49 protein-coding genes (2 of these 49 cut by a window edge) are annotated in these 57,671 nt (G+C 61.9%); 20 read left to right on the top strand and 29 right to left on the bottom strand.

What is annotated here, in order from left to right; translation table 11 throughout:
* The 3 genes in view from ACQ4WZ_RS02800 to ACQ4WZ_RS02790 are tightly spaced (at most 28 nt apart) and all read left to right on the top strand, a layout consistent with a single transcriptional unit that may run on beyond the window.
* Window positions 1-4 carry the end of a hypothetical protein gene (locus ACQ4WZ_RS02800; RefSeq protein WP_133989989.1) on the top strand. It extends 419 nt beyond the left edge of the window, so 4 of the gene's 423 nt are visible here — the last part of the coding sequence; its start codon lies off the left edge, out of view; its stop codon occupies window positions 2-4.
* A gap of 28 nt (window positions 5-32) precedes the next feature.
* Complete coding sequence (locus ACQ4WZ_RS02795) at window positions 33-443, top strand: hypothetical protein (protein WP_436572523.1); 411 nt, start codon at window positions 33-35, stop codon at window positions 441-443.
* A 4-nt stretch (window positions 444-447) separates the two neighbouring features.
* The gene (locus ACQ4WZ_RS02790; protein WP_436572522.1) at window positions 448-1,233 is read left to right on the top strand and encodes a DUF2145 domain-containing protein; all 786 of its coding nucleotides are present in this window, start codon (window positions 448-450) and stop codon (window positions 1,231-1,233) included.
* Here the strand turns inward: ACQ4WZ_RS02790 and ACQ4WZ_RS02785 are convergent.
* The 6 genes from ACQ4WZ_RS02785 to ACQ4WZ_RS02760 form a co-directional block, all read right to left on the bottom strand.
* A complete protein-coding gene (locus ACQ4WZ_RS02785; protein ID WP_436572521.1) occupies window positions 1,230-2,276 on the bottom strand; it encodes an AbrB family transcriptional regulator in 1,047 nt (348 codons plus the stop codon). The two genes, ACQ4WZ_RS02790 and ACQ4WZ_RS02785, sit on opposite strands and share 4 nt — an antisense overlap.
* A gap of 2 nt (window positions 2,277-2,278) precedes the next feature.
* Entirely contained in the window at window positions 2,279-3,352 is a 1,074-nt protein-coding gene (locus ACQ4WZ_RS02780; protein WP_133989981.1) for an ABC transporter ATP-binding protein, read from the bottom strand.
* Window positions 3,353-3,374: 22 nt separating this feature from the next.
* On the bottom strand, window positions 3,375-5,165 hold the full coding sequence (locus tag ACQ4WZ_RS02775; RefSeq protein WP_101482233.1) for an ABC transporter permease: 1,791 nt from the start codon (window positions 5,163-5,165) through the stop codon (window positions 3,375-3,377).
* A gap of 81 nt (window positions 5,166-5,246) precedes the next feature.
* Window positions 5,247-6,344, bottom strand: a complete 1,098-nt coding sequence (locus ACQ4WZ_RS02770; RefSeq protein ID WP_101482234.1) for an ABC transporter substrate-binding protein — start codon at window positions 6,342-6,344, stop codon at window positions 5,247-5,249.
* Window positions 6,345-6,389: 45 nt separating this feature from the next.
* Complete coding sequence (locus tag ACQ4WZ_RS02765) at window positions 6,390-7,370, bottom strand: Bug family tripartite tricarboxylate transporter substrate binding protein (RefSeq protein ID WP_436572520.1); 981 nt, start codon at window positions 7,368-7,370, stop codon at window positions 6,390-6,392.
* Between the two features lie 3 nt (window positions 7,371-7,373).
* Window positions 7,374-8,438: a porin gene (locus ACQ4WZ_RS02760; RefSeq protein WP_436572519.1), complete on the bottom strand. Its 1,065-nt coding sequence runs from the start codon at window positions 8,436-8,438 to the stop codon at window positions 7,374-7,376.
* A 202-nt stretch (window positions 8,439-8,640) separates the two neighbouring features.
* Between ACQ4WZ_RS02760 and ACQ4WZ_RS02755 the strand changes: the two genes are divergently transcribed.
* The 3 genes from ACQ4WZ_RS02755 to ACQ4WZ_RS02745 are packed head-to-tail and all read left to right on the top strand — an operon-like array spanning window position 8,641 to window position 11,257.
* Window positions 8,641-9,363 (top strand): response regulator, encoded by a 723-nt coding sequence (locus ACQ4WZ_RS02755; protein ID WP_436572518.1) that lies wholly within the window; start codon window positions 8,641-8,643, stop codon window positions 9,361-9,363.
* Window positions 9,364-9,365: 2 nt separating this feature from the next.
* The gene (locus ACQ4WZ_RS02750) at window positions 9,366-10,880 is read left to right on the top strand and encodes a sensor histidine kinase (RefSeq protein ID WP_436572517.1); all 1,515 of its coding nucleotides are present in this window, start codon (window positions 9,366-9,368) and stop codon (window positions 10,878-10,880) included.
* Window positions 10,881-10,903: 23 nt separating this feature from the next.
* Window positions 10,904-11,257, top strand: a complete 354-nt coding sequence (locus tag ACQ4WZ_RS02745; RefSeq protein WP_436572516.1) for a ribonuclease E inhibitor RraB — start codon at window positions 10,904-10,906, stop codon at window positions 11,255-11,257.
* 110 nt (window positions 11,258-11,367) lie between these two features.
* On the opposite strand, the gene ACQ4WZ_RS02740 is transcribed toward ACQ4WZ_RS02745, so the two are convergent.
* Together ACQ4WZ_RS02740 and ACQ4WZ_RS02735 are read right to left on the bottom strand one after the other, a co-directional pair.
* Window positions 11,368-12,690 carry a homoserine dehydrogenase gene (locus tag ACQ4WZ_RS02740; RefSeq protein WP_101482237.1) on the bottom strand — a complete coding sequence of 441 codons (1,323 nt, stop codon included), beginning with the start codon at window positions 12,688-12,690 and terminating at the stop codon, window positions 11,368-11,370.
* An 87-nt stretch (window positions 12,691-12,777) separates the two neighbouring features.
* Window positions 12,778-14,007, bottom strand: a complete 1,230-nt coding sequence (locus tag ACQ4WZ_RS02735) for a pyridoxal phosphate-dependent aminotransferase (protein ID WP_071076139.1) — start codon at window positions 14,005-14,007, stop codon at window positions 12,778-12,780.
* A gap of 421 nt (window positions 14,008-14,428) precedes the next feature.
* Here ACQ4WZ_RS02735 and ACQ4WZ_RS02730 point away from each other — a divergent pair, with 421 nt between their 5' ends.
* The 10 genes from ACQ4WZ_RS02730 (at window position 14,429) to ACQ4WZ_RS02685 (ending at window position 25,261) form a co-directional block, all read left to right on the top strand.
* On the top strand, window positions 14,429-14,821 hold the full coding sequence (locus tag ACQ4WZ_RS02730; RefSeq protein ID WP_101482238.1) for an Mth938-like domain-containing protein: 393 nt from the start codon (window positions 14,429-14,431) through the stop codon (window positions 14,819-14,821).
* A complete protein-coding gene (locus ACQ4WZ_RS02725) occupies window positions 14,818-16,491 on the top strand; it encodes a glycosyltransferase family 39 protein (RefSeq protein ID WP_436572515.1) in 1,674 nt (557 codons plus the stop codon). Before ACQ4WZ_RS02730 ends, ACQ4WZ_RS02725 begins: the two co-directional genes overlap by 4 nt.
* A gap of 203 nt (window positions 16,492-16,694) precedes the next feature.
* Window positions 16,695-17,831, top strand: a complete 1,137-nt coding sequence (locus tag ACQ4WZ_RS02720) for a DegT/DnrJ/EryC1/StrS family aminotransferase (protein ID WP_101482240.1) — start codon at window positions 16,695-16,697, stop codon at window positions 17,829-17,831.
* An 11-nt stretch (window positions 17,832-17,842) separates the two neighbouring features.
* Window positions 17,843-18,838 (top strand): glycosyltransferase, encoded by a 996-nt coding sequence (locus ACQ4WZ_RS02715; RefSeq protein WP_101484665.1) that lies wholly within the window; start codon window positions 17,843-17,845, stop codon window positions 18,836-18,838.
* A complete protein-coding gene (locus ACQ4WZ_RS02710) occupies window positions 18,838-19,755 on the top strand; it encodes a formyltransferase (protein ID WP_436572514.1) in 918 nt (305 codons plus the stop codon). Before ACQ4WZ_RS02715 ends, ACQ4WZ_RS02710 begins: the two co-directional genes overlap by 1 nt.
* A 21-nt stretch (window positions 19,756-19,776) precedes the next feature.
* Complete coding sequence (locus ACQ4WZ_RS02705) at window positions 19,777-20,829, top strand: bifunctional UDP-4-keto-pentose/UDP-xylose synthase (RefSeq protein ID WP_101482242.1); 1,053 nt, start codon at window positions 19,777-19,779, stop codon at window positions 20,827-20,829.
* Complete coding sequence (locus tag ACQ4WZ_RS02700; RefSeq protein ID WP_436572513.1) at window positions 20,829-21,788, top strand: polysaccharide deacetylase family protein; 960 nt, start codon at window positions 20,829-20,831, stop codon at window positions 21,786-21,788. The genes ACQ4WZ_RS02705 and ACQ4WZ_RS02700 overlap by 1 nt, the downstream gene beginning before the upstream one ends.
* 75 nt (window positions 21,789-21,863) lie before the next feature.
* On the top strand, window positions 21,864-22,334 hold the full coding sequence (locus ACQ4WZ_RS02695) for a peroxiredoxin (RefSeq protein WP_101482244.1): 471 nt from the start codon (window positions 21,864-21,866) through the stop codon (window positions 22,332-22,334).
* Window positions 22,335-22,635: 301 nt separating this feature from the next.
* Entirely contained in the window at window positions 22,636-24,447 is a 1,812-nt protein-coding gene (locus ACQ4WZ_RS02690) for a PhoH family protein (protein WP_436572512.1), read from the top strand.
* 139 nt (window positions 24,448-24,586) lie between these two features.
* Entirely contained in the window at window positions 24,587-25,261 is a 675-nt protein-coding gene (locus ACQ4WZ_RS02685; RefSeq protein WP_436572511.1) for a site-2 protease family protein, read from the top strand.
* A 67-nt stretch (window positions 25,262-25,328) separates the two neighbouring features.
* On the opposite strand, the gene ACQ4WZ_RS02680 is transcribed toward ACQ4WZ_RS02685, so the two are convergent.
* Entirely contained in the window at window positions 25,329-27,011 is a 1,683-nt protein-coding gene (locus ACQ4WZ_RS02680; RefSeq protein ID WP_436572510.1) for a serine hydrolase, read from the bottom strand.
* A 758-nt stretch (window positions 27,012-27,769) separates the two neighbouring features.
* Between ACQ4WZ_RS02680 and ACQ4WZ_RS02675 the strand changes: the two genes are divergently transcribed.
* Both ACQ4WZ_RS02675 and ACQ4WZ_RS02670 read left to right on the top strand, forming a co-directional pair.
* On the top strand, window positions 27,770-28,711 hold the full coding sequence (locus ACQ4WZ_RS02675) for a bestrophin family protein (protein ID WP_436572509.1): 942 nt from the start codon (window positions 27,770-27,772) through the stop codon (window positions 28,709-28,711).
* An 83-nt stretch (window positions 28,712-28,794) separates the two neighbouring features.
* Window positions 28,795-28,995, top strand: coding sequence for a heavy-metal-associated domain-containing protein (locus ACQ4WZ_RS02670; RefSeq protein ID WP_101482250.1), 201 nt, complete (start codon window positions 28,795-28,797; stop codon window positions 28,993-28,995).
* Between the two features lie 48 nt (window positions 28,996-29,043).
* On the opposite strand, the gene ACQ4WZ_RS02665 is transcribed toward ACQ4WZ_RS02670, so the two are convergent.
* The 8 genes from ACQ4WZ_RS02665 to ACQ4WZ_RS02630 all read right to left on the bottom strand — a co-directional run bounded on the left by ACQ4WZ_RS02665 (window position 29,044) and on the right by ACQ4WZ_RS02630 (window position 45,353).
* Window positions 29,044-29,772, bottom strand: a complete 729-nt coding sequence (locus ACQ4WZ_RS02665) for a glutathione S-transferase family protein (RefSeq protein WP_436572508.1) — start codon at window positions 29,770-29,772, stop codon at window positions 29,044-29,046.
* Window positions 29,773-29,793: 21 nt separating this feature from the next.
* Window positions 29,794-30,213 (bottom strand): Cu(I)-responsive transcriptional regulator, encoded by a 420-nt coding sequence (gene cueR, locus ACQ4WZ_RS02660; protein WP_101482252.1) that lies wholly within the window; start codon window positions 30,211-30,213, stop codon window positions 29,794-29,796.
* Window positions 30,214-30,215: 2 nt separating this feature from the next.
* Window positions 30,216-32,660, bottom strand: a complete 2,445-nt coding sequence (locus ACQ4WZ_RS02655; RefSeq protein WP_436572507.1) for a heavy metal translocating P-type ATPase — start codon at window positions 32,658-32,660, stop codon at window positions 30,216-30,218.
* 91 nt (window positions 32,661-32,751) lie between these two features.
* Entirely contained in the window at window positions 32,752-33,507 is a 756-nt protein-coding gene (locus ACQ4WZ_RS02650; protein ID WP_257561081.1) for a FecR family protein, read from the bottom strand.
* Complete coding sequence (locus ACQ4WZ_RS02645; protein WP_436572506.1) at window positions 33,476-39,622, bottom strand: YDG domain-containing protein; 6,147 nt, start codon at window positions 39,620-39,622, stop codon at window positions 33,476-33,478. The genes ACQ4WZ_RS02650 and ACQ4WZ_RS02645 overlap by 32 nt, the downstream gene beginning before the upstream one ends.
* 16 nt (window positions 39,623-39,638) lie before the next feature.
* On the bottom strand, window positions 39,639-41,249 hold the full coding sequence (locus tag ACQ4WZ_RS02640) for a ShlB/FhaC/HecB family hemolysin secretion/activation protein (RefSeq protein WP_436572505.1): 1,611 nt from the start codon (window positions 41,247-41,249) through the stop codon (window positions 39,639-39,641).
* 211 nt (window positions 41,250-41,460) lie between these two features.
* Entirely contained in the window at window positions 41,461-43,734 is a 2,274-nt protein-coding gene (locus tag ACQ4WZ_RS02635; RefSeq protein WP_436572504.1) for a CHASE2 domain-containing protein, read from the bottom strand.
* Window positions 43,731-45,353, bottom strand: a complete 1,623-nt coding sequence (locus ACQ4WZ_RS02630) for a GAF and HD-GYP domain-containing protein (RefSeq protein WP_101484669.1) — start codon at window positions 45,351-45,353, stop codon at window positions 43,731-43,733. Before ACQ4WZ_RS02630 ends, ACQ4WZ_RS02635 begins: the two co-directional genes overlap by 4 nt.
* A 187-nt stretch (window positions 45,354-45,540) precedes the next feature.
* Here ACQ4WZ_RS02630 and ACQ4WZ_RS02625 point away from each other — a divergent pair, with 187 nt between their 5' ends.
* The gene (locus ACQ4WZ_RS02625) at window positions 45,541-46,437 is read left to right on the top strand and encodes an MBL fold metallo-hydrolase (RefSeq protein ID WP_101482255.1); all 897 of its coding nucleotides are present in this window, start codon (window positions 45,541-45,543) and stop codon (window positions 46,435-46,437) included.
* A gap of 46 nt (window positions 46,438-46,483) precedes the next feature.
* Here ACQ4WZ_RS02625 and ACQ4WZ_RS02620 read toward each other — a convergent pair whose 3' ends face one another.
* The 7 genes from ACQ4WZ_RS02620 to rpsF all read right to left on the bottom strand — a co-directional run bounded on the left by ACQ4WZ_RS02620 (window position 46,484) and on the right by rpsF (window position 51,286).
* Entirely contained in the window at window positions 46,484-47,494 is a 1,011-nt protein-coding gene (locus ACQ4WZ_RS02620; RefSeq protein ID WP_101482256.1) for an inorganic phosphate transporter, read from the bottom strand.
* 42 nt (window positions 47,495-47,536) lie between these two features.
* Complete coding sequence (locus ACQ4WZ_RS02615; protein WP_010400015.1) at window positions 47,537-48,163, bottom strand: DUF47 domain-containing protein; 627 nt, start codon at window positions 48,161-48,163, stop codon at window positions 47,537-47,539.
* 94 nt (window positions 48,164-48,257) lie between these two features.
* On the bottom strand, window positions 48,258-49,643 hold the full coding sequence (locus tag ACQ4WZ_RS02610; protein WP_034750488.1) for a replicative DNA helicase: 1,386 nt from the start codon (window positions 49,641-49,643) through the stop codon (window positions 48,258-48,260).
* Window positions 49,644-49,778: 135 nt separating this feature from the next.
* Window positions 49,779-50,234 (bottom strand): 50S ribosomal protein L9, encoded by a 456-nt coding sequence (gene rplI, locus ACQ4WZ_RS02605; protein ID WP_034783456.1) that lies wholly within the window; start codon window positions 50,232-50,234, stop codon window positions 49,779-49,781.
* 27 nt (window positions 50,235-50,261) lie between these two features.
* Entirely contained in the window at window positions 50,262-50,552 is a 291-nt protein-coding gene (gene rpsR / locus ACQ4WZ_RS02600) for a 30S ribosomal protein S18 (RefSeq protein ID WP_010400024.1), read from the bottom strand.
* Between the two features lie 15 nt (window positions 50,553-50,567).
* Window positions 50,568-50,876 carry a primosomal replication protein N gene (gene priB / locus ACQ4WZ_RS02595; RefSeq protein WP_071322552.1) on the bottom strand — a complete coding sequence of 103 codons (309 nt, stop codon included), beginning with the start codon at window positions 50,874-50,876 and terminating at the stop codon, window positions 50,568-50,570.
* A 20-nt stretch (window positions 50,877-50,896) separates the two neighbouring features.
* Window positions 50,897-51,286 (bottom strand): 30S ribosomal protein S6, encoded by a 390-nt coding sequence (gene rpsF, locus ACQ4WZ_RS02590; RefSeq protein WP_034750499.1) that lies wholly within the window; start codon window positions 51,284-51,286, stop codon window positions 50,897-50,899.
* 275 nt (window positions 51,287-51,561) lie between these two features.
* Here rpsF and lexA point away from each other — a divergent pair, with 275 nt between their 5' ends.
* Window positions 51,562-52,209 (top strand): transcriptional repressor LexA, encoded by a 648-nt coding sequence (gene lexA, locus ACQ4WZ_RS02585; RefSeq protein WP_101482257.1) that lies wholly within the window; start codon window positions 51,562-51,564, stop codon window positions 52,207-52,209.
* Window positions 52,210-52,298: 89 nt separating this feature from the next.
* Here lexA and ACQ4WZ_RS02580 read toward each other — a convergent pair whose 3' ends face one another.
* The 5 genes from ACQ4WZ_RS02580 to folC form a co-directional block, all read right to left on the bottom strand.
* Entirely contained in the window at window positions 52,299-53,540 is a 1,242-nt protein-coding gene (locus ACQ4WZ_RS02580; protein ID WP_101484670.1) for a cystathionine gamma-synthase family protein, read from the bottom strand.
* A 69-nt stretch (window positions 53,541-53,609) separates the two neighbouring features.
* Window positions 53,610-55,133 carry an amidophosphoribosyltransferase gene (gene purF, locus ACQ4WZ_RS02575; protein ID WP_436572503.1) on the bottom strand — a complete coding sequence of 508 codons (1,524 nt, stop codon included), beginning with the start codon at window positions 55,131-55,133 and terminating at the stop codon, window positions 53,610-53,612.
* Between the two features lie 39 nt (window positions 55,134-55,172).
* Entirely contained in the window at window positions 55,173-55,661 is a 489-nt protein-coding gene (locus ACQ4WZ_RS02570; RefSeq protein ID WP_101482258.1) for a CvpA family protein, read from the bottom strand.
* 20 nt (window positions 55,662-55,681) lie between these two features.
* On the bottom strand, window positions 55,682-56,686 hold the full coding sequence (locus ACQ4WZ_RS02565) for an SPOR domain-containing protein (RefSeq protein ID WP_436572502.1): 1,005 nt from the start codon (window positions 56,684-56,686) through the stop codon (window positions 55,682-55,684).
* 24 nt (window positions 56,687-56,710) lie between these two features.
* A protein-coding gene (folC, locus tag ACQ4WZ_RS02560; RefSeq protein WP_436572501.1) for a bifunctional tetrahydrofolate synthase/dihydrofolate synthase crosses the window boundary here: on the bottom strand, window positions 56,711-57,671 show its 3' portion. Its footprint extends 338 nt past the window's final position; only the last 961 of its 1,299 coding nucleotides appear in the window; its start codon lies off the right edge, out of view; it ends in the stop codon at window positions 56,711-56,713.

Genomic DNA, 57,671 nt, shown 5'->3' with positions numbered 1-57,671 from the left:
GTAATGCCCTCATCAAGAAGAACAGGATCTCCATGAAACACGTACTCGCCATTACCCTGCTGTGCGCCGCCAGCCTGACGGCCCAGGCTGCCAACTCCGACACCACCAACGCCTCCGACAACGCCAGCATGGCGTCGGCCATCGTGCTGGTCGGCTCCATGTCGGTGCTGGCCGTCGCCGGTGAAATCGTCATCGACAAGGTGGAAGACGTGGCTGACGGCAGCGTCCTCGTGCTCAAAAGCGCAGCCACGAGCGCGTCCGCCGCCGCCACGGCCTCCGTCAAGCTGAGCCAGAAGGCCATGCAAGGCCTGTCGCTGGCGGCCGGCACGGTCGTCAAAGTGGTGGCCGTCTCGACGGGCCACATGCTGGTCCTGTCGGGCAAGGCCATCGCCTATGTGCCGAACGCGGCCGGCAATGCCATCCTCCACCATTCGAAAGCGTGACCCCATGAAACGCCTGACCGCCATTATCATCAGCCTGGCCCTGACCGGCGCCGCCCATGCGGGGCGCTCGTGCGAGGAAAAGCAAACGGATGCCACCACGCTCGTCAAATCGATGGACCTGGCGCAAAAGACCCTGAAAGCGCTCGATGGCTCGGGCGCGCAAGTGGCACTGGTGGCGCGCGCCGGCCAGGACCTGTCGAAGTACAATTTGCGCTATTCGCACATGGCGCTGGCCTGGCGCGACCACCCCAAGGGCCGCTGGCTGGTGGTACATGAACTCAATGAGTGCGGCACGGCGCAATCGTCGCTGTACAACGAAGGCTTGGGCAATTTCTTCATGGATGATGTATTCATGTATGAAACCCTGATCCTGATTCCCGGCCAGGATACGCAGCAGCAACTGGTGCGCCTGCTGACATCGAACACCCCCAAGCGCCTGCATGAAGCGAACTACAATATGCTGGCCTACCCGTTTTCCACCAAGTACCAGAACTCGAACCAGTGGGTGCTGGAAACCCTGGCCGCTGCCAGCAACGAGCCTGGCAAAATCGAAACGCGCGCCGAAGCGCAAGGCTGGTTGCGCAGCGCCAGCTACGCGCCGCAAACGCTCAGCATACCGGCCGCCACGCGCCTGGGCGCGCGCATGTTCCGTGCCAATATCGCTTTTGACGATCACCCTTTCGAGCGCCGCATGACGCGCCAGATCGACGTCGTCACCGTCGACTCCATCGTGCGCTTCATGCGCCAGCGCGAGCCAAAGGTACAGGAAATCGTGGTGCGGGGAAATTAAGGACGTTGCAGCAGGCGAAATAGCGGACCGATCAGCAAGACCAGCACCACCATGCGCGCCACGTGAAAGGCCGTGACGATGGGCACGCCCAGATGCAAGGTCTTGGCCGTCAGCGACATCTCGGCGATACCGCCGGGCGAGGCGGCCAGGATGGCCGTGCCGGGGTGGATGCCCATCCAGTGCGACAAGCCCAGACCGAAGGCCGCCGCCAGCAACAGCATGAGCATGGTGCACACGGCCACGCCCGCCAGGTAGCGGGGCGCCGCATGCAGGAAGGCGGGGCTGAAGCGCGTGCCCAGGGCGATACCGATGAACAGCTGGCCCGCGCGTATTATCCATTCGGGCAGGCGCGACAGATGGATGCCGCACGCCGTCAGCTGCAGCGCGGCCAGCAGCGGGCCGATGACCCAGGCGTTGGGCAGCCTGCCCCGTTTGAATGCGAGGGCCGCCAGCACCGTGATGCCGACCAGCAGTGCCAACCCGCCATAGTCGACCAGCGCGGCGCCGGGCACGAAGCTTTCATGCCCCGCCTCCAGGCCATGGCTGCCCCAGTAGCGCACGCCGAACGGGATCGTCGCCACTACCAGCATCATGCGCAGGCTGTGCGCCGCGGCGACCTTGCCCACATCGGCGCCATGGCGCTCACTCTGTACCGCCATCTCGGACGCGCCGCCCACCGCCATGGCAAAGAAGGCGGTGGCATGGTCGACACCGGAGAGGCGCCGCAGCAGCATGGCGCCAGAAGCCCCCAGCGCCAGCGCGAACAACACGGTGCCGGCGATCCACGGCGTGTAGACAGTGAGCACGGCCAGCACGGGCGCCGTAAAATACAGGCCCAAGGCCGTGCCGATGGCCCACTGCCCCGCTTCGCGCACACGCACGGGGCAGGCCAGTTCGCGCCCCGCCAGGCGCAGCCCGGCCGTGGCGAACAGCGGGCCTATCATCCACGGCAGCGGCGTGTGCAGCCACAGGCAGATGGCGGCGCCCGCCAGCCCGGCGGCCAGGGCAGCACCGACGGCGCGCCAGCGTGGCCACCACGGCACCGTTAAAACACCCAGAGTTTATCGGCCGGCATATGCAGCCAGTACTTGCCCGCTTCAAGCTTGTGGCGCGAATAGGCGCGCAGGCTGATATTCTCGGCGCCACCGCGCTCGAACAGGCACTCCCAGCGATCCCCCAGGTACATGCAGGTCAGCAGTGGCAGCTCGATGGCGTTGTCCACCTGCGTGGCGCTGATCTTCACTTCCTCGACGCGGATCATGGTGGTAACTTCCGTGCCCACGTTGGCGCCGCGCGCCACGCCCTGCATGGAGGCGCCATCGACCAGCAGCCGGACGGCGCTGCCATCGCGCTGCACCACCTTGCCGGGCAGGCGGTTGTTACTGCCCATGAATTCGGCCGTAAACAGGGTGTCTGGCGTTTCATACATGCTTTGCGGTGTGCCCTGCTGCTCGATCTTGCCGTTATTGAGCAGCAAAATGCGGTCGGAAATGGCCATCGCCTCGCCCTGGTCATGCGTCACCATCAGTGCCGACAGGCCCAGGCGCACGATCAGTTCGCGCAGGAAGGCGCGCGCTTCCTCGCGCAGCTTGGCGTCCAGGTTCGACAGCGGTTCATCGAGCAGGATCACGGGCGGGTTGTACACCAGCGCCCTGGCGATCGCCACGCGCTGCTGCTGGCCGCCGGACAGCTGATGCGGATAACGTTCGCCCAGGTGCCCCAGACCCAGCTGCGTCAGCACTTCCTTGATGCGCGCGGCGATCTCCGTGCTGCCCATCTTGCGCAATTTGAGGCCGTAGGCGACGTTGTCGAACACGGTCTTGTGCGGCCACAGCGCGTACGACTGGAATACCAGGCCCAGGTTGCGATGCTCGGCCGGCATCTCGAAGTGCTTCGCGCCGTCGAAGACATTGCGCTCGCCGATCTCGATGGTGCCCGCCTTCGGGCTTTCCAGCCCGGCGACGGCGCGCAGCAAGGTGGTCTTGCCGCTGCCCGAAGGCCCCAGCAGGGCGACCACTTCGCCTTTTTTCAGGTGCATCGAGACACCCTTCAGGATCTGGTTGGCGGCAGCGCCGGTGCCGTAGTCCAGGTACAGCTCATTGACGGTCAATTCATTCATGATGTGGTCTCAGTCTTTGTATTTAGTTATGCAGCTTGACGCCGAAGCGCAGCGCGATGCCCAGGCCGATGGCCACCAGGGTGATGTTGATGAAGGACAGCGCCGCCACCAGGTCGGTCGAACCGCCCGCCCACAGCGATACCAGCATGGCGCCGATCACTTCCGTGCCCGGCGAGAGCAGGTACACGCCCGTCGAATATTCGCGCTCGAAGATCAGGAAGACCATCAGCCAAGCGCCCAGCAAGCCGTATTTGATCAGCGGCAGGGTCACGTCGCGCGTCACCTGGCCGCGGCTGGCGCCGACGGCACGCGCCGCCTCTTCCAGTTCCGGGCCCACCTGCAACAGCGCGGTGGAAATGAGGCGCATGCCGTAAGCCATCCACACCACCGAATACGCCAGCCACAGGGCGAAAATCGTCGAGCGCACTTCGCGCAGCACGGGAATGACATGACCGCTCAGCCACAGGGCCACGCCGTTGTCCATGCCCTTGAGCATGCCGTCAAGCCAGGCCGGCACGAACAGGAACACCCACAGGAACGACAGGCCGGCCAGCAGGCCCGGCACGGCGCGCGGCACCAGCACGCTGTAGTCGAGCAGGCGCGTGATGCCGTCCTGCTTGCGGTGCATGGCCAGCGCGATGAAGCTGTAGCAGCCCACGGCGAGGGCGCCGCCGACGACGCCGATCAGTATGGTGTTGACGATACCGCGCACGAGCGATGGCTGGTCGAAAATATCGCGGAAATGCTGCAGTGTCAGCACGTCGGCCAGATGCACGCCTTCGCCCCAGTACTGCACGAATGAGCGCAGCACGATGCCCGTCAATGGCAGGATGATGGTGAAGATCAGCCAGCCGGCCAGCAAGGCAAACGCCAGCCATTTCCAGCGGCCCAGCGGCATGGCCTTGCTGCGCGCGCCCTTGCCCTTGATCGACACATACTTGTTGGCGGACTTGAGCAGCCAGCGCTGTATCATCACCAGCGGCATGGTCACCATCACCAGGCAGACGGCGACGGCGGCCATCAAGTGGTAAGACGGCGTACCCAGTTTATTCGTCAGCTTGTACAGATAGGTTGGCAGCACCAAATGGCCTTCCGGATCACCGAGCACCAGCACCAGGCCGAACACTTCGAAGCCGAGGAAGAACACCAGCACGCCAGCATACGCCAGCGCAGGCATGATCATCGGCAGCGACACATTGAGCATCACCTGGATCGGCGAGGCGCCCGCCACGCGGGCCGCTTCCTCCACGTCCGAACCCAGGCTTTTCAGCGCCGAAGAGGCATACAGGTAGACGTGCGGCACGTGCGTCAGGCCGGCAATGATGACGATGCTGGTGAAGGAATAAATATTCCAGGGCACGAAGCCGAGCAGCTCCTTGGCCCAGATCGAGTAAAAGCCCACGGGCCCCATCGAGACGACGTAGCCAAAGCCCATCACCATCGGCGAGACAAAGATGGGCACCAGCAGCATGGGCGCCACCCAGCCGCGGCCGGGCAAGTCGGTGCGCACCATCAAGAAGGCCAGCATGCCGCCCAGCGGCACGGCGATGACGGTCAGGCCGAAGGCCAGCATCAGGCCATTCTTGAAGGCCATGGCGAAATCGGGATCATCGAAGATGAAACGGTAGGAGTCAAAGCCGAATTCGCGCACGGGCATGAAAAACGGCGCGTTCAAAAAGCTCTGATAAAAAATCAGGAACAGCGGCAAGAAGATGGCGATCAGCGTGATCGTCACGACCACGCCGCGCGACCAGTTCAGGCGCGACAAGGGAGAGCGCGACCGTGCAGGCAGCGGCAAGATGGCAGTTTGCATGATGAATCCAATGAATGAAGGGTGCGGCATCCGTCCGCAGGTATGCGCCTGCGGACGGCTAAGACGGCCTAGGAACGATTCCTACTTCTTGCCGGCTGTTTCTTTCCACTGTTTCAGGAAGGCCATGCGCTTGGCCGGTCCCAGAAATTGCAGGATGATCGGGTGCACGGGAATCGGCTTGACGTTGGCCGCACCGATTTGCTTGATCAGGTCAGCCGACGTGGTTTCGCCCGTGACGTCAGCGCGGATGGCGAACAGCTTGGCGCCGTTGGCGATGATGGTCTGGCCGCGATGCGACAAGATGTAATCGAGCCACAGTTTGCTGGCATTGACGTTCTTCGCGTTCTTGTTGATGAACTGCACGCGCGACAGGATCAGGGTGTAATCCTTGGGCAGCACCACGCCGATCGACGGATCGGTCTTGGCGCGCACCAGGGCATACGAGCCCAGCACGTTGTAGCCGATCAGGTTTTCACCCGACGAGATGCGCTCCATCATGGTGCCCGTCGACGACTGCACGCGCACCTTGGCCGTGCCAAAGGCGTTTTGCAGCGCCAGGAATTGCGGATATTCTTTCGCATCCTGCGCCATGAACATGAAGCCCACGCCCGATTTTTCGATGTCGTAGGTGGTGACCTTGTCCTTGAATTTCGGCGTGGCGATCAGCTTGACGAAGTCGTCGTGATTCTTCGGCACTTCCTTGGGATCGAGCAGGCGCTTGTTGTAGACAATGGCGGCTGGCTCGAACGTGGTGCCGTAAGCCTGATCATCCCACATGGCCCAGCCAGGGATCTTCGCCGCTTCGACCGATTTGTACTTGAGCGCATAGCCATCGGAGGCCAGGCGCATCTGCAAGTCCATCGCCGACGACCACATCACGTCGGCCGTGTTGCCGCCGGCGGCCACTTCGGAAATGAAGCGGTTATACACTTCGGTGGAATTCATGTCGTTGTATTCGACCGAAATGCCCGGATACAGGGCGCTGAAATCCTTGATCAGCGGAGCGGCAGCCTTGCTGTCGGTGGCGCTGTAAATCACCACCTTGCCTTCCTTCTTGGCCGCGTCGATGATCTTCTGGTAGTCAGCCGGATAGCCGGCCGGCACTTGCGCGAAAGCGGCGCCGGCCAGACTGGCAAACGCGGTGGCAAAGGCGGCTTGGAGCAGGGTCTTGGTTTGCATGGGTTGTCTCCGTCTATGAATAGGTTTTTTTTAATAGGATGTCGTTCAGCGCATCAGGCCAAGCTCATTCGCTTGCCTGGCATACGCATCGACCGCCTTCTTGACATATGCTGTCAGCTTCGGCCCCGTCAGGGCGAATGGGTACAAGCCGGCCTGCGCACGCCACTCGGCGAACTGCGGCGTGGCCATGACACGGTCAAACGTGGCCACCCAGCGCTGGTAGTCCGCCTCGGGCACTTGGGGGCCCATCCACACGCCACGGATGATGGGCCAGACCACGTCGAAGCCCTGCTCGCGCGCCGTCGGCACGCCGGCCAGCACGCCGGGCAGGCGTTTTTCCGACAGCACCGCCAGCACACGCGCATGGTTGGCGCTGGCGTTCAGTGTGGCCTCCGACGTGTCGCCCGAGACCACCTGCACATAATCGGCCTGCATCGCCGTAAATACTTCGCCGCCGCCTTCGAGCGCAACAAAACGCAGCACTTTCGGATCGATGCCGGCATGACGCGCCAGCAGTGCCATCTTCAGCCAGTCCTGGCTGCCGATGGTGCCGGAGACGCCGATCAGCACCTTGTCCGGATGCTGGCGCAGCGCGGCGATCAGGTCGGCCAGGCTCTTGTAGGGCGAATCGCTGCGCACGGCGATCATGCCGTAGTCGGCGCCCAGCGCCGCCACCCAGCGCACGTCGCCCGCCTTCGCATTGCCAAACTTGCCCTGCGCCAGGTTGAGCAGCGAACCGCCCGAAAACGCCACCAGCGTGTTCGCTTCCGCGCGGCGTCGTTGCGATGCCATCGAGTGCCAGGCCACGGCGCCAATGCCACCGGGCAGATAACTGATGCGCATTGGGCCCGCCACGCCTGCCGCGCCCTCCTGCGCCAGGCCTTTTTTCGCCAGCTTGCAGGTCAGGTCCATGGCGCCGCCCGGTTTGGACGGCACCACGCACTCGGCCGGTGCGGACGCTTGCGCGCCTGCCACGGCGGGCAGCAGACACAGTAAAGACAGCAACAGGGAGCGCAGCATCGTCATGGCTTAGAAGCGGTGCTGGATGCCGGCGATCACGCCGCGCTGCGTATTGTCGAAACCGGCATCGTCACGCGACAGGCTGACCAGCTGGTTGTGCTTGGCCTTGGCGTAGGCGCCGGCTACATACAGGTCGGTGCGTTTGGACAGGGCATAGCGCACGCGCGCCACGTACATGATGGGATCGGCATCCGTGTTGGCGGCCACGTTCTTGACGTCCTGGTAGTAGATGACCCCCGTCAGCGTGACTTGCGGCGTGGTCAGGTAACTGACGCCGCCCCAGTACAGGGTCCCGCGCACATCTGGCTTGCCGGCTGCGGCCGGATCGAGCTTGTAGTCGCGTGCAACGGCCTGCACCTTCCATGGGCCTTCGTTGTACATCGCACCCAGGTGATAGGAAGTGGTCTTGTCGCGCGCACCGCCAGCGATGCTGTCGCCATTGACGCGTTCATAGGTAGCCAACAGGCTGACAGGACCGGCCGTGTAGGTCACGCCAGAGGAAAACTTGGCGCTGTCCTGGGCGCCCGTGGATTTCTCGCCGAAGCCGTAAGAGGCGCCGAACTTGAAGTCGCCAGCCTTGCCGGAGTACTTGACCAGGTTGTCGAACGCGGTCGTCATGCCGTACTTGCTTGGGCCGCTGGCGTTGGCCGAGGTAGCCCACGAATAGTAAGGCGCATAGCCCATCGGATCGAAGGGCAGCACGAAGTCGTACACGGTGGTAAACGAACGGCCCAGCACCAGACGGCCATAGCTGCCCTCCAGGCCGACATATGCCTGGCGCTTGAACAACGCGCCATCCGCAGCGCCCGTATCCATCAGGATGCCGCCTTCGAGGTTGAAAACAGCTTTCAAGCCACCGCCCAGGTCTTCGCTGCCGCGGATGCCCCAGCGTGAGGTGTTCATGCCGCCGGAGCTGACGTGGCTGACCGAACCTTTCGATGGCGAGGCGTTGCTGGTGTTGTCGACGCCCACGTCGAGCAGGCCGTAGACCGTGACGTTCGACTGTGCGTGGACAGCGCCGGCTGCGGCGACAAGAACGGCCATGGCGGCCAGCGAGAATGCAGTTTTCTTCATGTAAAGTGTCTCCCTTAGATATAGTTATTGGTGATATGCCTGATCAATTTCATGAATCAGGATCACACTATATGAGCGCCATCCTTTCAATTGGCTTTCAGCATGACAGGTGTCGCCGGCCAGCCACAATGGACATCAACATATTCATCGCCTACCCTGCCGCCAGGCTTACACTGCATCATTTCAACGAATGGCGGAGACCATGCGCATATTATTAGTGGAAGACCATCTGGAGCTGTCGCACTGGCTGGCAAAGGCCCTGCGCGACGCGCACCTGACGGTGGAGACCGCCCACAACGGCGCAGATGCCGACGCCCTGCTGCATACGCAGGAATACTCGCTGGTGCTGCTCGACCTGACCCTGCCGAAGATGGATGGGCTGGACGTGCTGCGCCGCCTGCGCGCGCGCGGCGGCACGCGCGGAAAGACGCCCGTCATGATACTTACGGCGCGTGGCGGCCTGGATGAGAAAGTGCAGGGCCTGAACCTGGGCGCAGACGACTACATGGCCAAGCCGTTCGAGCTGGCCGAACTGGAAGCGCGCGTGAAAGCCCTGCTGCGCCGCAGCCAGGGCAACGAAGCGCTCGTGCACACCTGCGGCGCGCTCAGTTTCGACACCGTCACGCGCATGTTCAGCTATGCCGGCGCCGCCTTTCCCCTGACGCCGCGCGAACACGCGGTGCTCGAAGCGCTGATCACGCGCTCCGGGCGCGCCGTATCGAAGGAAAAGCTGTTCGATGAAGTGTTCGCGCTGGCCGACGACGTCAACCTGGACGCCATCGAACTGTATATCCACCGCGTGCGCAAGAAACTCGAAAGCGGCGTGGAAAGCGGCTCGCCCGACGGCGCCGTCATCACCACCCTGCGCGGCATCGGCTACCTGCTGCAACCGCGCAGCGCCATGGCGCCGGCCACGCCACGATGAGCGTGCGCGCCCCACACCTGCCCGTATTCGAGCGCCTGCGTCGGCGCTGGGGGCAGGGCCGCCCGCTGGGCAGCCTGCGCAGCCAGCTGCTGCGCTGGCTGCTCATCCCGCTGGTGATGCTGGTGCTGCTGGACGCCGTCTTTGTCTACCGCAACGCGCTCGACGCGGCCGACATGGCCTACGACCGCTCCCTGCTGGCATCGACGCGGGCGCTGGCCGAGCGCGTCTCCATCGTTGGCGGCAAGGTGGTGGCCGAAGTGCCTTACGTGGCGCTCGACAGCTTCGAGACCGATACCCTGGGCCGCATCTACTACAAGGTCACGGGCATCAACGGCGAACTGGTCTCGGGCTATGGCGACTTGCCGCCCGTGCCGAAAAACGTGCCTCGCTCGCAGAACTACCCCGCCCTGGTGCGCTTCTACCACGCCGATTACCACGGCAAGCCGATCCGCATCGCCGCCCTGCTGCAACCCGTGTATGACGACTCGATGCGCGGCATCGCCCTGATACAGGTGGCTGAAACGCTGGACGCGCGGCGCGGCCTGTCGAACCAGATCCTGTTCGATACCCTGAGCTGGCAGGCGGCGATGATACTGGTGATGGGCGCCCTCGTCTGGTTTGCCGTGCGCCTGGTGCTGCGGCCGCTGATGCGTTTGAAAACGGAAGTCGAGACACGCACCTTGTCTGACCTGTCCGACGTCGATCCCAAGCTGGTGCACAAGGAAATGCGCCCGCTGGTGAGCGCCATGAACGGTTCCATGTCGCGCCTGCAGCAGCTGATCGCCAGCCAGCGCCGCTTCATCGCCGACGCCTCGCACCAGCTGCGCACGCCGTTGACGGTGCTGAAGACCCAGGCCGAACTGGCCATGCGCGAATGTGACCGCCAGGCCGGCACGCCGCCGGACATGGCCGCCCTGCGCGACATTGTGCGCTCGATCGCCGCCACCACGGATTCGACCGTGCTGCTGGCCAACCGCCTGCTGACCCTGGCCCGCATCGAGCATGGCGGCGACAGCCTGGCCATGGATACCGTCTCGCTGCGCGACATGGCGCAGCAGGTGGGGCTGGAAATGGCCATGGCTGCCGTCGGCAAGAATATCGATTTATCGCTGGAAGCGCCCGACGACGCGCCCGTGCATGGCCAGGCCTTGCTGCTGCACGAACTGCTGGCCAACCTGGTCGACAATGCCCTGCGCTACACGCCGCAGGGCGGCAGCGTGATCCTGCGCGTGCGCGCGGCGCAGGCAAGGAACGGACACGGCGCCGTGCTGGAGGTGGAGGACAGCGGTGCCGGCATCCCGCCTGCGGAACGTGAACGGGTATTTACGCCGTTCTACCGGGTTGGCGCGGCACTCGAGAGCAACCCTGGCGGCGCCGGCCTGGGACTGGCCATCGTGCGCGACATCGCTGCCCTGCATGGCGCGCGCCTGGAACTGGCCACGGCGGCGAATGGACATGGACTGAAAGTCGGCGTGTATTTCGCCGCAACGCCAGTCGATGCTAAGATCGCGCCCTGAGATTTTAATGAAGGCCCACTGCCATGATGACCAAAGAAGACGTAACCGAACTGTTTGCCAATATCGCAGAAAACGCGCCGTGGGATTTGTCCCAGCCGCTGCTGTGGGGCTATTACTTCACCAACCCCACGTCCGAACCACTGGAACAGGCCGCCACCCTGCTGGCGCTGCAGGGCTACCGCCCCGTGGAACTGTACCAGCCCGAACTGGACGACGCGGCCGCCGCCCCAGTGTGGGTGCTGCACGTGGAAAAAGCCGAAGTGCATGGCGTCGATAGTCTGCACGCGCGCAATGGCGAACTGATGGCGTTTGCCCAGGAAAACCAGCTGGCCAGCTATGACGGCATGGATGTGGGTCCCGTCGGTACCGCAGCGTAGGTCGGATTAGGTCCGCAGGACCGTAATCCGACAGCACCATCGGCCACGCCAACATCACGCATAAAAAACGGCGCCCTCGGCGCCGTTTTTGCGTGGATCGCTGAAAACGCTCAGCTCAGGTTTTCCAGGCGGATCTTGGTCACCGTGCCCACCACGCTGTTCAATGCTTCCATCTTTTCGATGGCGGCCGTGACGTTCTTCTCCTGCGTCTGGTGCGTCAGCATGATGATGTCCGTATGCGTCTCGCCCTCGGCCGGCTCTTTTTGCAGCATGGCGTCGATCGAGATGCTGCGTTCGGCCAGGATGCGCGTCAGGTCGGCCAGCACGCCCGGCTGGTCGGCCACGTGCATGCGCAGGTAGTAGCTGGTGGTGATTTCCGACATCGGCAAAATCGCGATATCGGTCATCGCGTTCGGCTGGAAGGCCAGGTGCGGCACGCGGTGTTCCGGGTCGGCCGTGGCCAGGCGCGTGATGTCGACCAGGTCGGCGATCACCGACGAGGCAGTCGGCTCGGCGCCCGCGCCACGGCCCGAGTACAGGCTGGCGCCGACGGCGTCGCCATGCACCAGCACCGCGTTCATGGCGCCTTCCACGTTGGCGATCAGGCGCTTGGCCGGGATCAGGGTCGGATGCACGCGCAGCTCGATGCCTTCCACGCCGTTGACGGTGGCGCGCTTGGTAATGCCCAGCAGCTTGATGCGGTAGCCCAGCTGCTCGGCATAGCGGATGTCGACGGCATTGAGGTTGCTGATGCCTTCCACGTAGGCCTTGTCGAACTGCACCGGGATACCGAAGGCGATGGCCGACATGATGGTGGCCTTGTGCGCGGCATCGACGCCCTCGATGTCGAAGGTGGGGTCGGCTTCCGCGTAGCCGAGTTCCTGCGCCTGTTTCAGCACGGTGGCGAAATCGAGGCCCTTGTCGCGCATCTCGGACAAAATGAAATTGGTGGTGCCGTTGATGATGCCGGCGATCCATTCGATGCGGTTGGCCGTCAAGCCTTCGCGCAGCGCCTTGATGATGGGGATGCCGCCGGCGACCGCCGCTTCGAAGGCCACCATGACGCCCTTGTCCTGGGCGGCGGCGAAGATTTCGTTGCCGTGCACGGCCAGCAGGGCCTTGTTGGCCGTGACCACGTGCTTGCCGTTGGCAATCGCCTGCATCACCAGGGTTTTCGACAGGTCGTAGCCGCCGATCAGTTCGACGACGATATCGATCTCGGGATCGTTGACGATCAGGTAGGGGTCACTAACGACCTTGCAGCCGCCGGCGACCAGCGCTTCGGCGCGCGCCACGTCGCGCACGGCGACGGCGACGACTTCAATGCCGCGGCCCGCGCGGCGCTTGATTTCTTCCTGGTTGCGTTTCAGGACGCTGAACGTGCCGTAACCGACATTGCCCAGGCCCAGCAGGCCGATCTTGATGGATTTCATAGTTGTGCTTGACTGCTCATAAGTGGCGCCCCCCTTTGGCGGCGCCAGGTTGATCGGTATGGTTGATCGAGATTGCTGCTGGCCGGTTCAGCCCCGGCCGTGACGTTTGCGGTAACCTTCGAGGAAGCGCGCAATGCGCCCCATGGCCTCGGTCAGGTCATCGGAGTTGGGCAGGAAGACGACGCGGAAATGGTCGGGCGCGATCCAGTTGAAGCCCGTGCCCTGTACGATCAGGACCTTGGCTTCGGCCAGTAATTCATAGGCAAACTGCTGGTCGTCGGCGATCGGATAGATCTCCGGGTCCAGGCGCGGGAACATGTACAGCGCGGCCTTCGGCTTGACACAGGTAACGCCCGGGATATCGGTCAGCAGCTTGTGCGCCAGATCGCGCTGTTTCAACAGGCGCCCGCCGGGCCCCACCAGGTCTTGTATGCTCTGGTAACCGCCAAGCGCCGTCTGGATGGCAAACTGCCCCGGCGCGTTGGCGCATAGCCGCATCGAGGCCAGCATGTTGAGGCCTTCGATGTAATCTTTTGCGTGGCGCTTTTCGCCCGAGACCACCATCCAGCCGGAGCGGTAGCCGCAGGAGCGGTAATTCTTCGACAGGCCGTTCATGGTGATGAACAACACGTCGTCGGCCAGCGAGGCGATCGACACGTGCTCGGCTTCGTCGTACAGCACCTTGTCGTAGATCTCGTCGGCGAAAATGATCAATTGGTGCTGGCGCGCCAGGTCGACGATCTGCTGCAGCACGGAAACCGGGTACAAGGCGCCAGTGGGATTGTTCGGGTTGATGACGACGATGGCTTTGGTTTGCGGCGTGATCTTGCGGCGCATGTCCTCGATATCGGGATACCACTCGTTCTGCTCGTCGCACACATAATGCACGGGATTGCCGCCCGACAGGCTGACGGCGGCCGTCCACAGCGGATAGTCAGGCGCCGGCACCAGCACTTCGTCACCACTGTTGAGCAGGGCGTTCATCGACATGACGATCAGTTCCGAGGCGCCGTTGCCCAGGTAGATGTCATCGATGGTCACGCCGGCGATATTCTTGCCTTGCGTGTAATGCATGACGGCCTTGCGTGGCGCGAACATGCCTTTCGAATCCGTGTAGCCGGCCGCATTCTGCAGATTGAGCATCATGTCGCGCACGATTTCATCGGGCGGATCGAAGCCGAATACGGCCAGATTGCCGATATTGAGCTTGGTGATCTTGTGGCCTTCTTCTTCCATTTGCCTGGATTTTTCCAGGACCGGGCCGCGGATGTCATAGCAGACGTCCGCCAATTTATTCGATTTCTGAATCGGTCGCAAAATAAATCCCTGTCGTGATGCGGCGCGGCCGGCCTACGCTTGCAGCATGAAAGCCGCGCCAGAACTGTGAACTCGTGAGACTGCAATGCGAAAACAACCATTCTCGCCGAAAGCAGGCCATTTTATCAAATTAAACATGGCAAATTGCAGCATTTCGCGCCGTTTATGCCACGCCATCCGGCACGCGCGTGCTTTTTCCACCGGAAGCTCTTCATCTTCTCTTAATCTTTGCCTACTACTATGGCAAGCGCCGCCTGCCATAGTTACTCCAAAGAATTACCCATAGATTGCAAATTGGAAAGGATGTTGCTTTTCAGTCGCTCTTTTCTGTCACTTATGGCATGCTTGCGCCCTTGGCGCGCAGCGCGCATCCGCACCGCGCGCACACCGATCAACCGACACGAACAGCCCCGACATCGCCATGAAACTGCATGCCAGCAGCACCCAACAATACCAAACCGTCACAGGCTACGATGAAAATGGCGTGGAGATCAATGCCCAGCCATACAACTACAGCCTGATCGTCATGCCGGAAATGCCACCACGGGCGTGGGATGTCGGCAGTTTCGAGCAGCTGAGCGAGGCACATTTCGCGCAAATCCTGGCCGATGCGCCCGACGTGGTCATCCTCGGTACGGGCGAGCGCCAGCGTTTCGTGCATCCGAAGCTGACGGCCGCGCTGACCATGCGCCGCATCGGCGTCGAGTGCATGGATAGCCAGGCAGCCTGCCGCACCTACAATATCCTGATGGGCGAAGGCCGCAAAGTCACCCTGGCCCTGATTCTGGCTCCCGGCGCAGGCAGCGCTGCATGAAAATCAATGTCAACGAACTGCACAGCTCGAGGCTGCTGATGTGGTCCCTGCTGGGCATCTTCATCGTCGTCACCCTGTATGCGTTGGGCGTGCGTACCCTGGTGCCGCCCGACGAGGGCCGCTATGCCGAGATGGCGCGCGAAATGTTCGTCACGGGCGACTGGATTACCACGCGCCTGAACGGCATCAAATACTTTGAAAAGCCGCCACTGCAAACGTGGATGAATGCGCTGACCTTCGCCGCCTTCGGCCTGGGCGAATGGCAGGCACGCCTGTGGACTGGCCTGTGCGGCATCATCGGCGTGTGCATGACAGCATTTGCGGGCAAGAAAGTGTTCGGTCCGCGCGTGGGCCTGTATGCTGGTCTGGTACTGGCGTCGAGCCTGTTCTGGCTGGCTTCCGGCCAGATCAATTCGCTCGACATGGGCCTGTCCGGCATGATGACCCTGACCCTGGCCAGCCTGCTGGTGGCCCAGCGCGACGACGCCACCGCGGGTGAGCGCCGCAACTGGATGCTGGTATGCTGGGCTGGCATGGCGCTGGCCGTGCTGGCCAAGGGCTTGATCGGCATCGTCTTGCCGGGCGCCGTGCTGGTGCTGTATTCGCTGTGCGCGCGCGACTGGCGCATCTGGACGCGTCTGCATCTGGTCAAGGGCTTGCTGGTGTTCTTTGCCATCGCCACACCGTGGTTCGTGCTGGTCGCCCTGCGCAATCCGGAGCAGCCGCATTTCTTCTTCATCCACGAGCATTTCCAGCGCTTCCTGATGAAGGGGCACAAGCGCGAAGGCGCCTGGTACTACTTCCTGGTGCTGCTCATTCCCGGCATCCTGCCATGGATAGGCGTGCTGCCGCAAAGCCTGGCCGCCGCCTTCAAGCGCCAGGAGGGTGCCTTCCAGCCCCGCTTGATGCTGCTGGTCTGGGCCGTTTTCATTTTCTTCTTCTTCAGCTATTCGACCTCGAAGCTGCCTGGCTACATCGTGCCCATCTTCCCGGCGCTGGCCCTGCTGGTGGCGCTGTACCTGGAATCGGCGTCGCGCCGCCAGCGCCTGTTCGCCGCAGGCCTGCTGTGCGTGCTGGGCGCGGCCATCCTTGTCGGCGGACCGATCGCCTTCGGCAAGGCCAGCGCGCGCGACGCGGAAGCCTTGATCGCGCTCAAGGGCTACCAGCCATGGCTGATGGCGGCCGGCTTCTTCGCCCTGGCCGGCGGCGCCCTGGCCTTGCTGCATGCGCGCCAGTTGCGCCGCGACATGACCGTGCTGACGATCGCCGGCGCCGGCTTCCTGGCCACGCACTGCATCCTGGCCGGTTCCGAACTGTATGGCCAGAACCGCGCAGGCACCGACATGCTGCCGCAGATCCAGGCCGAACTGACGGCCGATACCAAGCTCTATTCTGTCGGCATTTATGAACAGTCGCTCACGTATTACCTGCAGCGGCCCGTGATCCTCGTCGATTACTGGGATGAATTCACGTTTGGCCTGAAACAGCAGCCCGAACTGTCCATCCCGACCATCGAACCGTTCATCACGCAGTGGACGAACGATGCCAACGCCGGCGTGCACGACATGGCCATTATCAGCCTGGACCGTTACAAGAGCTTGCAACAACGTGGCGTGCCCATGCGTGTTATTGCCGAGGACGCGCGCCGCATGGTGATTGCCAACAAATAAATGTTTAAAGGAGTGCGAGCCAGTGCGGCTCGCACTCCCGGCCAGCTTGCCGCACCCCATACCAGCATGATTTTTCACCGCTGAACCGACTGCGCCGCCATACTGACGATATAAAATAGCTATGCCTGCCGGCGGACGTTGACCGCATTGGCAGCCTCGGCGACGACGCCCCTGACAAAATACAGAACCAAGAACCGCACCCCATGACCTCTACCCTGCCCTTTTTGCCTTTTTCCAAACCCACCATCGATGAAGCAACCATCGCCGCCGTCGGCGAGGTGCTGCGCTCGGGCTGGATTACCAGCGGCCCGAAAGTGCAAGCCTTCGAAGCCCAGCTGTCCGAGTATTTCGGCGGGCGCCCCGTGCGCACCTTCAATTCGGGTACCTGTACCATGGAAATCGCGCTGCGCATCGCCGGTGTCAAGCCTGGCGACGAAGTCATCACGACGCCCGTGTCGTGGGTAGCGACGGCCAACGTCATCATCGAAGTGGGCGCCACGCCCGTGTTTGCCGATATCGACCCCGTCACCCGGAATATCGACCTCGACAAGCTGGAAGCGGCCATCACCCCGCGTACGAAAGCCATCATCCCCGTCTACCTTTCGGGCCTGCCTGTCGACATGGACCGCCTGTACGCGATTGCTGAAAAGTACAATTTAAGGGTCGTGGAAGATGCGGCGCAAGCGTTCGGTTCCACCTGGAAGGGCAAGCGCATCGGCGCGTTTGGCGACTTCGTCTCGTTCAGCTTCCAGGCGAACAAGAACATCACCACGGGCGAAGGCGGCTGCCTCGTCCTCAACAACCTGGAAGAAGCCAGGCTGGCCGAGAAATACCGGCTGCAAGGCGTCACGCGCAGCGGCGTCGACGGCATCGATGTCGATGTTCTGGGCGGCAAATACAATATGAGCGACATCATGGCTGCCATCGGGCTGGGCCAGTTTGCCAACATCGAGGCCATCACGGCCCACCGCCGCGCACTGGCACGCCACTACTTCGCGCAATTCGGCAGCGACTTCGAAGCGGCGAGCGGCGCCCAGCTGCCCGTGCAGGATTTCGACAACAGCAACTGGCATTTGTTCCAGATCATCCTGCCCGACAACGGCCCCGGTACGCGCGCCGCGTTCATGCAGCAAATGGCGCAGCAAAACGTGGGAACGGGCTATCATTACGCACCGATCCACTTGTTTACCATGTATCGCGAACGCGGCTTTACCGAGGGCATGTTCCCCGTCTCGGAAAAGATCGGCCGCCTGACCGTGACCTTGCCAATGTTCTACGCCATGACGACACAGGACGTGGAGCGGGCCGTCGCCACCGTCAAATCCATCCTCATCAAGTGAGCAGCGCGCCGATGAAACCTGAACTGTCCATTATCATTCCAATCTACAACGAGCAGGATGGCCTGGCCAGCCTGTTCGCCCGCCTGTATCCGGCCCTTGATGCCTTGCAGACGAGCTACGAAATCATTTTCGTCAACGATGGCAGCCGCGACAATTCGGTGGCCATCCTGGCGGAACAGTTCCGCCAGCGCCCCGACGTTACGCGCGTGATCTTGTTCAATGGCAATTATGGCCAGCACATGGCCATCCTGGCCGGTTTTGAAGCGTCGCGCGGGCAGATCATGATCACGCTCGACGCCGACCTGCAGAACCCGCCTGAAGAAATCGGCAACCTGGTGGCCAAGATGCGAGAAGGCTACGATTACGTGGGCTCGATCCGGCGCAAGCGGCAAGATTCCGCCTGGCGCACACTGGCGTCGAAAATGATGAACCGCCTGCGTGAAAAGATCACGAATATCAAAATTACCGATCAGGGCAACATGCTGCGCGCGTATGGCCGCAATGTGATCGACCTGGTCAACCAATGTGCCGAAGTCAACACCTTCGTGCCCGCCCTGGCCTACACGTTTGCCCGCAAGCCTACGGAAATTACCGTCGAGCATGAAGAACGTGCTGCCGGCGAATCGAAATACTCGCTGTACAGCCTGATCCGCCTCAATTTCGACCTGGTCACGGGCTTTTCGCTGATACCCCTGCAAATCTTTTCCATGCTGGGCATGGCGATGTCGCTGGGCTCGGCATTGCTGGTGATCTTCCTGCTGGTCCGCCGCTTCCTGCTGGGCGCAGAGGCCGAAGGCGTGTTTACCCTGTTCGCCATCGCCTTCTTCTTCATGGGCGTGATCCTGTTCGGCATCGGCCTGGTGGGCGAATACGTGGGGCGCATCTTCCAGCAAGTGCGTGCCCGTCCCCGCTATGTGGTGCAAACCATCTTGCAGGACGGCATGACCCAGGCGGAAGCCGAGGCGCCATCGTATGTGCGCCTGGAAAAGCGCCAGGTGGGCCGCTGATGGGCGCCCCACGCGCCGTCGTCTTCGGCTACCACAATGTGGGCGTGCGCTGCATCAAGGTGCTGCTGGCCGGTGGCGTCGATATCGCCCTGGTCGTCACACATGAAGACAGCCCCACGGAAAACCTGTGGTTCGAATCGGTCGCCAGCCTGTGCCAAGCCGAAGGCATCCCCTGCATCACACCAGGCGATGCATGCGCGCCGGAACTGCTGGCGCAGGTGCAGGCCGCAAAACCGGACATGCTGTTCAGCTTTTACTACCGTCATATGTTGCCCGCCAGCATCTTGGAAGTCGCTCCCGCCTACAATATGCACGGCTCGCTGCTGCCGCAGTTCCGCGGCCGCGCCCCCGTCAACTGGGCCGTGCTGCATGGCGCCACGGAAACGGGCGCCACCCTGCATGAAATGACGGTCAAGCCGGACGCCGGCGCCATCGTGGCGCAAACGGCCGTGCCCATCCTGCCCGACGATACGGCGTTTGAAGTGTTTGGCAAGGTCACCGTGGCGGCGGAACAAACCCTATGGGGCGTGCTGCCGGCCTTGCTGGACGGCACGGCGCCACGCCAGCTCAACGATTTGCGCCAGGGCGCTTATTTTGGCGGGCGCAAGCCGGAAGACGGCCGCATCGACTGGAACTTACCCGCGCAACAGGTATACAACCTGCACCGGGCCGTCGCGCCGCCCTATCCCGGTGCATTTACCGAAGTCAACAATATCATTTACACCATTGAACAAGCCCGTTTGAGCAAGCAATCGGCAGGAAGTTTGCCACCGGGCTTGGCGGTAGTGGATAATTGCATCTTTGGCGTCTGCGGAGACGGTCGCATGCTGGCCATTTCCGCGCTGAGGGCTGCCGGGGAGCCAATTTCGGCTCAGCAATTGCAAGCAAGTCTGACCGCCCGCGTCAGCACACACTGATATCACTCAAGAGAATCTCACATGAAAAAAGTCCTCATCTTAGGCGTCAACGGCTTCATCGGCCACCATCTGTCCAAGCGCATCCTCGAAACCACCGACTGGCATGTCTACGGCATGGACATGAACACGGACCGCATCACGGACTTGCTGGAAGATGACAACTACAAGTCGCGCATGCACTTCTTTGAAGGTGATATCACGATCAACAAGGAATGGGTCGAGTACCACGTCAAGAAATGCGATGTGATTCTGCCGCTGGTGGCCATCGCCACGCCGTCGACCTATGTCAAGCAGCCGCTGCGCGTCTTCGAACTGGACTTCGAAGCCAACCTGCCTATCGTGCGCTCGGCCGCCAAGTACGGCAAGCACCTGGTGTTCCCGTCGACCTCGGAAGTGTATGGCATGTGCCACGACGAGGAATTCGACCCTGAAAACTCGGAACTGATCTGCGGCCCGATCAACAAGCCGCGCTGGATCTACTCGAATGCCAAGCAGCTGATGGATCGCGTGATCTGGGGCTACGGCATGGAAGGCTTGAACTTCACCCTGTTCCGTCCATTCAACTGGATCGGCGCCGGCCTCGATTCGATCCACACGCCAAAAGAAGGTTCCTCGCGCGTGGTGACGCAATTCTTCGGCCACATCGTGCGCGGCGAGAACATCTCGCTGGTCGACGGCGGCGCGCAAAAACGCGCGTTCACCTACATCGACGACGGCATCGATGCACTGATCCGTATCATTGCCAACAAGAATGGCATCGCCAGCGGCAAGATTTACAACATTGGCAATCCGACCAATAACTATTCGATCCGCGACCTGGCCGGCATGATGCTGACCCTGGCCGCCGAGTACCCGGAATACGCCGAAGGCGCGAAACACGTGAAAATCGTGGAAACGACCTCGGGCGCCTACTACGGTGCCGGTTACCAGGACGTGCAAAACCGCGTGCCGAAAATCACGAACACCTGCGAAGAGCTGGGCTGGGCGCCGACCACCACCATGGCCGATTCCCTGCGCAATATTTTCGACGCCTACCGCAGCCAGGTAGCCCAAGCCAAAGCCTTGATGGATTAATGTTGAGCAAGCCGTTCCTGACCCTGAAAATCGACGTCGATACCTATCGCGGCACCCGTGAAGGCATGGGCAATCTGGTGCGCATGCTGGCCGCGCACCAGGCCAAGGCCACCTTTCTGTTTTCGCTGGGCCCTGACCATACGGGCTGGGCCCTGCGGCGCGCCTTGCGGCCTGGCTTTTTCAGCAAGGTGTCGCGCACTTCGGTGGTCGAGCACTACGGCTTGAAAACATTGATGTACGGCACCTTGCTGCCGGGACCCGATATCGGCAAGCTATGCGCGGCGCAATTGCGCGCCGTGCGCGATGCCGGCTTCGAGTGCGGCATTCACACCTGGGATCACACCCTGTGGCAAGACAACGTGGCCAAGCGCAATGCCGCCTGGACCATCAACATGATGCGCAAGGCCGCCAACCGCTACGAACAGGTATTTGGCGTGGCGCCGCACACACACGGCGCGGCCGGCTGGCAAATGAATGTCAGCGCCTTTGTCGAGCACGACACGGCCGGCTACCGCTTTGCCTCCGATGGCCGCGCCATGCTCGACGCGCGCGGCGCCATGGTGCATCCGACGAACGGCCCGCATCGCGTGCGCAATGGCAACACCATCCTGCAATGCGTGCAATTGCCCACCACCCTGCCCACCCTGGACGAGTTGCTGGGCTGCGAAATCGACGGCAAGCTGATCACGACCGGCAATGTTGCCGCGCATATATTGTCGCTGACGCAGGACAATCCCCGCGACCACGTGTATACCTTGCATGCGGAACTTGAAGGACAGAAACTCGCCCCCATTTTCGAACAACTGCTGACGGGCTGGAAAGCCCAGGGCTACCAGTTTGCAGCGATGGGCGATTATTATGAAAAGATACAAGATAGCGACTTGCCCGTTTGCCCCATCACCTGGGATGAGTTGCCCGGGCGTTCGGGACGCCTGATTGTGCAGGGCAAAGCGGCCTGAATGCTGTATTGTTGCACCTGGATGCGTTGCCAGATTAAAAAACAGCGCTGATGATCACCGTTCAGGAGAGAACCTGTGGCTGATAGCCAATCCCTCGTTAGCATACCCGACTTTAGCGCCGCCATGACCAGCGGCAAGACCTTTCAGTTGCTGGGCCGTCCAGCCAAGGCCACGGTGCTGTTTTTCTATCCGAAGGACAATACCCCCGGCTGCACCACTGAAAACATCGCCTTCCGTGACGCCTACCCGCAATTTGTCGCCGCCGGCGTGGAAATCTACGGCATCAGCCGCGATTCGCTGCGCTCGCACGAAAGCTTCAAAGCCAAGCTGGAACTGCCATTCGAGCTCATTTCCGACCCGGACGAAGCCGTTTGCCTGCTGTTTAACGTCATGAAGATGAAACAGATGTATGGCAAGACGGTCCGTGGCGTCGAACGCAGCACGTTTGTGATTGACGCTGAGGGCCGATTGGTGAAAGAATGGAGAGGCGTGAAGGTCGCAACTCACGTGGAAGAAGTGCTGGAATTCGTGGCGCGTCTGAAGTGATCATCTGTTCTGATCGAATGCGCGTTGTCGGCTTCCAGCCAGCTTAGTTCGAAATTAGCTCAACCGCAGTTCAGTTCACGGTACCTATCGCCATTTTGAGTCAACGAAGCGCCTCCACCCACTCCGCCAGGCGGGCCTGTAGCCCGCCGATGGCGTCCATGACCGGCCATGTTGCCGGCCTTCCAGCAGTCTCTCGTCCTGTAGTATTGTTGTCCTCCCCGCATCCACCCCATGAGAAGTGCCGCCAGAAGCTGGCTGCCCATGGGCGATTCATTCCAGAAATTTTTTGATTGAGATCCTGATGCCACTGCCAAAATTACCGAGCAAGCCAGCCACCATCCTGGCCACACAAGATTACCCAACCGCAGGCGCAGCGCGCCCGGCCACCAAAACCCCGGCAGCCAAGAAAGTGGCTGCACCTGTTATTGAAGCGGCGATCGCCGAAGTTGCCAAGCCGGTCCGCAATGCGGCCACGAAGATCAAGCAAGTGGCGGCCCTGATGGTCGCCAAGCCGGCGCCAGCACCTGCGCCGGTTGCGGCCGCACCTGCAATCGTTGCCGCGCCTGCGGCAAAAGCCGCGCCGGCGGCGAAAGGCAAGGTCATGCCGATCAAGTCCGTCAAGCAGGCCGAGCAGCCGCATCCGGCCAAGCACAAGCCTGTCGAAGTACAGCTCAAGTCGTCCGCCAGCCGCGCCGCCGACCAGCGCGGCATCAGCAAGCTGTTCGTGCTCGATACCAACGTGCTGATGCACGACCCATCGTCGCTGTTCCGCTTCGAAGAACACGATGTGTACCTGCCGATGATGACCCTGGAAGAGCTGGACAACCACAAAAAGGGCATGACGGAAGTGGCGCGCAATGCCCGCCAGGTCTCGCGTACCCTCGATGCCCTGATCAGCAACACGGATGACGACGCCATCGAACACGGTATCCTGCTGTCCAAGCTGGGCAACAAGGATGCCAAGGGCCGCTTGTTCTTCCAGACGCGTTTGCAAAGCGCGGACTTGCCAGCTGGCTTGCCAGTGGGCAAGGCCGACAACCAGATCCTCGCCGTCGTGCGTTCGCTGGAATCGGAACAGGAAGGCCGCCCCGTGGTACTGGTGTCGAAAGACATTAACATGCGCATCAAGGCGCGCGCCCTGGGCTTGCCAGCCGAAGATTACTTCAACGACCATGTGCTGGAAGACACGGACTTGCTGTACTCGGGCATCGTACAGCTGCCGGATGACTTCTGGAACAAGCATGGCAAGGACATGGAATCGTGGCAGGAAAGCAAGAACGGCTACAGCTCGACGTTCTACCGCGTGACGGGTCCGTTCATTCCATCGCTGCTGGTCAACCAGTTCATCTACCTGGAACCGAAAAACGGCGAAACGCCGTTCTACGGCCAGGTGAAACAGATCAACGGCAAGACGGCCGTGCTGCAAACCCTGCGCGACTTCAGCCACACGAAGAACAATGTGTGGGGCGTGACGGCACGCAACCGCGAGCAGAACTTTGCCCTGAACTTGCTGATGAATCCGGAATGCGACTTCGTCACCCTGCTGGGCCAGGCCGGTACCGGCAAGACCCTGCTGGCCCTGGCCGCCGGCCTGGCGCAAGTACTGGAAACCAAACTCTACAACGAAATCATCGTCACCCGCGTGACGGTGCCCGTCGGCGAAGACATCGGTTTCCTGCCAGGCACGGAAGAAGAAAAGATGTCGCCATGGATGGGCGCCTTCGACGACAACCTGGAAGTGCTGAACAAGTCCGACTCGGATGGCGGCGAATGGGGCCGTGCGGCAACGCAAGACCTGATCCGCTCGCGCATCAAGATCAAGTCGCTCAACTTCATGCGCGGCCGCACTTTCGTCAACAAATTCCTGATCATCGATGAAGCACAGAACTTGACGCCGAAACAGGTCAAGACCCTGGTCACGCGCGCCGGTCCCGGCACGAAGATCCTGTGCCTGGGCAACATCGCCCAGATCGACACGCCGTACCTGACGGAAGGCTCCAGCGGCCTGACCTACGTGGTCGACCGCTTCAAGGGCTGGACCCACAGCGGCCACGTCACCCTGGCCCGCGGCGAGCGTTCGCGCCTGGCGGACCACGCCAGCGAAGTGCTGTAAGTTATAGCGGGCGGCGCAAGCTGCCCCAGTCATTCAAAGCCCCGGCTGCAGCGATGCAGGCGGGGCTTTTTTCATGTGCGCGACTTTTCCCTGCGACATGTTCTAATACCGCTCTCTTTCTTCCTGGACACCCAACCCGATGCATCCCGCCTTCCAACTGCTGCTTTGCCTTATCCTTTTCATGCTCATCCACATTTCCGTCATGGCCGTGTGCGCTCGCGCATGTGGCATCACCGTGCGCAGCATCAGCTACGGCGTGGGGCCCACCTTGCTGAGCTGGCGGAAAGTCCACATCAAGCTGCTGCCGCTGGCCGGCAATGTGGCCTTGAAGGATACGCGCGAGGAAACCTTGTATGACGACGACCCTTGTCTCGACGCCTACAACTTCCAGCCGCTGTGGAAGCAGGTGGTGCTGCCATTGAGCGGCGTGGGTGTGCTGCTGGCCGTGGCGTTCGGGATACTGGGCGCACCGGGCTGGGAGCATTTTGTCGCGGCCTTCGGGCAAATCTTCCACGGTGCGCTGGCGCCGTTGTCGACGGCGCAGGAATTGCTGGGTGAAGGGGAAACGTTTGCCCGTACGCACAGCTTTGCGCTGGTATTCGCTCTGTTCTCATTGAAACTGTGCGCCTTCAACCTGCTGCCGTTCGCCGGCTTGAACGGGGGACAGGCGCTGCTGGCCATCGCACGCGGCGGACGACCTTTTGTCGCATGGGAAGAAGCGCTGACAAAGTGGATGCTGTTGCCGGGGCTGGCGATCTTGCTGGCGTGGGTAGTGGCGTTCGGCTGGTATGGCTGGAAAGCAATGGGGGCATAACTGCCGCCGCTAAACCCATGCCTGCCGTCAGCATACGCTGGCCGGCAGGCTGGACAGAAAAATACGCTTAGTTCACCCGCTTGGCCGGCATGTCCTGCCCTTCCTGGCGCAGCACCAGTTGCTCGGTCTTGCCATTGGTATCCTTGCTGAAACGCACTTCCGCATCGACTTCATTCGAAAAGAAAGCCGTCTCGCTCATGGGCAGCATGGCCAGCTTGCGGAAACCTGTCACCTGGGCAAAGAACTTGTCGCCTTCACGCGTCACTTCCAGATACACCTCGGGCGCCAGCGCGTAACGGCCAACGTAGCCATCGAATTGCGCGTGCGACATGGCGACCACGGCGCGGGCCGGCTTGACGGCGCTAGCCCGTTCATGCACGGACTTCGACTCGCCGCCATCGTTGAGGATCAGCTGTGCTTCTCCTTTCGGACCCCGCTCGAACTCGGCAGTGGTGAGGGTGTTCTCAATCAAAAAACCATTGGGCGAATAGGCCAGCAGGCGCTGCGCCGGGCGTCCAGTACGCTGCAGCAGAAGATTGCCCTCGAAGTTGCGGATCGTGTAGCCAGCCTTGTCATTAATGGCATACACGCCCGCATACGCATCGAGGATGGCGGGCTTGAGCGTGATGACCTTGATCTCCGGATACGGCCGGCCCACGGCGATGGCGGCCGCCTTGCGCGCTACCACATCGGGATCGACCAGGCCCGTGTCCGAGTTTTCCAGCACGGCAACATACACTTTTTCCTGCGGCAAGCGCATCGCATACGTGGAAAAACCATTGATGCCGCCGCTATGGTGGATGACGGCGGTATTTTGCCATGTGCCCACCTTCCATCCCAGGCCGGAGCGGGTCGCCTTGCCGTCGTTCAGCTTGGCCGGCGTGAATGCCTGCTGCCAGGTGGCAGCCTTGAGCAGCTTGCCGTCCGAAATGGCCGCATCCCAGCGGGCCAGGTCGTCCACGGTGGAGACGAGCGCGCCGGCCGAATACGGCTGCGTCATGCTCAGCGGCAAGTTCGGCACAAACGTCTCGCCCGAACGGATATGCCCGGCTGCGCGCTTGACGGGCTGGCGCTCGTGGCCTTCATAAGCCGTGTCCTTCATGCCCAGCGGCACGAAGATCTGCTGTTCCACAAACGTGGCATAGGGCTGGCCCGATGCCTTTTCGATGATGGCGCCCAGCAGGAAATAGCCGGAGCTGCTGTAACTCCACCGCGTGCCCGGTTCAAAGTCGAGTGGATCGTTCTTGAAAAAATCGATCATCTGCGCCACGCTCAAGTCTTTCGTGCTGTTGGGCACAAATTCTGGCTTCCTCGTGTAGTCATGGATGCCGGACGTGTGCGCGAGCAGCTGCTCGATCGTGATTTTCTTGCCATGCGTCGGGTAATCGGGGAGGAATTTCGTGATGTCATCGGTGATAGCCAGCTTGCCCTGGTCGGCCAGCAGCAGAATGGCGACGGCCGTAAACTGCTTGGAAATGGAACCCAGGCGCAGCGACATGTCGGGCGTCAGCGGCTGGCCATCCTGCACGCTGGCCAGGCCATACGCCTTGCGCAGCAAGGGTTGGCCATCCTTGACGACGATGACGACGGCGCCCGGTTCGCCGGACTTGTAATACGGTGCGATGCTGGCATCGATATGCGCGGCCAATGCTTGCTGCCGCTGGCTCAGTGGAGCAGGCTGGTCGGCCCAGGTGTTCGGTGCTTGCAACAGGATCAGGGTGGCGAGGCAGATGCTGGAAACTTTAAACATGGAGACCGCTTTCAAAAGAAGGAGGAACAAGCATGGCCAGGCCCCTGGCGGCGGCTATCGGGCGGACGCGTTTGCCTTAGAAAATATTTCCAATTAGCTCACTTAGCCTAGCAGACACGTCAGGAGAGAATCTCTCCTTTTGTCACAATGGGAATTTCATGGCTGCTAGACACCATGACTTTCTGCACACCTGTCGTAAGCTCGAAGCAATGCAGAAAGGCAAGCGGCCAAGGAGCTTGCATTTTTTCATTCGACACCCGCGGCAAGCACCTGGCCCTGTGGGCGATCCGTCGCTGCCAGCGTCACGCATAGCCCAGAAATGTGTTCGCCGTGCCTGCCACGTGCGCCCGGGACTGCTGCCACTGCGGCGGCGCCGAAGTGGACACTGTGCCGAACTGCAGTTGGCCGGGCCACAAGCAGCATACGCGCTGGTTGCGTAACAGCGATATAAACAGCGCGACATTGAAACAGCAGCAGGCAATGACATAAGCCGATGCGCTGAAATTCACACATATACTTACAGATGAAATATTCATTCATGAAATGAATAATGGCCATTATCATTATGAATTGGCCGGGAGCGCAACAGCGGCCTATACTCAAGCCGTCTCCCCTACATTGTTTCCCATGCTCACCCTGCTCAGCCCGCATACATCGCGGGCTTTTTGTTCCCGGCATTTGCCACGCTGTCTTTCCTCCCTTACCGATCACCGGGCGCGCCTTTCCACGCCGGCCCAGCCACGGACAGGGAGCACGGCATGATCGTGCGCGAGCGTCCATCGGCGCTGCGCTTGTTTCTGGTGGTGCGCGGCTCTGTCCTGCCCCGCATCCGCACTACCCTCATCGTCAACACCCTGATTGCCACCATTGTCACCTGGTGCCACGGTACCCTGTTCGATCACAAGGTCATCCTCACCACCATCCCGTTTACCCTGATCGGCTTGCCGCTGGCCATCTTCCTTGGCTTTCGCAATACGGCCGCCTACGACCGTTACTGGGAAGCGCGCAAGCTATGGGGCGAACTGGTATTGCGCAGCCGTAATTTCTCGCGCCAGTGCCAGACCATGATACGCAGCGATACGCCAGCCCACGCCAGGCTGGGTCTCCAAGATGTGCGCGTGCGCATGATTTACCGCACCATCGCCTTTTGCCACGCCCTGCGCCACCAGCTGCGCGACACGCGTGGACCGGCCGACTTGCAGCCGCTGCTGCGTCCAGCAGAATGGGAGGCGGCCTGCAAGGCGGCGAACCCGTCCGACTACCTGATGTTGCAGATGGGCCACGACCTTGCCGACTGCATCCGGCAGGGGCGTATCGACACCATCCTCGCCACGCAGATCGATAACACGGTCTCGGCCATGGTAGCGGCGGGCGCCTCGTGCGAACGCATCCGCAGCACGCCGATTCCCTTCTCGTATTCGCTGCTGCTGCACCGCACGGCTTATCTGTACTGTTTCCTGCTGCCGTTCGGCCTGGTCGACTCGCTGGGCTTCATGACGCCCTTCGTCGTCGCCATCGTCGCCTATACCTTCTTTGGCCTCGATGCCCTGGGCGACGAGATCGAGGAACCATTCGGCGAAGATGCCAACGACCTCCCCCTGTCGGCCATGTGCCGCGCCATCGAAATCAGCTTGCGCGAATCCGTGCAGGATGAGAATGTGCCGCCGCCCATGCAAGCTGTCGACTTCATGCTGAATTGATCCACACGCCAGCTTTCCCCTTGACCTTACCATCGGGGGAAGGCTTACAGTGGGTGCACTTAATCATTCAAGGAGTGCTTGCCATGTATCAGTTACAAGTTGAAAACATGAGCTGCGGCCATTGCGTCGGCTCGGTCACGAAAGCGGTGCAAGGCATCGATCCCGCCGCACAGGTGCAGATCGACCTGGCCAGCAAGCGCGTGACAGTGGAATCGCCTGCCGAACTGGGCGCCATCAGCGCCGCCATCGTGGAGGCGGGCTACCCCGTCACCAGCGCGCAGTAACAGCAGTGTCAGCAACAAGACAGCCGGCCTTCGCGCCGGCTGTCTTGTTTACCCGTCCAGTTCCGGGTAGTGACGGAAGATGCCTTCCTCATTGAATGCAATTCTGCGCTTCGACTTCAGGTAGCGGGCAATGTTCGGCCGCGCCGCCACGGCGTCGTGCAGCGCGAAGAGTGCGGCGTACCGGGGTGCCAGGCGCTCCATGGCTTGCGGAAACGCATAGCGCAGGCCAGCCAGCATCTGGAACAGCGACAGGTCGCCATAGCTGAGCCTTGCGCCCACCAGATAATGGCCACGGCTGCGATTGTTCAGCAAGACCTGTGTGAAATAATCGAGGAATTTGGGCAAACGCGTGGCGCGGAAATCGGTACTGCGCTGCAGGGCAGCCTGTTTCTGCTCGTCATAATACTGATTCATCGATAGCGGATGGTGCGTGTCGTGCACTTCTGTCAGCCAGTCGGCCATTGTCAGTTGCAGCTGGTTCAGCCACAGGCGACCACTTTCCGCGCGCGGCGCCAGGCCCAGGCGCCGGCCCAAGTACAGCAGAATATTCGTGGTCTGGCCGATCAGCAAGTCGCCATCGCGCAGCACGGGCGGCGCGTAGGCGGCATGTGGCGTACTGTCGCCATCGAGGCAGGCCAGCATGGCCGGCATGCCCTGCCCCTTGCGCTCGGGCAAGCGGGCGATGTCGCGGTAGTCGGCACCCGCCTCTTCCAGGGCCAATCGGATAAATTCGCCGCGCCCCTGGATCGTCGGCCAGTAACACAGTTCATACGCCATACGCACCTCCGTTGACTTGCATCAATGGCAACATGCTTTTGCTTCCGTTTCACCGACCAGCCCCAGGCTTTGCAGGATGGGGCAATCGGGCTTGTCATCGCCGTGGCACGATTGCGCCAGGTGGGCCAGGGTATCGCGCATTTCCGTCAGTTCGGCGATGCGCTTATTGAGCTCGGCGACATGGGCCAGGGCGATGCCTTTCACATCCGCGCTGGCACGCTGGTCGTTTTGCCACAGCGACAGCAGTTCGCGGATCTGTTCCAGCGAAAAACCCAAGCCCCGCCCGCGTTTAATAAACCGCAGGGCGTGCAAGTCATTCGGCGTGTAGATACGGTAGCCAGCGTCGCTGCGCGCACTGGGTTTCAATAAAGCAATGCTTTCGTAGTAGCGTATCATTTTTGCCGATACACCCGTTTCGCTTGCCGCCTGGCCGATATTCATCCTTATTGCTCCTTGGTATGCGCGCTAGCTGAATGACTGCGGGCTTTCCAGCGGCGCAGCAACAGGGCATTGCTGATCACGCTGACCGAACTGAAGGCCATCGCCGCGCCCGCCACCATGGGGTTGAGCAAGCCAAAGGCGGCCAGCGGAATGCCGATCAGGTTATAAATGAATGCCCAGAACAGATTCTGCCGTATCTTGCTGTAAGTGCGGCGCGAGATATCGATGGCGTCCGCCACCAGGGCCGGATCGCCGCGCATCAGGGTAATGCCGGCCGCATGCATGGCCACATCCGTGCCCGTCGACATGGCGATGCCCACGTCGGCGGCCGCCAGCGCGGGCGCATCATTGATGCCGTCGCCTACCATGGCCACCTTGGCACCCTCGCCTTTCAGTGCCATGATTTTAGCGGTTTTATCGGCCGGCAGCATTTTCGCCGCCACCGTGTCGATGCCCAGCAGCTTGCCGACGGCGTCCGCGCTGCCCTGGTTGTCCCCGGTCAACATCACCGTGCGGATACCCAGGCTGTGCAGATGGGCAATGGCCGACTGCGCATTCGGCTTGACCTGGTCGCTGAAGGCGAACAGGCCCAGCAATTGTGTGCCCGAGGCCAGCCAGGAAATCGTGTTGCCCGTATTTTCCAAAGACACGGCCTGTGCCGCCAAAGGCGCCATGTCCACGTGCAATTCCTGCATCAGCCGGGTGCTGCCCAATTTCAGTTCCAAGCCATCGACATGGGCCGCCAGGCCGCGGCCCGGCAAGGCCGACAGGGCCGTGGCAGTCAAGGGATCGATGTGGCGGGCGGCCGCGGCATCGAGCACGGCCGCAGCCAGGCTGTGTTCACTGCCGCGCTGGATGCTGGCCGCCAGTTGCAGCAGCCGTGCGTCCTCGATGCCATGCGCATGCAGGGCCGCCAGGGCTGGTTTGCCGATGGTCAAGGTGCCCGTCTTGTCGAACACGACGGTATTGACGGCGTGCGCCACTTCCAGCGCTTCCGCATCCTTGATGAGGATGCCGTAACGGGCAGCCACGCCCGTGCCGGCCATGATGGCCGTCGGCGTGGCCAGGCCCAGCGCGCATGGGCAGGCGATGACCAGCACGGCGACGGCATTGATGATGGCATTTTCCAGCTCGCCGGTCGCAAACCACCAGCCCAGCATGGTCAGCAGCGCCAGCAGCAGCACCACGGGCACAAAAATCGCGCTGACCTTGTCGACCAGATGCTGGATGGGCGCCTTGGCCGCCTGCGCGTCCTCCACCAGGCGGATGATGCGCGACAAGGTCGTCTCGCCACCCACGGCTTGTGTGCGTACCAGCAACAAACCATCGGCATTGATGGCGCCGCCCGTGACCTTGTCGCCCACGTGCTTGTCGACCGGCAAGCTTTCTCCCGTGATCAGCGACTCGTTGATCTGGCTGGCGCCTTCCACCACCACGCCATCGACGGCCACCCGTTCCCCAGGGCGGATGACGACCAGGTCGCCCACTTTCACCTGCTCCACGGGCAAGTCGATTTCGACACCGTCGCGACGCACGCGGGCCGATTCCGGACGCAAGACTTGCAAGGCGCGGATGGCCGAGGCCGTCTGGCGCTTGGCGCGGCTTTCCAGCCATTTGCCCAGCAACACCAGGGTGATGACGACGGCAGATGCTTCAAAGTACAGGTGCGGCATGATCTCGCCCGCCGTCAGCCACTGGTAGACGGACAAGCCATACGCGGCGCTCGTGCCCAGCGCCACCAGCAAATCCATATTGCCGCTGCCGGCGCGGGCCGCCTTCCAGCCCGCCTGGTAGAAGCGGGCACCGAAATAGAATTGTACGGGCGTGGCCAGGGCGAATTGCAGCCAGCCTGGCAGCATCAGATGGATGCCGGCCCATTCCAGCAGCATGGGCAGCATCAGGGGGAAAGCCAGCACGGCCGCAAACGCGACTTTCATGCCATCGCGCTTGGGCACGGCGGCAGGCGCGCTGGCCTGGTTGGCGGCGGGAACCGTGGCGGCATAGCCGGCCTTGTCGATGGCGGCGATCAGGATGCCTGCCTCCAAGCCGCCCGTCACCTTGATGCGCGCGCTTTCCGTAGCCAGGTTGACACTGGCGGCCAGCACGCCCGGCACTTTCAGCAAAGCTTTTTCCACCCTGCCCACGCATGAGGCGCAGGTCATGCCGGCGATGCCCAGGTCGATCTCGCGCTGCGCTACCGTATAGCCCGCTTTTTCCACGGCCGCTTGCAAGGTCGCCAGGGGAATCGGCGTGCTGGACGTGACCCTTGCCACTTCGGTGGCCAGATTGACGCTGGCTTCGGTCACGCCGGGCACGGCGACCAGGGCCTTTTCCACGCGGCCCACGCACGAGGCGCAACTCATGCCTTCGATGGCCAGCGCCTGTGCATGCGCGGCGGCGGGAGGGGAAGGACTGGAACTGGCGGGAGCGAGTGCGGTCTGATTCATGGCAGATCCTGTACGAAAAATTAACGAATAAGGACAGGATCTGCTATCCCATGATGGGAAGGTCAAGCTCTATTTTTGCCTGAAGAAAACCTTAGCGTACTACGCAGTCGATGGTGGCAGGTGTGCCGGGGCCAGCGGCAGCACTTGCGCCGGACGATGTCGCCACGAACGCCGGTGGCAGCGTGAACGGCATGCCGGGATTGACGGGCAGCAACACGGGCGGCTGCCTGAAGTTGGGCGTAAAGCCAAACTGGCCGGGGGCAAAGCTTTGCGCGCCAGCAGGATTGCTCACCTGAATCAGGCCATCGATCACGTGCACATACAGGCCGGGAGCCAACCCTTGCCCTGCCGATGGCGGCGCCGATGTCAGCGGCGGTACCGAGGGAGCAACATAGTTGGCAACAAACGTCGTGCCGCGGATGCCGATGGTAGCGGCCGGCGTCTTCATCTCGAAGCGCTCTTTGTTGCGCTTGCCAAGCAGCCCCGTGACGGAACGCAAACCGCCCTTGAGCAAACTGAAGATGGCGTGGTCGTCATCAGGCTGCTCGGCTGCGTAGCTGAATTGCTCGATCACGAAACTGGTATTCGGCTTCAAGGTGATTTCGCTATTGTCGATCAACTTGATCAATGCATAGGTCTCTTTTTCCGTCAGCAAGGTGTCGCCCTGCTCGACCTCGGACTTGACGGCCAGGATTTTTACCTTGCCATCCGCCTTCTTGGCCATCAACGGACCACTCAACTGCATCACCGTGCCCGCCACCTGTCCGGCCCAGGCGTGCGCGCCCAGGCACATCAGCGCCAGCCACAACAGGGCCTTAGTTGCAATAGGTTTTTTTAATAGAGTCATTGTCTTTGTATCCTGTTGATTTGCCTGTGCCGCCGGCAACACTCTTGTCGTCCGGCACCTTGTCATCAGGCTTGGCTGACTGCCTGGCGGGGAGCGGGTCGTTGCTACGGTCGGTCTGATTGATGATGCGCAAGGCGTCGCTGATGGCAGCGCTGATGACAGCGCTGATGACGGGGGGGGCGACGGGAGGGGTGACGGGCGGGGTAACGGGCGGGTCGATGGTCGTGCCGGGCAGGAAGATGACGTCCGGCATGGCCACCGCGCCCTTCGGCGCCTGCAAGCTGACGTTGGCGCGCTGGCGATTGATGCGCACGCCCTGCGTACCCGTGATGCTGCCCGTTTTCGCCAGCACGCTCATGCTGGCCGCTGCCGGCAAGGTGAAGGTGGCCGCGTCCGCAAAGCGCACAGAGCCTTCCGCGCTGGCGCTGAAATTGCCGCCGCCGAGAACACTGGCCTTGCCGCCAACACTGATGTCGCGGCCCGCCACCAGGCTGATGTCGCGCAGCGCTGCCAGTTGCGCGCCATCGCCCAGCACCACGTCCGTGCTGGCGTTGAGCGCAATGTCATTGCCCTGGATCTTGCCGTTGACGGTGACGGGGCTGTGCGCCGTCAAGGTGACGTTGCCGCCATTCGCATTGATATCGCCGGCCGCGATGCCGCCCGTGTTGTCGATGGCGATATTGCCGGCGCCCGTGGCAAGTTTGCCCAGCGCCAGGCTACCGGGCGCCGAAGTATTGTTCAGCATGATCCCGCCAACGGCACTATTATTTGCCGTAAAGCTGCCCACCCGGTTGCCCGCATTGCCCAGCACGATGCCATTCTGCGCCTGCGCTGTCACGCTGCTGGCGAGCAGCGCACCATCCTGGCCGATAGCGCCGTTCAAGGCGTTCAGACGCACATCGCTGGCCGCCAGGCTGGCGAAGCGCAAGTCGCCAGCCGCTTGCGTGATCGCCAGCTGGCCCGCCAGTGCGATAGCGCCGGCCGCCTGGCTGAAGCTGTTGGCGACAAGCAAGTTGCCATTACCGCTCAGCACGCCGCCGCCTTGCGCATAACGCTCCGCCGACAGGCTGCCGTTCAGCAGCAAGCTACCACCGTTGATTTCCAGGCCGGCCAGACCGCTCAGCACGGAGCGATCGAGCGCGCTTTCACCGAGGGTCAGCTTACCGCCCGTCAGCAGCAAGCCCGTCGCGGAAGTCAGGTTTTTCAGGGTGGTGCTGCCGGCCGCCGCGCTATAGGTGACGATGCCCTTGCTGTTGGTAAAGTCGACAGCCAGCACGTTCGCGCCTTCCGGCACCACGCCGCCGTCCCAGTTGGCCGCATCGCTCCACAAGCCGTTGCCACTGCCGACCCAGGTGGACAATTGTTTTTGCGCAATTGTTGCCTGCGTCGTGGCACCCGTCGTCTCCAAGGTGTAGTTGCCCGCATCAGCGCCTGCCAGACGGAAACCGCTGGCCGTCACCAGTTTGCCGGTGCCCGCATTCTTGTCGGCAAAGCTGCCGCTGCCGCCCACCAGGCTGACCTCATCCCGGCCCAGCACGCCGTTCACCGAAGCGCTGACCGTCGTGGAAGTCGTACCGTCATACACCTTGTTGGCAGCGTTCAGGCTTGCCAGGCTCAGGGTGGCGGGCGTAATGCTGGCCAGCAAGCCTGTCGGCAAGACGATGAAGTAATTACCCGCATCGGCGCCTGACAGTATCGCGCCGCTCAGCTGCACGGCCTTGGCCGCGCCCACGTTCTTGTCCGCAAAGCTGCCCACGGCCGAGACTGTCAAGCTATCGCCAGCGAGACGGTCATCGCCCAGGCTCAGCTGCGCAAGCGACGTGCCATCGTAGACCTTGTTGCCCCCAACGCCGGACAGGTTCAGCGCGCGCGCGCCGATATCGGCCGTAGTACTGCCCGCAGTATTGCCCAGCACATAGTTGCCCGCATCACCACCGCTCACAGCCACGTTCGTCACCGTGATGGTTTTTCCAGACCCCGCGTTCTTGTTGCCGAACGCGGCATTGCCCGCCACCGTCAAGACGTCGCCATGAATGCGGTCGTCGCCAAAGCCGACTTGCGCATCTGTCGTACCGTCATACGTCTTGTTGATGCCATTGAAACGCACGTTCAGGGTGCGCGCCGTGATATCGGCCGTGGTACTGCCCACCGTTCCATCAAGCACATAGTTGCCCGCATCGGCGCCCGTCAGGAGACCCGTCGTCAGCTGGTAGTCGACGCTCTTGCCGCTGCCCACGTTCTTGTCACGGAAGCGGCCCTGCAAACCGGCCATGCTGACCCGGTCGCCCGTCACCATGCCTTCAAAATACCCAGTCAGGGCAGCCTGCAAGCTGCCATCGTAGACGCGGCTTTGCGCTCCCGTGACGCTATAGTGCAGCTGGCGCGCCCTGATGTCCGCTATGCCGTCGACCGTGCTCGAGGCCAGCTTGTAGTTACCCAGGTCATTGCCGTCCAGGACCAGGCCGCTGGCATGCACGGCCTTGCCGCTGCCCGCGTTCTTGTCGAGGAAGGCGGCGCTGCCGCTGACGCTGAGGTTATCGCCCGCCACAACGTTACCCAGTACAAAACTGGCGCCGTCGTAAGCCAGCGTGCCGTCATACACCTTGCCATTGCCGCCCAAGCTTACCGTCAGCGCGCGCGGCGTGATGGCCAAGGTGGTCATGCCGCCCATCGTGATGTCATACTTGGTCGACCACAGTCCCGTCGCTGCATAGTTGCCCACATTGCGCGCGTCGCTGCCGTAGCCGAGGCTGCCATTGACACCCGTATCACCGTCGAGCAGTCCCACATAGCTGATCGAACCGAGGAAGGCGGCCAGCTGCCCATCGTAGACCTTGCCAGCGGCGTTGCCCGAGATATTCACCTGCAGCTGCTTGAGTAAAGCCTTCAGCATCGGCGTCGTATAGCCTTCGTAGATGCGCCACACGCTGCTGAAATTGTAGTCGTTGAAACTGCCTTGCTGCTTCATCTGCGCCGTGCTGCGGCCGCTGGAACCACCGCCATCGATTTGCACCAATGAGGTGTCGGCATTGAAAAAACCATAGCCGAACGGGGAACCGGTAGCCACGCGGCCGGCTACAGCACCGACTGCCGCGTAACCGCCGCCATTCACGGCGCCACTGCTGAAGACATGGCTGACGCTGCCCGTACTTTCACCGACCAGCCCGCCCATGTTTTCCCAGGCCAGGATGGAATCGGCAGTGCCGGCCCGGCCCACGGCGCCGCTGGCATAAGCATCATTGATACTGCCGCCGTTCAGGCCCACCAGGCCACCGATGCTGCGCGCGCCACTGACATTGCCGGTGGCATACGATTGGCTCAGCGCGCCCTGGTTGTTGCCCACCAGACCGCCGATCATTTCACGCGCGCCCGTCACCACACCGGTGGCGTACGAGGTCGCAATGCTGGCGCCGGACGCATTCCCCCCCACCAGGCCGCCGATGGCGCCGCCGCCATCGGCATTCACGCCGGTGACCATGCCGCTGCTGGCGGACAGTGTGATGGTGCCGCCGTTGCTGCCCACCAGGCCGCCGACATTGCGCTGGCCGCTGACGGCCATGCTGCTGTTGACGCTATCGATAGTACCGCTCACAACATTGCCCGCCAGCGCGCCCACGTTCGCCGTGCCGGCGACGCTGCCGCCGCTCAGGGTCAGATTGCGCAAGGCAGCGCCCTGCACGGTGCCAAACAGGCCTGCCGCAGAACCGGGCGCCAGGTTGCGGTCTATTTTCAAATTGCGCAGCGTAAATCCGGCACCATCGAATATGCCGGAAAAGCCGCTGCCGCTGCTGCCAATCGGCACAAAACCCAGGCCATTGTTCCAGTTTGCGGTGCCGCTGGCATCGATATTGCCGGCCATACGATAGCTGTTGCCAAGGGCAAGGCTGGCGACACCTTGCAAACCATAGATATCGGCAAGCAGATACGGCGAAGAAACGCCGTCGCCGCCTGCCACGCGCAGGAAACTGGCGCCGCTGCCGATGGAAAAATTTCTGGCGCTAAATCCTGGCAGGGCCGCCGCGTTTTGCACCCAGCTGCCGCCGTCCAGCACAAAGCTGCCACCCACCGTCACGGCGCCCGTGGCCATGATGGTGGAACCGGAGTTGATGTGCAGGTCGCCTGCGGTGCTGAGCGCACCCGAGATGCGGATGCCGTCCGTATTGCTGCCATCGCCGATGGTCAGCGACGATGCCGAAATGCCGGCCACCTCAAGCGCGTTCAAACTCAGGGCCGTATCCGATTTGGTGCCCAGGTCGATGATGCGCGAACTGCTCAGGGGCTGGATGATCACCTTCGCGCCGCCGCCCGCGCCACCGAAATTGATGCCGCCTGCGAGACTCATATTGTCCGCCTGCAGGACCAGGCTTTGACCAGCGGCGCCGCTGCCGATCAACTGATTGCCACTGCCCGACAGCGTGATGCCGCCCGACGCGGCATTCGCGAGCAGGCTCAAATTGCCACTGCCTACATTGACTATGCCGCTGCCGGCCACGCTGGCGCCCGACAGCGACACGTTGCCGCCGTTACTGTTGATGGTGGCGGCCAGATTGACATTCGATCCCGGGCCGTAGGCGCCGCCGCTGCTGACAGCGTTGGCCGACAAGGTCACATCGCCGCCTTGGGTCGTGATGGGGGCATACACGTTGATCGACTCGCCCGCCGTTGCAGTTAGTCCGACACCAGAATTGACCATGCTCACAATGCCGCTGAAGTTGATGCGGTGCTTGGCCTGCAACGTCACATTGCTGGTCGACCCGGCAATGACGCTGGCTCCGATGACCGTACTACCCGTTGAGGCGCCTTGGTTAAAATCGTCAACATCACTCAGGCTGCCCCCTGTTCCCTGTACGACTTCGATGTCGTAGGGATCGAGCATCCATACGCCCGTCTTGCCGCTACCCGCGCGCGCGCGCGTATCGACGCGGATGCCATCCACCGCCAAGTGATAGCCCGAGGTTTCCACGAAGCCGCCGTCGCCGCCCAGCGCGCCGCCGCGCGCGGAAAGGCTGCCGTGCACCTGCGCCGATGCATTGCCCCAGGCGATGACCTTGCCGCCGTTGCCGCTGTCGATGGCATCGGCATGCACGCTGGCGTCCTTGCCAACGAGCACCTGCCGCGCATTCTGCACGGCCGCGTTCTTGCCCTGATAATCGCCGCCCAGCAAGACCGTACCGCCGCCCGTGGCGCCGCTGGCATCGATTGTCGCATTGCCCAGCAAGCCCACCTGCTCGCCCAGCACCTCGATGTCGCCGCCCTTGCCGGCAGCGCCCGTGGCGCTGGTGATGCTGCCCGCTTCGAGCAGCGTCTTGCCGCTGGCCTTGAGCACGATCTTGCCATGCTCACCGACGACGGCGCTGTTCGCATTGAGCACGCCGCGCTGGCTGACCAGCGCACCGGCCATGCCTATGCTGCCGCCCTGGGCAATGATCTGCCCCAGGTTCAGGGCCTGGTCGTTTGGCGCCGAGAACAGCACGCGCAACTGCGGATTGCCGGGGTCGGCCAGCTGCACGCTGCGCCCGGCCGCCAGGATCACTTCGCCATTCGGCGCCGTGATGATGCCCGTGTTTTCCACGTTCGGCGCGATCAGCAGCACTTGCCCGCCCTTGCCAGCTTGGATGGTGCCCGCATTGCTGACGCCGCCGGCCACGCCGCCCGCCGTAAACTGGCGCCTGCCGGCCAGGAAATCCTCGTTCGACATGCCCAGGCTGGACGCTACCAGCCCGCTCACGTCCACTTTTGCTCCCTGGCCGAAGACGATGCCGTTCGGGTTGATCAGGAAGACCTTGCCGTTCGATTCGAGCGCGCCCAGGATCTTGCTGGGGTCTTGTCCCGTGATGCGGTTGAGCACGGCGCTATTGCCATTTTGCTGGATGAAGCGCGTGATTTCGCCCGCATGGATGGAAAAGCTCTGCCAGTTGATGATGGTGTTGGGCGTGTTCGTGATCGAGAAAATGTTTCCCTGTTGATTGAACGTCGCCTGTCCATGGACCACCTGCGGCAATGCGGTGTTGGCTTGCGCCGCGCCGAAGCAGCCGGCCAGCAACAGTGCCAGCGCCGTGCGGCGCAGAGGTGGCATCAGGACGAAAACGGAGGCGTGCTGGACATGGTTGTGCATGGTGTTCATCCTGATACTAGTAGGCCAAGGCGAGGCGGAAATGCAGGCGGTTGGCGCCCCGCTGTCCCGTGTCGCCGCCATTGACGACATGGGCGTAATCGAGTTGCAGATTGGCGTAGCGGCTCAACAGCAAACGCAGGCCGAGTCCGGCGCTGGCTATGCCTTGCGAAGCGCTTTCGCCAGGCAGCGCATGGTTGCGGCGCAGGCCGGCCGTGTCATAAAAGGCCAGTGCGCGGCACTGGAAACCGAGCGCCTGGCCGCACCAGTTCGGCGTGTACAGTTCCAGGTTCAGGTTGACGCCCATATCATTCGATACCTCGCGCTCCGCAAAACCCCGCACGGAGGCGGCGCCGCCGGCGCCGAACTGCTCGCCCGGCACCAGCGCGTCCGGCGTAACTTGCGCGTTGACGAGCGCGCGCCACTGCCAGTCGTCGGCCAGGACGCGTCCTGTGCTTGCGCTCAGGCGCACGGTGCTGTAGGCCGCCTTGGCATGCGCGCGCACCCGGTCGAAATCGGCTTGCGCGCCATGCTTGCCACCGGGAATGTTGTGCGCGAAGGTGAGCGCCACGCTGGTCTCGCCCGTGGGCAGCGACCAGGCACCGATGTAGCTGATGCTGAGCGGATGCACCGTGACGTCGGCGCCCAGCTGCATGCCGAACAATTGCACACTGTTGCGGTATGCCTTGTAATCGACGCCGTAAACAAGCTTGGGTTCGAAATCGCCACGGCGGGCAAAGTTCTGGTTGTAACGGATGCCGGCCATGCTGCCCTGGCCGCTGACGGCAAGGTCGACAATACCGGCCGAAATGCTGCCCGAATCGACGTTCGAATAGCTGGCGAAAAAATCCATCGAGTCGCCCAGCGCATACAGCGGCAAGTGATAGCCGGCGCCATACACGCCCACCTTGTCCGGCTTTTCCAGGCTGCTCGTGTATTGCAGGCTGGCCACATGATCGCGTCCGAACAGGTTGGCATGCTGCAGCACCACGCCCACATGCGTCTTGCCCGTCTGCACACTGCCCGTATTGTCCACATTGAGCATGGCTTTCCAGGGCTTTTCATCGGCTACCGTGACAAAGGCGTCGATGGCGCCCGCCGGCTCGTCGGCCTGCAGGCGTACTTCGATCTTGCGCGCCGGGTTTTCATTGGCCAGCTTCAGGCTTTGCGACAGGGCCGGCAGGTTCGGCGTCTCGCCTTCGCGCAGGGACGGCAAGGCGCGCCGTACGTTGGCCTCGTCGACATGGGCATTGCCGCTGATGGCAAGCTTGCCCAGCGGCGTTTGCTGCACGCTCAGGCGCACTACGCCACGCTCCAGTTCCTGCTCGGGCAATTGCACCTGCACGGCGCTGTAACCACGTTCGCGGTAAGCCCCCTCGAGCGCCTCGACGGCACGGGCAATGTGGGAAAAATCGCGCTGAGCTCCCGTATAGGGCGCCAGCAAGGCTTGCACCTGCGCGGACGTGAGCAGGGTATTGCCCTGGACGTCGAAGCGGCGGATCTCGAAGCGCGGCACGCCGTCCTCTTGCGTCGCAGGAGTAGCTTCTTCCATGGAAACGGAGGCGCCAGCGGCGCCGACGGCGAACAGCAGCGCGGAACCCGCAAGCAGGTGCACCAAGCGATATGTCATGTGAAGGATTTCTTGTGTAACCGGACAAGCGCGCGGCCCGCAGGCGCCAGCGTGTCCCGCAATGGATTGAAGGCAAATTTTAGTCGGCTTTTAGTTTCCAGTCAGAAATTTCTAACATTTCTCCCAGATTTTTATCGCAACGCAGCAAAGAGTGTGCCCACGATGATGAAAAACGCCGCAATGGCTGGTATTTCAGGGCGCGATGGCAAGCCTATTTGCTGTGCAATTCGGTCACGCCATCCCAGTCCGCAGGCGGCGGCAGGTGACGATAGCGCTCCAGGCGTGCCGCGTACAGCCGATACAGGCCATCATCGGGAAAGTCAGCCTGCAGGCAGGCAAGCTGCGCGCCAGCCGCCGCCCAGTCGCGCGCGCGCAGCCGGGTCAGCACCGCATGCCAGCGCTCCAGCTGGGCCAGCTCGACGGCAGAGGCGCCGGCCAGCACGCAGCGCGGTTCGAAAATGGCCACCGCTTCCTGCTTGCCCAATACCCTGATCCGGTCGAGTTCGCGATACAGGAAATCCGGGGCGGCGGCGCGCGTGGCCTCGCCCACCACGATGCCCACGCAATACAGCTTGCTGGCGCCTTCCAGGCGCGCGGCCAGATTGACGCTGTCGCCCATCACGGTATAGGCGCGGCGGATGCGCGAGCCCATGTCGCCCACATGCATGGGCCCCGTATTGAGACCGATGCCGATGCGCAGCGCCGGCCAGCCGCGTGCGCAAAACTGCCGGTTCAGCCGCGCCGCGCTTTGCTGCATCAGCAAGGCGCTTGCCACGGCGCGGCTGGCGTGATCGGCAAAGGCGACAGGCGCTCCCCAGAACGCCATCACGGCATCGCCGATGTATTTGTCCAGGGTGCCGCCATGGCTGTCGCGGATATCCTCCGACATGGCTGTCAGGTATGCGTTGATGTATTCGCGCAGCGCGGCCGGCGCCATCTGCTCGGAAATGGCCGTGAAACCGCGCACGTCGGCAAACAGCACCGTCAGTTCGCGGTTCTCGCCCTCCATGGTGTAGCGGCGCGGATCGTCGGCCATCTCCGCCACCAGTTCGGGCGCCACATACTCGCCGAAGCGCGCTACCAGCGCGCGTCCCTTGCGCACCTCGAAAAAATATCCCCACGCCAGGTTGGCGATGAATAGCGCGACGATCAGCAACAGCAGCACGGCGCCGCCCAGCACCAGGTCGTGCACGGCATACAGGAACAGGTTGATGGCGATGGCGGCCGCCAGCGCCCCCAGAGTAGCCAGCATCACGCCGGCCGGCGGCAGCACGGCCAGGGCGCCCGCCAGCAGCAGGCCAAACAGCATGATCTGCACCAGCTCGAACGCCAGCGCATAGTCGGGCCGCGCCTTGAAGCGCCCGTCGAGCATGGACTTGATCAGGTTGGCGTGCACCTCCACCCCCGGATACTCGGCATTCACGGGCGTGGCGCGGATATCGTTCAAGCCGGGTGCCGTGGTGCCCACCAGCACGATGGCGCCCTTCAGCAGCGCGGGCGGCACCGTGCCGGCCAGTACGTCGGACGCCGACACATAGCGGAAGGCGCCGCCATCGGGGCCGCCCGTGCCGCGGTACTGCACCGTGGTGGTCAAGGCTTCGCCCACGGGGATCGCCATTGCGCCGCGCGGCGTGAACAGCATGAGGTGGTCGAGTCCGCCGTTGGCCAGCTCGCGTGCCGACAGGGTATCGGCCGTGCCCGTAAAACGGGGGGCGATGGCGCGCGCCTGCAGGTAGACGGCCACAGTGGCCAGCGACAGCGAGGGATAATAACCGTCGCCGATGCGCTGCAACAGGGTCGAGGAACGCACGACGCCATCGGCATCGGTCAGCGCCGTAAAGATGCCGGCCCCTTGGGCGGCGGCCTGCAGGGGCGCGATATTGGCTTCGTAGCCGCGCGCCACGTAGGCCGTGACGGTGCGCCCGTTCAAATCGGCGACGGTAAAAGCGGGCTTGGGCAGCACCCCCTTCCTTTGCTGGTCCGAGACGCTGTAACCGAGCACCACGGGTTTGCCACGCATGGCCTCGGCAAACAGGCCGTCGTAGTCCATGGCCGGGCGCAATTTTTCCAGCTGAGCCGGCAAGCCTGCCACGCCCGCCAATTCGCCGCGCGACAGCCCTTGCAGCACGGCGTAGCCGGAACTGGTGTCCGCTTCGGGAAACGAGATATCGAAGCCCAGCACAGCTACTCCGTAGTGGCCGCTGAGCTGGTGCACCAGGCGCGCCTGGATATCGCGGCTCCAGGGAAAGCGGCCCACGCGGGCCAGGCTTTGCTCATCGATGTCGACGATGACGATGCGGCGGTCCAGCTGCGCCGTTTCGGCGCGCATGCGCCAGTCGCCCAGCATGGCGTCAAGCCGCGCAATATTGTCGTTGCCGGCCAGGCACAGGATGGCGGCCGCCACGCTCAAGAACACACCCATGAAAAAACGCGCGCCATGCTTGCGCCATGCTGGCGCCAGCGCGCCGCGCCAGGCCCGTTTCACGGCGTGTAGCCCGGAATGGCCGCCTCGTCGACGGCATCGATCTGGTTCGGATGCAAGTGCTTTTCAGCGAAGGTGATATAGACTTTGCTGCGGATGAAAACGTCGAACAGTTCCGGGTCGATATGCCCGTTCAGACTGAAATTGCCGAGGATGCGCAAGGATTCGGACAGCGACTTGCCCTTTTTATAGGGCCGGTCGCGTGCCGTCAGGGCCTCGAAAATGTCGGCGATGGCCATCAGCCGTGCCGGCACCGACATCTGCTCTTTCGTCAGCCCGCGCGGATAGCCCTTGCCATCCATGCGCTCGTGGTGGCCGCCCGCGTATTCGGGCACCTTCTGCAGGTGCTTGGGCCACGGCAGCGCTTCGAGCATGCGGATCGACACGCTGATATGGTTGTTGACGATGGCCCGCTCGGCTGCCGTCAGGGTGCCGGCGCGGATGGTCAGGTTTTCCGTCTCGTCGGCATCGAGAAAATCGCGCAGTTCGCCATCGGCCGCGCGCCAGCGGCGCCTGGCGATCTGCCGCACTCTTTCCTGGTCGGCCTGCGCCATGCTTTCACCGCCGATGTTCACTGTGCGGATGAAGTCGCGCTCTTCGCGCAGCGCCGCCAGCTCCAGTTCCAGCGCGCGACCGATGGCGTCCTTTTGCTGCGGCTGCGCCGCCTGCTGGCGCAGGGCCGCGATCTCGGCGTCGCGCAGCAGCACTTCGTAGCGCGTGTCGATCAGGGCGATGCGATCGAAGATTGTTTCCAGCTTGGTGGCCTTGTCGACCACGTGCACGGGCGTGGTGATCTTGCCGCAGTCGTGCAGCAGGCCGGCCAGCCACAATTGCTTGCGCTCATTGTCGCTGAGCCGGAAATCGGCCAGCGGCCCCGTTTGCGTGGCGTGCGCGGCGTCGGCCAGCAGCATCGTCAGCTCGGGCACGAACTGGCAATGACGGCCCGTGTAGGGCGACTTTTCGTCGATGCCGATATTGATCAGGGTAACGAGCGATTCCAGCAGCTCTTCCAGTTGCAAAATGAGCAGCTGATTGGTCAGCGCCACACCCGCCTGCGCGGCCAGCGCCTCGATGAAGCGCTGGTCGGTGGAGGAAAAGGCACGCACCTGCCCCGTCTCCCCATCCTTGGCATTGACCAGTTGCAGCACGCCGATCAAATCGCCCTCGTGATCGCTCATGGGCACCGTCAGGATCGATTGCGTGTGGTAGCCGTGGTGACGGTCAAACTCGCGCATGCCGGAAAAATTGAAGCCCTCATCACGGTACACGTCGGTGATATTCACGCTGCGGCGCATGTTCGCAGCGTACGCAGCCACCGATGCCAGGTTAGGCTGGCCGGCGCCATCGAACAGGGGCACGCCCGGCAAGCCCATGTCGCCCCCCTGCGCGATGCCCAGGCTGTCGTTGACGGAGATGTCGAATGCCAGTTGGCGGCGATCGGCCATGGGCCGGTACAGGGTGGCGCCATCGGCGCCGCTCATGCTTTTTGCCAGCAGCACGATGCGCTGCAACAACGCGCCGATATCGTGTCCCTCGCCGCCCAGGCTATGGCCGAGCGCGACACTGAGTTCAGTCAATTGCTCCAGTCTGTGGGCGATTTTCTCAGGGTGCAACTGAGGCATGTTGATGGCAATCAGGTAAGGAAAGGGAAGTCTGCAAGCGCCAGTGTAACGGCCACCCTGCACACTGTACATTACTTAGTTACAACAAAATGAAATAACTTGCCGTATCGCAACACGCATAAATGTTGCCGCCAATCTCATTAATTAGAATAGAATCAACAATAATTACACCGTAACAAGGTACTGAATGAAATTCACGTTCAGGGGCGTGCGCGGCTCCATCCCCTCCCCCGGCCCGCGCACGGCGCGCTATGGCGGCAACACCACATGCATCGAAGTACGCACCGACAACGATAGCCTGATCATTCTCGATGCGGGCAGCGGCATCTTCTCGCTGGCGCAGCAACTGCCGCCCGGCGTGCCGGTCGACGCGCACGTCTTCATCACGCACAGCCACTGGGACCACATCCACGGCTTGCCCATGTTTAGCCCCCTGTTCGTGGCCGGCAACCGCATGCGCCTGCATGGCGCGCACGATGCCGTCGCCGGACGGGGCATCGAGCACGTGATGGCGGTACAGCTGCAAAACAGCTATTTCCCCGTCAGCGAAGCGGCCATGGCGGCTTGCATCGAGTACCGCACGCTGGCGCCCGGCGAAGCCGTCGAGGTGGGCGGCGCGCACGTGCGCGGCGCGGAAATGAACCACCCTGTCGTCAACCTCGGCTACCGTATCGACTGCGGCGGCGCCGCGCTGTTTTTCAGCGGCGACCATGAACCGTTCTACAACCTGCATCCGCCCGGCCATGCCGAGCATGCGCCCTGCGCGGCACGCAATGCGCAGCGCCAGGCCGGCATCGACGCCGTGGTCGCCGGCGTTGACGCGCTGATCATGGATTGCTCCTACACGCGCGAGGAGTATCCGGGCAAGCAGGGCTGGGGCCATGGCACCTTCGACGCCGCCCTCGACCTGGCCCTGCGCTGCGGCGTGCGGCGCCTGTACTGCACCCACCACGAACCGACCCGCAGCGACGAGCAGCTGGAAGCCGTCTTTGCCGACGTGATGGGCCGTTATGCGAGCCGCCTCAACGGCCTGCAGGTGTTCCTCGCCTACGAGGGGCTGACGGTGGAACTGGCCGGCGCATAAAAAAAGGGAGCCGCAAGGCTCCCTTTTTACTGGCGTTGGCTATCCATTACATAATATGGTGGCCAATCCACCATGCAACCGCCGCCACGAAAGCGGAGGCAGGAATCGTGAAGATCCATGCCCAGACGATGTTGCCTGCGACACCCCAGCGCACGGCCGACATCTTCTGCGCCGAGCCGACGCCGACGATGGCGCCCGTAATGGTGTGCGTGGTCGACACGGGAATGCCCAGCGCCGTCGAGACGAACAGCGTGATCGCACCACCCGTTTCGGCGCAGAAGCCGCCTACGGGTTTGAGCTTGGTGATCTTCTGGCCCATGGTCTTGACGATACGCCAGCCGCCGAACAGCGTGCCGAAGCTGATGGCCGTGTAGCACGAGATGATGACCCACAGCGGCGGCATGGCGTCGGCCGCATTCGAGTAGCCGGCGGCGATCAACAGCATCCAGATGATACCGATGGTCTTTTGTGCATCATTGCCGCCATGGCCCAGGCTGTAGGCTGCCGCCGATGCCAGTTGCAGACGGCGGAACCACTTGTCGACCTTGCGCGGCGTGGAACGCACGAAAATCCAGGACACGAGCAGCATCATGATGGAGCCGAACACAAAGCCCAGCACGGGTGCGATCACGATGAAGGCCACCGTTTTCCACAGGCCGGCCGCGACCAGCGCGCCCGTGCCCGACTTGGCGACGGCGGCGCCTACCAGGCCGCCGATCAGCGCGTGCGAAGACGACGATGGAATGCCGTAATACCAGGTAAACAAATTCCAGAAGATGGCGCCCATCAGCGCGCCGAAGATCACGTACTGGTCGATCACTGACGGGTCAATCGTGCCCTTGCCCACCGTGGCAGCCACGGTCAGCTGGTGGAACACGAAAATGGCGACGAAGTTGAACGTGGCGGCCATGGCAACCGCGGTCTGCGGCTTCAACACGCCCGTCGAGACCACCGTGGCGATCGCGTTGGCGGCATCGTGGAAGCCGTTCATGAAGTCAAACAGCAGCGCGAGGACGATCAACAGGCCTAGCACGTAGATGCTGATTTGTATGGTCATTGTAGTTTCTTTTCTGATTCTGGTTCAGGACATGCCCAACGCTTACGCGTTTTCGACGATGATGCCTTCGATAATATTGGACACATCTTCGCAACGGTCGGTCACGGTTTCCAGAATTTCGTAGATCGCTTTCAGCTTGATCAGGTTGCGCACGTCCGGTTCATCGCGGAACAGCTTGGACATGGCGGCGCGCATCACGTGATCGGCATCCGATTCCAGGCGGTCGATCTCTTCGCAGATGGCGACGATCTTGCGCGAGTTGTCCATGTTATGCAGCATGGCGACGGCGTCGCGCACCTTCTCGGTACAGGCCAGCACCAGTTCGGCCAGGCGCTTGGCTTCCGGTGTGACGGCTTTCAGGTCGTACAGCGAGACGGTCTGCGCCGCGTCTTCCAGCAGGTCGAGGATGTCGTCCTGGCGCGTGATCAGCTGATGGATGTCGTCACGGTCGATCGGCGTGATGAAGGTCTTGTGCAGCATTTCGACGGTGGCGTAAGTGACTTTGTCCGCCTGTTTCTCGATGCTTTCGATCGCATGCACGCGGTTTTCCAGGTCATCGAAATTGGTCATCAGGCCGAGCATTTCTTTGGCGCCCTTGACGCACAGTTCCGCGTGCTGGTTAAACAATTCAAAAAACTTGCCCTCAGTGGGCATCAAGCGTCCAAACATGTCATTCTCCGTTAAGCATTGAGTCGTGTTATTTACTACAGAAAGCCGCCCCGTTGTCGGGGGCGGCCAATGGAATTGCCAGTGCTGCTGAGTCTTAGTCGCCTTGGTAAAGCGCCAGGCCACCACTGTAATTGCCAAATTTGGTGTACTGCCCCATGAAGGTGAGGCGGATGCTGCCGATTGGACCGTTACGTTGTTTACCGATGATGATTTCGGCCGTTCCCTTGTCTGGCGAGTCGGGGTTATACACTTCGTCACGATAAATGAACAGGATCACGTCGGCATCCTGCTCAATAGCGCCCGATTCGCGCAAGTCCGACATGACGGGACGCTTGTTCGGGCGTTGTTCCAGCGAGCGGTTCAGCTGGGACAGCGCGATCACGGGGCAACCGAGTTCTTTCGCCAGGCCTTTCAAGCCCCGTGAAATCTCGGAAATCTCCGTGGCGCGGTTGTCGCCCGGCGTATTGGCCGACATCAGCTGCAAGTAATCGACGATGATCAGGCCCAGCTTGCCGCATTGACGCGACAAACGGCGCGAGCGGGCGCGCAATTCGATGGAATTCAAGGCCGGCGTTTCATCGATGTACAACTGCGCGTCGTTCATCTTTTGAATCGCATTCGTCAGGCGCGGCCAGTCTTCGTCGTTCAAGCGGCCCGTGCGCAGACGGTGCTGGTCGAGCTGCCCGACGGAGCCGAGCATACGCATGGCCAGCTGGGCGCCGCCCATCTCCATCGAGAACACGGCCACGGGCAAGCCGCTGTCGATGGCCACATTTTCGCCGATGTTGACGGAAAACGCCGTCTTGCCCATCGAAGGACGACCCGCCACGATCACCAGGTCGCCCGGCTGCAGACCGGAGGTCATGCGGTCGAGGTCGATGAAACCAGTGGGCACGCCCGTGATTTCACTCTGGTTGTCGCGGCTGTACAGTTCGTCGATGCGCTCGACTACTTGCGTCAGCAGGGGCTGGATCGCGGTCCAGCCCTGGGCGCCGCGCGCGCCTTCTTCGGCGATGGCGAAAATCTTCGACTCGGCCTCGTCAAGCATCTGCTTGACTTCCTTGCCTTGCGGGCTGAAGGCCGTGCCGGAGATATCGTCGGCGACGGTGATGAGTTTGCGCAGCACGCCGCGGTCGCGCACGATCTCGGCATAGCGCCGGATGTTCGCGGCCGATGGCGTGTTTTGCGCCATGGCGTTCAGGTAAGCAAGTCCGCCCACGTCATCGGCCTTGCCGAGCTGGGTCAGGGTTTCAAAAACAGTAATGACATCGGCTGGCTTGGAAGCGTTAACCATCTTGACGATTTGCTCGAAGATGATGCGATGGTCATAGCGATAGAAATCCTCCGCATGCATGAAGTCGGCGATGCGGTCATATGCTGCATTGTCGCGCAGCAGACCACCGATAACGGATTGTTCTGCTTCGATCGAATGCGGCGGAATACGGAGGGAATCCAGTTGCGGATCAGAGGGGGCGTTCATGGCGCGAATTATACCCGCTTCGGCGTGCTGGCAAAAATAAAGGGCTGAAATTGAGCGAAAAAAAGGCCACAAAAAAGCCGGGCGAACCCGGCTTTTCATCGTGCGGCAACGCTTGCGGGCCAGGCCCGCAGACGATTACGCGTTCGCGTCTGGAACGACAGCGATAACAACTTCCACGACCACGTCGGTGTGCAGAGCAACCGAAACGTTGTGCTCGCCAACGATCTTCAGCGGGCCGGTAGGCATGCGGATTTGTGCTTTTTCAACAGCAAAACCTTGCTTGGTCAGCGCTTCAGCGATGTCGAAGTTGGTGACGGAACCGAACAGACGGCCATCAACACCAGCTTTTTGAGCAACTTGAACGGTCAGGCCGCTCAGTTTTTCGCCCTGGGCTTGCGATGCGGCCAGTTTGGCGGCAGCAGCTTTTTCCAGTTCGGCGCGCTTGACTTCGAATTCAGCCACAGCGGTTGCCGTGGCACGACGTGCCAGGCGTTGCGGGATCAGGAAGTTACGTGCGTAACCGTCTTTGACTTTGACGACTTCGCCGAGGTTACCGACGTTAACAACTTTTTCTAACAGAATGATTTGCATAGTTCTTCTCCAGGAATATCTGACCGATTAAGCGTGGTGCAGATCGGTGTATGGCAGCAGCGCGAGGAAGCGAGCGCGCTTGATTGCGGTGTCAACTTGGCGCTGGTAGTGCGCTTTGGTACCGGTCAGGCGTGCTGGCATGATCTTGCCGTTTTCTTGGACGAAGTCTTTCAGCGTGTCGACGTCTTTGTAGTCGACTTGCTCAACGTGAGCTGCGGTGAAGCGGCAGAACTTCTTGCGTTTGAACAACGGGTTTTGCTGTTTGCGTTTTTCTTTAAGCTTGAGCTTATTTTTGTCGAACTTTTTACCGAATGCCATGTCAGGCTCCTGTATCTAAAATGCGCTAGTCGGGGTGACTGCACTAAAATCAATGATGTGAAACACCAAACTCTTGCTGTTGCGGCTCTTCCTGGCCAGGAAACCCGTGAACTGATAGACCCCGCCCAAGCTTGCCTGGCTGAACCGGCCTGATATTTCGCCAGCGGCTAGCGCGGCAACATCAAACTCGGTCAAACGGGCAATTCCTGCTTCCATCTGCTGCGAACTGTGCTGCAATACTGCATTCACAATCGGCAACCCTGCCGGGGTGTAGCGCAATATTTCGCGCTCGGCAATGATGGCGGTTACTTGTAGCTGGTTCAGCGCACGATCCTGGTCAAGAATTAAGCTGCTGCTGCGGCTGGAGCGGCTGCTGGTGCTTCGGTGCGGTGGCTTTTGGCCGCGTCTTCGCGTTGTACCGATTTCATCATCGGCGAAGGAGCTGTTTCAGCTTTCTTCATTTTAACGGTCAGGTGACGCAACACGGCATCATTGAATTTGAATGCTGTTTCCAACTCGACCAGGGTCTCGTTGTCGCATTCGATGTTCAGGCAGATGTAGTGTGCTTTAGGCAGCTTTTGGATCGAGTAAGCCATTTGACGGCGGCCCCAATCTTCCACGCGGTGAACCGAACCGCCGCGGGTGGTTACGCTGGCTTTGTAGCGTTCGATCATCGCGGGCACTTGCTCGCTTTGGTCCGGATGGACGATAAAGACTATTTCATAATGACGCATGCAAACTCCTTCAGGTCGGATTGATAATCGCCCACCCCGGCGTCAAGACGGGTGTGGGAAGGTCAGCCGAAGATTATAACCGCCTTTTGCAAACGTTTCAATCATTCCTTCCACAAGCGCCCGAAAAGCCCGTGCGCCACCGTGCTTTCCGCCTGCGGACAAGTATTTCTTGCCAAATTCGCCGAAAAGACGGAAATCCCCTTGCATAGTGGACGATACTGTACAAAAATACAGACTGTTCATATAGACAGCATTTTAGTATGCACCCACCGCTCATGATCAAGCTGACAGCACGACAAGAACAAATCCTGAACCTGATCAAGGACGCGATTGAAAACACGGGCTTTCCCCCAACCCGTGCCGAAATCGCCAATGAACTGGGTTTCAAATCGGCCAATGCGGCCGAAGAACATTTGCAGGCCCTGGCCCGCAAGGGCGCGATCGAGATTTCGCCCGGCACCTCGCGCGGCATCCGCCTGATCGGTGCGGCGGCGAGCGCGGCCGCCGATGCGCTGGCATCGAAAGTGCCGGCAGCCCTGCTGATGTCGCTGCCCCTGATCGGCCGAGTAGCCGCCGGTTCGCCCATCCTGGCGCAGGAAAACCTGGAAGCGAGCTACAACGTCGACCCCGCCCTGTTCTCGGCCAAGCCTGATTTCCTGCTGAAGGTGCGCGGCTGGTCCATGCGCGACGCCGGCATCATGGATGGCGATTTACTGGCCGTCAAAAAGGTCGACAGTGCCAAGAACGGCCAGATCGTCGTGGCCCGTATCGGCGACGAAGTCACCGTCAAGCGCTACAAGAAAACGGGCTCCGTCATCGAACTGCTGCCGGAAAACCCCGATTTCAAGGTGATTACCGTATCGCCGGAAGATGAGTTCGCCCTGGAAGGCCTGGCCGTAGGTCTGATGCGCAGCTGGCATTAAGTTGCGTGCCGGGGTCAGACCTGCCGGGTCTGACCCCAGTTTTTAGTTTGCCTCAACACTGGCACATGGCCTAATCACCGACACCGCTCTCAGCCCTCCAGCGCACCACGGAAGTCTTCCAGCAGATCGGCCTCATCCTCGATCCCGACGGATACGCGGATCAGCGATTCGGCGATGCCCATGCTGGCGCGGCGCTCGGCTCCCATCTCATAGAAGATCGTGTGGGCGACGGGAATGACCAGGGTGCGCGTGTCACCCAGGTTGCTAGCCGGAATCGCCAGATTCAGGCGATTCAGGAAATCGAAGCAATCGATGCCATCTTTTAATTCAAAGCTGAACAGCGAACCATAGCTGCGGAACAAGTCCGTCGCCAGCGCGTGCTGCGGGTGCGAGGACAAGCCTGGGTAATGCACTGCCGCCACTCTCGGGTCCGCTTGCAACATGGTGGCCAGCGCCAGGGCGTTCGAGCAGGTACGGTCCATGCGCAAGGCCATGGTTTCCGCGCCGACGGCGATATGGTGCGCCGCCTCCGGACCCAGCGAGGCACCGAAATCGCGCAAGGCCTTGGCGCGGATTTGCGCGATGCCCCACTGCGCCGGCGCCGCCTTTTTATAATTGTCGAAAATGTTCGGGTACTGCGTCCAGTCGAATACGCCCGTGTCCGTCAAGCTGCCGCCCAGGGCATTGCCGTGGCCGCCAATGGATTTCGTCAGCGCATTGACCACCAGGCCCGCGCCCACCGCTTTCGGGCGGAACAGGTAGGGCGTGGTCATCGTATTATCGACGATGTACAAGATGCCACGCTCCTTGCACAGCGCGCCGATCTTCGCCAGGTCGGCGATCTGCGTGCGCGGATTGGCGATGGTTTCCACGAAAACAATCCGCGTTTGCGGCGTGATGGCGGCGGCCACATTGGCCACGTCCGTGGCATCGACGAAGGACACGGCGATGCCCTGCCCCGTCACCGTTTGCCACAGGCTGTTGGTATTACCAAACAGAAAAGCCGACGACACCACATGGTCGCCCGCGCGCAGCAAGGATTGCACCACGGCGCCAATGGCGCCCATGCCGGTGGCGAAGCACAGCGTCGCCACGCCATCTTCCATCTTGTTGACCTTGTCTTCCAGCGCGGACACCGTCGGGTTCCCCTGGCGGCCGTAGCGAAAGCCCGGCTCCTTGCCCTGGAACACGGACGCCAGCTGGCGTGCATCGCCATAGCCAAACGCGACGGAGGTATGCACAGGCTTGTGCAGCGAGCCGTGCTCGATACCCTTGCGGCGGTCGTTATGCAGGATGGTGGTGGTAAAGCCGTAGTTTTTGTTGTTGCTCATGATCAAGTGGCGCGCAAGGCTGCGAGAAATATCAGATAAAAAAAAGCCCGGCCATAGCCGGGCTCCACATCACCCTTCGGTGGTGGCGAGGTTCAGGTTCAACTGGGAACGTGGCGTATCTTCCGGCGCTGCCGCCTTCGGATGGTGGCGCGCATATTCCAGGCGGTCCAGGTATTCCTGCGACACGTCGCCCGTCACATACACGCCATCGAAGCACGACGCCTCGAAGTTCGTCAGTGCCGGGTTGACGTCGGCAATCGCCTGCTTCAACGCGCCGATATCCTGGTACACCAGGTAGTCGGCCGTGATTTCGCGGCACACTTCTTCCGTCGTGCGGCCATAGGCGATCAACTCGTCGCGCGTCGGCATGTCGATGCCATACACGTTCGGGTAGATCACCGGTGGCGCGGCCGAGGCGAAGATGACCTTCGTCGCGCCCGCTTCGCGCGCCATCTGCACGATTTCCCGGCTGGTGGTGCCACGCACGATGGAGTCGTCGACCAGCAACACCACTTTATCCTTGAATTCGGAAGGAATCGCGTTGAGCTTCTGGCGCACGGATTTCTTGCGCGCCGCCTGGCCCGGCATGATGAAGGTGCGGCCGATGTAGCGGTTCTTGATGAAGCCTTCGCGGTATTCCAGGTTCAGCGCCAAGGCCAGCTGGATGGCGGCCGGACGCGAGGAATCGGGAATCGGCATGACCACGTCGATATGCACGTCAGGCAATTCGGCACGGATCTTTTCAGCCAGGTATTCACCCATTTTCAGGCGCGTGGCGTACACCGAGGCGCCGTCGATGACGGAGTCGGGACGGGCCAGGTAGACGAATTCGAACACGCACGGATTCAGGCTGGCGTTGTCGGCGCACTGGGCGCTGTGCAATTTCTTGTCGGCATCGATGAAGACGGCTTCGCCGGGACCGATGTCGCGCACGAAGCGGAAGCCCATGCCTTCCAGGGCCACGGATTCGGAGGCGATCAGGTATTCGGGGCCTTGCTCCGTTTCATTAATGCCCAGGCACAAAGGACGGATGCCGTGCGGGTCGCGGAAGGCCAGCAAGCCCACGCCAGCAATTTGCGCCACTGCAGCATAGCCGCCCTTGACGCGGCGGTTCAGCACGGTGATAGCCTTGAAGATGGCTTCCGGGTCCAGGTTCAGGCCCGTTGTGGCTTCCTGGATTTCATGCGCCAGCACATTGAGCAGCACTTCCGAATCGGAATCGGTATTGATATGGCGGCGGTCGTTCTTGAACATTTCCTGTTTCAACTGTTCCCAGTTGGTCAGGTTGCCATTGTGCGCCAGGGTGATGCCGAACGGCGCATTCACATAAAACGGTTGTGCTTCCTCTTCGCTCGACGAACCGGCCGTCGGGTAACGGCAATGGCCGATGCCCGTCGTGCCTTGCAGCGAACGCATGTTGCGCGTACGGAAGACGTCACGCACGAGGCCATTGGCTTTGTGCATGGAAAACATACTGCTGTGATTGGTCGCAATCCCTGCCGCGTCCTGACCGCGATGTTGCAAGAGCAACAATGCATCATAGAGCAATTGATTGATAGGTTGATGGGAAACGACGCCGACGATGCCACACATGGTGTGCTCCTAAACTGTGCTACTGATTTTAAAAAAAATTCAAAATTTCACATGCTGCGCGTATGCGGCAGGCAGATAAGGCTTGATGGCACGCGCGCCCTGTTCCGCGAGCGGGCTGAGCAGCGCATTTTTCCAGAATGACTGCTGTGGTATGGAAGTCATGCCACACAAGATGACGGTGGTCAGCACGATCACCAGGCCCCGCGCCACGCCGAACAGGCTGCCCAGGGTACGGTCGGCCAGGCTCAGGCCCGTCACCTTCACCAGTGCGTCGACCGTCATGGACAGCAAGCCCATCAAAATGCGCACGCCGATGAACAGCACCACGAAGGCCAGCAACAGGCGGACGGCTTCACCCGGCACGGCTTCCGGCAGGAATTTCGCCAAGGTGGCGCCATAGGCGTTGGCGATGACGAAAGCCACGATCCAGCTGACCAATGACAGTATTTCCTTGACCAGGCCGCGCATCATGCTGATCAGCACGGACGTCACCAGCACGAACAGCACCAGGTAATCGAAGATCGTCACGACCGTTCAGCCTTGCAACATCACGCCGGCACCAGGCTGCCGCCCAGGCCCAGCTTTTGCAGCTTGGCGCGGGTCTTTTCGGCGTCATCGCGGCTGCCGAACGGCCCCACGCGCACGCGGATACGCTCGCCCGCGGGGCTGGAGACTTTCTGCGTATAAGACTTGATACCCGCTTCGCGCAGCTTGTCCTGCAATTCATCGACCTTGTCCTGCGTCGCCAGCGCCGCCACCTGCACCACGAACTTGCCGCTGCCGGCGTCGTGTGCCTTGTCTTGTGCTTTCTCTTGCGGCTTGTCCAGTGGCTTGCCCTCCAGAATCGCCATAGCGCGCGCCGCATCGTCGGCAGATTGCGCCGGCTTGGCAGGCTTAGCCTCAGGCTTGGCTTCCGCTTTTATCTCATGCTTGGGTTCAGGCTTGGGCTCATGCTTCGGCTCCAGCTTGGCTTCGTGTTTCGGCTCTGGTTTCGGCTCCACCTTGACCGGCTTGGGCTCAGGCTTGGGCTCGGGTTTCGGTTCCACATAGGCCGGCTTGGCAGGCGCAGGCTGGACGGCAGCCAGCACGGGCGCCGGTACTGCTGCCGGTGCCGGTGCCGGCGCAGGCCTGGCCGCAGGCGGCAGAGGAGAGTCGATGATTTCCTCGGACTGGTCCAGGCCATTGTGCGCAGCCGCCTGAGCGGGCACAGCCGGCACGGGCGCAGGTGCAGGCGCAGCGGCCTTTTCTTTCGAGGGAATGTCGATGGCGATATCGTTGAAAGGCGCCTTCGGCTCGGAATCGAGCAGCATCGGCAAGCCCACAGCCACGCCCAGGGCCAGGGCAATGGCCCCGACCAGGCGGCGGCGTGCGCGCTTTTTTTCAGGCAAGACCGGGTCCGGCGCTTCTTTGCCGCCACGGCGCGATCCACCGCCACCAGAGGTGTTGGCGGCGCGCTTGCGGGTCGGCGACTGTGCTTCGCCAGGGACATAAAAGCCGCTGTCTTCGCCAGAGGATTCTTGCTTGTTTTTAAACAGTTTCGAGAACAAGCCCATGCGTGATTTTCAGTCGAGTGCGTTTCAGTGAAGTGAGGATTTTCTGGCCTTCATCACGCCGGCGACGGTGAGGAAAGAACCAAAGACCACAATTCTATCATTCTCACCGGCCCGGCTCATCGCATTTGCAAAAGCTTGTGCCGGATCATCGAAAATAGACACAGTATGGTCGTTGCTGTCGGGCTTATCTTCCAGCATGATCTGCACCTTGGCGGCCAGCTCGGATGCCGTCGCCGCGCGCGGCGACGGCAGGCTCGTCAGGCACCAGTGGTCGACGTGTTCGCTCATCGCGGCCAGCACGCCATCGATATCCTTGTCCTGCATGGAGCCGAACACGGCATAGGTGTACGGGTGGAAACCCATATTGCCCAGGTTCTGGTTCAGCGCCGAAGCTGCGTGCGGGTTATGCGCGACATCAAGGATGACGCTGGGGCGGCCAGGCAAGACCTGGAAGCGGCCCGGCAGTTCCACCGTCACCAGGCCCGTACGTACTTCCTGCGCGCCAACGGGCAGTTTCAGCTTCAGCACTTCCAGCGCGGCCAGCACGGCCGTCGCGTTCAGGATCTGGTTGGCGCCACGCAAGCTTGGATACGCGAGCGAATTGCGGCGCTGCTCGCGCCCGCCGTAGTTCCACTGCTGCTTGTCGCCCGAATAGTTGAAATCGCGGCCCATCAGCCACAGGTCCGCGCCGATGGCCTCGGCATGGTCGATCAGGGATTGCGGCGGCACGGGGTCGCTGCAGATGGCCGCCTTGCCCGGACGGAAAATACCGGCCTTTTCAAAGCCGATCGCTTCGCGCGTATCGCCCAGGTAATCCGTGTGGTCGATGTCGACGCTGGTGACGATGGCCACATCGGCGTCGATCACGTTGACGGCATCGAGGCGCCCGCCCAGGCCCACTTCCAGGATGGCCACGTCCAGCTTGGCCTGCGACAGCAAATGCAGGATGGCCAGGGTGGTGAATTCGAAATACGTCAGCGGCGTA

The organism is Janthinobacterium darwini (genome assembly GCF_051380905.1).
Classification (GTDB): domain Bacteria; phylum Pseudomonadota; class Gammaproteobacteria; order Burkholderiales; family Burkholderiaceae_D; genus Janthinobacterium.
This window is presented reverse-complemented; position numbering and strand designations above follow the sequence as displayed.

Coding starts and splice junctions, on each gene's coding strand:
- ACQ4WZ_RS02620 (WP_101482256.1), bottom strand. CDS start 47,494: ATGACCATACAAATCAGCATCTACGTGCTAGGCCTGTTGATCGTCCTC.
- rpsF (WP_034750499.1), bottom strand. CDS start 51,286: ATGCGTCATTATGAAATAGTCTTTATCGTCCATCCGGACCAAAGCGAG.
- ACQ4WZ_RS02720 (WP_101482240.1), top strand. CDS start 16,695: ATGACCTCTACCCTGCCCTTTTTGCCTTTTTCCAAACCCACCATCGAT.
- ACQ4WZ_RS02625 (WP_101482255.1), top strand. CDS start 45,541: ATGAAATTCACGTTCAGGGGCGTGCGCGGCTCCATCCCCTCCCCCGGC.
- ACQ4WZ_RS02650 (WP_257561081.1), bottom strand. CDS start 33,507: ATGACTCTATTAAAAAAACCTATTGCAACTAAGGCCCTGTTGTGGCTG.
- ACQ4WZ_RS02790 (WP_436572522.1), top strand. CDS start 448: ATGAAACGCCTGACCGCCATTATCATCAGCCTGGCCCTGACCGGCGCC.
- ACQ4WZ_RS02690 (WP_436572512.1), top strand. CDS start 22,636: ATGCCACTGCCAAAATTACCGAGCAAGCCAGCCACCATCCTGGCCACA.
- ACQ4WZ_RS02795 (WP_436572523.1), top strand. CDS start 33: ATGAAACACGTACTCGCCATTACCCTGCTGTGCGCCGCCAGCCTGACG.
- ACQ4WZ_RS02740 (WP_101482237.1), bottom strand. CDS start 12,690: ATGAAATCCATCAAGATCGGCCTGCTGGGCCTGGGCAATGTCGGTTAC.
- purF (WP_436572503.1), bottom strand. CDS start 55,133: ATGTGTGGCATCGTCGGCGTCGTTTCCCATCAACCTATCAATCAATTG.
- rpsR (WP_010400024.1), bottom strand. CDS start 50,552: ATGGCATTCGGTAAAAAGTTCGACAAAAATAAGCTCAAGCTTAAAGAA.
- ACQ4WZ_RS02580 (WP_101484670.1), bottom strand. CDS start 53,540: ATGAGCAACAACAAAAACTACGGCTTTACCACCACCATCCTGCATAAC.
- ACQ4WZ_RS02770 (WP_101482234.1), bottom strand. CDS start 6,344: ATGCAAACCAAGACCCTGCTCCAAGCCGCCTTTGCCACCGCGTTTGCC.
- ACQ4WZ_RS02685 (WP_436572511.1), top strand. CDS start 24,587: ATGCATCCCGCCTTCCAACTGCTGCTTTGCCTTATCCTTTTCATGCTC.
- ACQ4WZ_RS02710 (WP_436572514.1), top strand. CDS start 18,838: ATGGGCGCCCCACGCGCCGTCGTCTTCGGCTACCACAATGTGGGCGTG.
- ACQ4WZ_RS02755 (WP_436572518.1), top strand. CDS start 8,641: ATGCGCATATTATTAGTGGAAGACCATCTGGAGCTGTCGCACTGGCTG.
- ACQ4WZ_RS02665 (WP_436572508.1), bottom strand. CDS start 29,772: ATGGCGTATGAACTGTGTTACTGGCCGACGATCCAGGGGCGCGGCGAA.
- ACQ4WZ_RS02680 (WP_436572510.1), bottom strand. CDS start 27,011: ATGTTTAAAGTTTCCAGCATCTGCCTCGCCACCCTGATCCTGTTGCAA.
- ACQ4WZ_RS02670 (WP_101482250.1), top strand. CDS start 28,795: ATGTATCAGTTACAAGTTGAAAACATGAGCTGCGGCCATTGCGTCGGC.
- ACQ4WZ_RS02705 (WP_101482242.1), top strand. CDS start 19,777: ATGAAAAAAGTCCTCATCTTAGGCGTCAACGGCTTCATCGGCCACCAT.
- ACQ4WZ_RS02675 (WP_436572509.1), top strand. CDS start 27,770: ATGATCGTGCGCGAGCGTCCATCGGCGCTGCGCTTGTTTCTGGTGGTG.
- rplI (WP_034783456.1), bottom strand. CDS start 50,234: ATGCAAATCATTCTGTTAGAAAAAGTTGTTAACGTCGGTAACCTCGGC.
- ACQ4WZ_RS02700 (WP_436572513.1), top strand. CDS start 20,829: ATGTTGAGCAAGCCGTTCCTGACCCTGAAAATCGACGTCGATACCTAT.
- ACQ4WZ_RS02730 (WP_101482238.1), top strand. CDS start 14,429: ATGAAACTGCATGCCAGCAGCACCCAACAATACCAAACCGTCACAGGC.
- ACQ4WZ_RS02645 (WP_436572506.1), bottom strand. CDS start 39,622: ATGCACAACCATGTCCAGCACGCCTCCGTTTTCGTCCTGATGCCACCT.
- ACQ4WZ_RS02725 (WP_436572515.1), top strand. CDS start 14,818: ATGAAAATCAATGTCAACGAACTGCACAGCTCGAGGCTGCTGATGTGG.
- ACQ4WZ_RS02565 (WP_436572502.1), bottom strand. CDS start 56,686: ATGGGCTTGTTCTCGAAACTGTTTAAAAACAAGCAAGAATCCTCTGGC.
- lexA (WP_101482257.1), top strand. CDS start 51,562: ATGATCAAGCTGACAGCACGACAAGAACAAATCCTGAACCTGATCAAG.
- ACQ4WZ_RS02610 (WP_034750488.1), bottom strand. CDS start 49,643: ATGAACGCCCCCTCTGATCCGCAACTGGATTCCCTCCGTATTCCGCCG.
- ACQ4WZ_RS02655 (WP_436572507.1), bottom strand. CDS start 32,660: ATGAATCAGACCGCACTCGCTCCCGCCAGTTCCAGTCCTTCCCCTCCC.
- ACQ4WZ_RS02715 (WP_101484665.1), top strand. CDS start 17,843: ATGAAACCTGAACTGTCCATTATCATTCCAATCTACAACGAGCAGGAT.
- ACQ4WZ_RS02640 (WP_436572505.1), bottom strand. CDS start 41,249: ATGACATATCGCTTGGTGCACCTGCTTGCGGGTTCCGCGCTGCTGTTC.
- ACQ4WZ_RS02745 (WP_436572516.1), top strand. CDS start 10,904: ATGATGACCAAAGAAGACGTAACCGAACTGTTTGCCAATATCGCAGAA.
- ACQ4WZ_RS02765 (WP_436572520.1), bottom strand. CDS start 7,370: ATGACGATGCTGCGCTCCCTGTTGCTGTCTTTACTGTGTCTGCTGCCC.
- ACQ4WZ_RS02780 (WP_133989981.1), bottom strand. CDS start 3,352: ATGAATGAATTGACCGTCAATGAGCTGTACCTGGACTACGGCACCGGC.
- ACQ4WZ_RS02760 (WP_436572519.1), bottom strand. CDS start 8,438: ATGAAGAAAACTGCATTCTCGCTGGCCGCCATGGCCGTTCTTGTCGCC.
- ACQ4WZ_RS02630 (WP_101484669.1), bottom strand. CDS start 45,353: ATGCCTCAGTTGCACCCTGAGAAAATCGCCCACAGACTGGAGCAATTG.
- ACQ4WZ_RS02615 (WP_010400015.1), bottom strand. CDS start 48,163: ATGTTTGGACGCTTGATGCCCACTGAGGGCAAGTTTTTTGAATTGTTT.
- cueR (WP_101482252.1), bottom strand. CDS start 30,213: ATGAATATCGGCCAGGCGGCAAGCGAAACGGGTGTATCGGCAAAAATG.
- ACQ4WZ_RS02775 (WP_101482233.1), bottom strand. CDS start 5,165: ATGCAAACTGCCATCTTGCCGCTGCCTGCACGGTCGCGCTCTCCCTTG.